Below are 55583 nucleotides of genomic sequence, written 5' to 3'. Positions count from 1 at the left end.
GGCCAGCGTCGATAGTGCGATTGCTTCGGGCCAGCTGGAAGTGCTCGCGGCCTCCGTCGGAGCCGTCTGTTACAATGGCCCGAAGATCAGGACGGTCCTCAGGCTCGCCCATCAGCGCGGCACGTTGATCCGCGACTTCGATGCTGTCGTGGTGACCACGGGTCCGGCACATGGCGGTATCATCGAAAGCCAGCCTTATCTCGCCGGCCTTTCCTCTGCAGGACTTATCACAGCCGATCCCGCCCGCCTCGGCATTGCCTGCGACGACCACGCCCTCGCGACGAGCGGTAGTGGTGAGGCGACGTCCGGGCTTTACATAGCGGGACCGCTGGCGCGAGGCACGTTCGGCGAGTTGATGGGGCTGCCGCAGGTCTCCGAGCATGCGGCCTTCGTGGCCTCGGAAGTGGCGCTGGCGATTGTCGGCGCACGCGGCGAGTCTGCAACGGACGCCGCTTGATTCCTCCGAAGGCGATTTTGGAAGTTTGCACTTTTTTGGATCGTGAATCCTCCAGTTCTCGATATCTGGAATTCTGATCCGAAAAGCGCATTCAATTTAGAAATTTATTATCTCGATAAATTTGATAGACTATATCAATATAATGCAATCGAGAACGAACATGCTCAGGACCGCCGTTCTCATAACCGTGGAACAGACCAGGAGCAGCTTCCATGATCACTCGGAGACATACACTCGGCCTTCTCGGCGCCGCCGCAGCAGCCTTCACGTTGCCGCAGGTAAAGGCGGCACGCGCCGCCGTGACGCTTCGCATCGGCTGGCAGAAATTCGGCGTGCTGGCGCTTGCCAAGCAGAACGGCGCGCTGGAAAAGCGTCTGGCATCGAAAGGCGTGACGATCGAGTGGTCGGAATTCAATTCGGGACCGCCGCTTCTCGAAGCGCTCGGCGCCAATGCGCTCGATTTCGGCCCGACCGGCGACGTGCCGCCGCTCTTCGCCCAGGCAGCCGGCGGAAACCTACTCTATGTCGGCACCTACAGGCCGCCGGCGGCATTCCACGGCATTCTCGTCCACAAGGACTCGCCGATCCAGAAGCTGGACGATCTCAAGGGCAAAAAGGTCGCGTACAAGCGCGGCTCGAGCGCCCACAACTTTGCCTTCAAGGCGCTGGCGACTGTCGGCCTGACACCTGACGACGTCGAGAATGTCGATCTGCCGCCGCCGGATGCGGCTGCTGCATTCAAGAACGGTTCGATCGATGCGTGGGCCATCTGGGATCCATTCTTCGCGGTCGCCGAATCCGATCCGCAGGCGCGGCTGCTCGTCACGTCCGAGGGCATCGTCGAAGCCTGGGGCTATTGGCTCGGCAACGGCGATTTCGTCGCCGCCAATCCTGAGATCGTCATCGAACTGATCAACGAACTGGCCAAGGTCGGCGCGGCAGCTCAAGCCGATCTCGACGGCACGGCGAAGGCGCTTTCGGCGCTGACCGGCGTTTCGGAGGAAATCACCAAGGTGACGCTGACCCGCGCCGGCTCCGACCTCGGCAAGGTGGGAACCGTCACCGACGATGCCGTGACCTACCAGCAGGCACTCGCCGACGATTTCTTCAAGCTGGGCGTCCTGCCCAGGCAGCTCACCATCAACGACATCGTCTGGCGACCGAAGGGCGCCTGACGCGAGGCCAATCACGGCAAGAGAGAGAAAGGAAGCGACGATGTTCACACGCAGGCAGACTTTGGGGCTCATCGGAGCGGCGGGCGCCGCGCTTGCCATGCCGAACATCCGTACGGCGCAGGCAGCCACGGCCACCACATTCCGGATCGGCTGGCAGAAGAACGGCGTGCTTGCGCTCGCCAAGAGCCTCGGCTCGCTCGAGAAGCGGCTGGCTCCGCGCGGCGTCGGGGTCACCTGGGCGGAGTTCACCTCGGGCCCGCCGCTGCTCGAAGCGCTCGGCGCCGATGCGCTCGACTTCGGCCCGACCGGCGACGTGCCGCCGCTTTTCGCCCAGGCGGCGGGTGGCAACCTTCTCTATGTCGGCGCCTATAGGGGGCCGTCCACCGGATCGGCAATTCTCGTTCACAAGGATTCGCAGATCCAGAAACTGGAAGACCTCAAGGGCAAGAAGGTCGCCTTCAAGCGTGGTTCCAGTGCGCATAACTTTACCGTCAAGGCGCTCCGCAAGGCCGGTCTCGCGCTCGGCGACGTGGACGCCGTGGACCTGCCGCCGCCGGATGCGGCTGCGGCGTTCAAGACCAATTCGATCGATGCCTGGGCGATCTGGGATCCCTACTACGCGATTGCCGAAGCCGATCCGGACACCCGCGTCCTGACCACGGCGGACGGCATCGTCCAATCCTGGAGCTTCTATCTCGGCAACACCGATTTCACGAATGCCAATCCGGAGATCGTGGAGGAGGTGATCGACGAACTGACCAAGGTCGGCACCGCGGCCCAGTCCAATCTCGACGAGACGATCAAGGCGCTTTCGGCGATCACCGGCGTCAAGGAAGACGTGACCCGCATCGTGCTCAACCGGCCCGGTGCCGACCTCGGCAGGGTCTACCCGCTGACCGACGAGGCCGTGACCTACCAGCAGGCGCTTGCCGACGAGTTCCACGGACTCGGCATCCTGCCGAAGAAACTCAACATCAGCGATATCGTCTGGCGACCGCGCGCCTCTTGAGGCGCGCCGCGGCGATCCATTTCAAGGAGTCCTTTTCATGTCGAGCAAGAAACCGATCGACTTCATGTGGTTCATCCCGACATCGGGTGACGGGACCTATCTCGGTTCGAGCGAACTGAATCGTGCGCCGGATTTCCGCTATCTCCGCGAGATCGCCCAGGCGGTGGATCGTCTCGGCTATTCCGGCGTGCTGCTGCCGACGGGCGTGGCCTGCGAGGAATCCTTCGTGACCGCAGCAGGTCTTGCCACGGCGACCGAACGGCTGAAGTTCCTGGTCGCGATCCGGCCGGGAACGGCATCGCCCGCCTATTATGCGCGCCTTGCCACCACGCTCGATCGCATTTCCAATGGCCGGCTGCTGCTCAACATCGTGGTCGGCGGCAGTCCCGCCGAACTCGCCGGCGACGGCATCTTCCTGCCGCATGACGAGCGCTACGACCACGCCGACGAATTCTTCGACGTGTTCGAAGCACTGCTGGCCAAGGGCGAGGCAACGCTCGATGGCAAGTACATCCAGGCAAAGGGTGCGCGACTCGGCTTCCCGCCGGTGCAAGCCCCCCGCCCGCCGCTCTATTTCGGCGGCTCGTCGGATGCCGGCATCGACTTTTACGCCAACCGTGGCGACAAGTATCTCACCTGGGGCGAACCGCCCGCACAGGTGGCCGAGAAGATCGAAGCCGTGCGCAAGGCCTGCGCCAAGACGGGCCGTGACCCCAGCTTCGGCATCCGTCTCCACCTGATCGTGCGCGAGACGGACGAGGAAGCCTGGGAAGCGGCCGACAAGCTGATCTCCAAGCTCGGCGACGATACGATTGCCGAAGCGCAGGCACGCTTTGTGACGGAAGCGGATTCCGTGGGCCAGAAGCGCATGGCGGCATTGCATAACGGCCGTCGCGACAAGCTGGAAGTCTCCCCGAACCTCTGGGCCGGCATCGGCCTCGTGCGGTCCGGTGCGGGCACGGCACTTGTCGGCTCCCCGAAGACCGTCGCGGCGCGGCTCCGCGAATACCAGGACATCGGCATCGATACCTTGATCGCATCCGGCTATCCGCATCTGGAAGAGGCCTATCGGGTCGCGGAACTGTTGTTCCCCGAACTCGGCATCGACAGTGGCGCAAAGACGGTCAATCCCAACAGCGAGTTCCCGCAGGCGCGGGTCTTTGGAGGTGGCGGCCATGGCGGCAATCTCAAGGTCGTTTCGGGATCGTGAATTGGACGATTGGCGCGGCGGGCAATCGCCGCGTCTTTCGCATCAGACGGGAGGCCCACGGGATGACCAGAGAGGCCATCGGGATGACCAGAACGGAGATGATCCAGTGACCACGATCGATTCATATGAAGGCCCGGCGATCGCCGGCCAACGCCGGTCGAAACCGGCCACCATCCGGCTACCGTCCTTCGAGCCTCGCAACCTGCTGCCCTATGTGGTGCCGGTCGCCGTCATCCTGCTGTGGCAGTTCCTGTCATCGGTGGGCTGGATTTCGGCGCGCATCATGCCGTCGCCGCTCGATGTCGTGGCTGCCTTCTGGGAAACGACGCGGACGGGGCAATTGCCGCATGACATCGCGGTCAGTGCCGGTCGCGCGCTGGCGGGTCTCGTGGTGGGTGGCTCAATCGGTTTCCTGCTCGGCATCGCCAATGGCGTGTCGAAGCTTTCCGAACAACTCACCGATACGACGCTGCAGATGGTCCGTACCGTCCCGCATCTGGCGATGATACCGCTCGTCATCCTGTGGTTCGGCATCGGTGAGGAATCCAAGCTTTTCCTCACTTCGCTCGGTGTGCTGTTTCCCATCTATCTCAACACCTATCACGGCGTGCGCAATGTCGACCGCGACCTGATCGAGATGGGCCGCGTCTATGGCATGGGCAACTGGTCGCTGTTCCGCAAGATCATCTTCCCCGCCGCCCTGCCGTCGATCTTCGTCGGCCTGCGCTATGCGCTCGGCATCATGTGGCTGACGCTGATCGTTTCGGAATCGATCGCCGCGTCTTCCGGCATCGGCCACATGGCCAACACGGCGCGCGAATTCATGATGACCGATGTCGTGGTGCTGGCGCTGGTGATCTATGCGCTGCTGGGCAAGCTCGCCGATGTCGTCGCACGGTTCCTGGAGCGCAAGGCGCTGTCCTGGAACCCGGCCTATCAGAAATAAGGAGCCTCCCATGGCAATCGCAACAGCTCAGCGCACAGGCAATGGACTTGAGAATTTTCCCGATAGCCTGGCCGGCGAACGCGCCGTCGGGCTGCGCCTCGAAGGCATCGAGAAGACATTCGGTTCCAACCGCGTGTTGCGTGGCATCGATCTCGAAGTGCCTGCCGGCCAGTTCGTGGCTGTTGTCGGCAAGAGCGGCTGCGGCAAGTCTACGCTGCTGCGCATCCTGATGGGGCTCGACAGCCATACCGGCGGCAACCTGTCATTCCACAGCGCCGATGGCACCGAAACGACGCCCAATGGGCGGATAGTGTTCCAGGAGCCGAGGCTGCTGCCCTGGTTCGACGTAGCGGACAATGTCGCGGTTGGTCTCGGCGAAGGGGTGCCGGCGGCGGAGGGACGGGCGAAGGCGCGGGTGGCGCTTAACGAGGTCCAGTTGACGGAGAAGGCCAAGGAATGGCCGTCGCGGCTCTCCGGCGGCCAACGGCAGCGTGTGGCGCTGGCCCGGGCGCTGGTATCGAAGCCGAATTTCCTGGCGCTCGACGAGCCGCTTGGCGCGCTCGACGCACTGACCCGCATCAGCATGCAGCAATTGCTCAGCCGCGTGTGGCGCGAACAGGGCTTCACGGCGGTGCTGGTGACACATGATGTGAGTGAAGCGGTGCATCTCGCCGACCGGGTGATCGTGCTGGACGAAGGCCGCATTTCCAGGGATATTGCAGTGCCTCACCCGCATCCGCGCAAGCACGGTTCGGCGGAGCTTTCCGAGCTCGAGGGCGAACTGCTATCAACCATCCTCGGCGGTCACTCATACTAGCGGGCATGTTTTCCTAAGAAGAATATTTTATTCCTCAAGGTTGATTTGACCGCGGTCCTCTGTTAGCACTCTTCTCCACCTACACAAAGTGGAGACGTTGGCTATGTGCGGTATTGTCGGATTGTTCCTGAAGGATCGGAGTCTCGAGCCTCAACTGGGTGCGCTGCTCTCGGATATGCTGATCACGATGTCCGATCGCGGTCCGGATTCGGCCGGCATCGCCATCTACGGATCGGCAGCCGAGGGGCGCGCCAAGGTGACCCTGCAGTCGGCCAAGCCCAAGGTTGATTTCGCGGGCCTCGCGGAGGATCTTTCACGCGCCGGCATCAAGGCCACGGTGGCCGTCAAGAGCACCCATGCGGTGGTCGAATTCGACGCTGCCGACATCGCCTCGATCCGTTCGAAGATTGCTGAAGTCCGCCCGGATGTGAAGATCATGAGTTCGGGCGATAGCGTCGAAATCTACAAGGAAGTCGGCCTGCCCAAGGACGTCGTGGCGCGCTTCGACGTGCGCGGAATGTCCGGCTCGCATGGCATCGGCCACACCCGCATGGCGACGGAATCGGCGGTGACGACGCTCGGCGCTCACCCGTTCTCGACCGGCGGCGATCAGTGCCTCGTACATAACGGTTCGCTCTCCAACCACAACAACCTGCGTCGCGAACTCAAGCGCGAGGGCATGACCTTCGAGACCGAGAACGACACCGAGGTTGCTGCCGCCTATCTCACCGCCGAGATGGCCAAGGGTAAGGACCTCGGCCAAGCTCTGACCGGCGCGCTCGATGATCTCGACGGCTTCTTCACTTTCGTCGTTGGCACTAAATCGGGCTTCGGCGTGGTGCGCGACCCGATCGCCTGCAAGCCCGCCGTCATGGCCGAGACCGAGCAGTATGTCGCCTTCGGCTCCGAATACCGGGCGCTCGTCAACCTGCCGGGCATCGAAAACGCCCGTGTGTGGGAGCCGGAGCCCGCCACCGTCTATTTCTGGGATCATGAAAAAGCCGCCTGAGCCGGCACGAACGAGAAAGTTTTCTAATGCCGGTTTTCGATCTTTCGACGACGCCCCTCAGGGAACTCAACAGCGCGCTCCATGCGCTCCCCCAAGGTGCCAACGATACGCAGTTCGAGGTGATCAACCCACGCGGTAGCCATTCGGTGGCGGTCGGAGTGGATGCAGCAGTCAATGTCGATGTCAAAGGCTCGGTCGGTTACTACTGCGCCGGGATGAACGATGGCGGCACGATCACCGTGCACGGCTCGGCCGGGCCGGGCGTCGCCGAGAACATGATGTCGGGCACCGTCGTGATCGAGGGCGATGCCAGCCAGTATGCCGGCGCCACCGGTCGCGGCGGATTGCTGGTCGTCAAGGGTAATGCGGCCTCGCGCTGCGGCATTTCGATGAAGGGCATCGATATCGTCGTGCATGGCAATATTGGTCATATGTCGGCTTTCATGGGACAATCCGGTCACCTCGTCGTGCTGGGCGATGCCGGCGACGCGCTGGGCGACTCGCTCTACGAGGCCAAGCTCTTCGTGCGCGGCAAGGTCAAGAGCCTCGGCGCCGATTGCATCGAGAAGGAAATGCGGCCGGAGCATATCACGGTGCTGGCCGGACTTCTGGCCAAGGCTGGCGTGACTGGCGTCAAGCCGGAAGAATTCAAACGCTACGGCTCCGCCCGCAAACTCTACAATTTCAACATCGACAACGCCGACGCATACTGAGCGACGAGAGGGCATTCATGTCGTACCACAATCCCTATACGCCGCCTCGCAAGTCAGCGACGTTCGATGACTATACGCTTGCGGAAATTCGCCGTGCGGCGGCGACCGGCATCTATGATATCCGGGGCGCCGGCGCCAAGCGCAAGGTGCCGCATTTCGACGATCTGCTGTTTCTCGGTGCCTCGATCTCGCGCTATCCGCTCGAAGGCTATCGCGAGACCTGCGACACATCCGTGGTGCTCGGCTCGCGCTTCGCCAAGAAGCCGATCCGGCTCAAGACGCCGATCACCATTGCCGGGATGAGCTTCGGCGCACTGTCGGGCAATGCCAAGGAAGCGCTCGGACGCGGCGCAACCATTGCCGGCACCTCGACCACCACAGGCGACGGCGGCATGACGGACGAGGAGCGCGGCCACAGCCAGACGCTGGTCTACCAGTACCTGCCGTCACGCTACGGCATGAACCCAAGGGATCTGCGCCGCGCCGATGCGATCGAGATCGTGGTGGGCCAGGGCGCCAAGCCCGGCGGCGGCGGCATGTTGCTCGGCCAGAAGATTTCCGACCGTGTCGCGAACATGCGCAACCTGCCGAAAGGCATCGACCAGCGCTCGGCCTGCCGTCACCCGGACTGGACCGGCCCTGATGATCTCGAGATCAAGATCCTCGAACTGCGCGAAATCACCGACTGGGAAAAGCCGATCTATGTGAAGGTCGGCGGCGCGCGGCCCTATTACGATACCGCGCTTGCCGTGAAAGCCGGCGCCGACGTCGTGGTGCTCGATGGCATGCAGGGCGGTACTGCGGCGACGCAGGATGTCTTCATCGAAAATGTCGGCATGCCGACGCTCGCCTGTATCCGCCCCGCCGTCCAGGCGCTGCAGGAACTCGGCATGCATCGCAAGGTGCAGCTGGTGATCTCCGGCGGCATTCGTTCGGGTGCCGATGTGGCCAAGGCTTTGGCGCTCGGCGCCGACGCGGTTGCCATCGGTACGGCGGCGCTCGTGGCGATCGGCGACAACGACCCGCACTGGGAGGAAGAATACCGCAAGCTCGGCACGACAGCCGGCGCCTATGACGACTGGCACGAGGGCAAGGACCCGGCCGGCATCACGACGCAGGACCCTGAACTCGCCATGCGGCTCGACCCGGTTGCTGCCGGACGGCGTCTCGCAAATTTCCTCAAGGTGATGACGCTGGAAGCGCAGACCATCGCGCGCGCCTGCGGCAAGAACCACCTGCACAATCTCGAGCCGGAAGACCTGGTGGCGCTGACGATCGAGGCATCCGCCATGGCGCAGGTGCCGCTTGCCGGCACGAGCTGGATCCCGGGCAAGGGCGGTTTCTGACATGGCTAGCTACACGGCAACGATAGTCTGGGAACGCGCTCCTGAGGAGCCGTTCACCGACAATCGCTACGGCCGTGGGCATAGCTGGTCGTTCGACGGCGGGGTGAGCATACGCGCGTCCTCGTCGCCGCATGTCGTGCCACGCTATTCCGATCCCGCAGGCGTGGATCCGGAAGAGGCCTTCATCGCCAGCCTCTCCTCCTGCCACATGCTGACCTTCCTGTACCTCGCGGCCAAGCGCGGACTGGTGGTCAATCGCTATGAGGACATCGCCGACGGCGTGATGTCCAAGAACGAAGCGGGGCGCTTCTGGGTGTCCCGCGTCACGCTCAAGCCGCGCATTGACTGGGAAGGCGCGCGGCCTGCGGCGGATATAATCGATGAACTTCATCATGCGGCGCATGACGAGTGCTTCATCGCGAATTCCGTTCGGACCGAGGTGCGGTGCGAACCTGCTGAATAAGGCCCGCGTGGCCGATCGAAAACGAGGAATGGGGAACCGACGGATGACAATCGATCTTGAAGCCTGGGCCAAGGAGCGGGGCGTCAAATATTTCATGATCAGCTTCACCGATCTTTTCGGGGCGCAGCGCGCGAAGCTGGTTCCGACGGCAGCGATCAGAGGCATGCAGGAAGAGGGCGCCGGATTTGCCGGTTTTGCCACCTGGCTCGACATGACGCCGGCGCATCCCGATCTGTTCGCCCGGCCGGATGCGTCTTCGGCCATCCAGCTTCCCTGGAAGAAGGAAACGGCCTGGGTCGCGGCGGATTGCTGGATGGACAACAAGCAGGTCGAACAGGCGCCGCGCAATACGCTCAAGCGCCTGGTGGCCGAAGCGGCGTCCGACGGCCTGCGCGTGAAGACGGGCGTCGAGCCGGAATTCTTCCTGATCTCGCCTGATGGCTCCAAGATTTCCGACGAGTTCGATACCGGCGAAAAGCCGTGCTACGACCAGCAGGCGCTGATGCGGCGCTATGACGTGATCACCGAGATCTGCGACCACATGCTGGAACTCGGCTGGAAGCCCTACCAGAACGACCATGAGGACGCGAACGGCCAGTTCGAGATGAACTGGGAATATGACGACGCGCTGCAAACGGCGGACAAGCATTCCTTCTTCAAGTTCATGGTCAAGTCGGTTGCCGAAAAGCATGGCCTGCGCGCGACATTCATGCCCAAGCCGTTCAAGGGCCTGACCGGCAACGGCTGCCATGCGCATATCTCGGTCTGGGATACCGCGGGCAAAACCAATGCCTTCGCCGATCCGAAGATGGATTTCGGCCTGTCGGCACGCGGCCGCACCTTCCTCGGCGGCATCATGAAGCACGCTTCGGCGCTTGCTGCGGTCACCAACCCGACGGTCAATTCCTACAAGCGCATCAACGCGCCGCGTACGATCTCGGGTGCCACCTGGGCGCCCAACAGCGTGACCTGGACCGGCAACAACCGCACGCACATGGTCCGCGTGCCGGGGCCGGGCCGCTTCGAGCTTCGCCTGCCGGATGGTGCGGTGAACCCATATCTGTTGCAGGCGATCATCATCGCGGCTGGCCTCTCGGGCATGCGCAGCCAGGCCGATCCCGGGCCGCATCACAACATCGACATGTACAAGGACGGGCACACGGTCAAGAATGCCCCGAAGCTGCCGCTCAATCTTCTCGATGCATTGCGCGAATACGAGAAGGATACCGAGCTTCAGACGGCGCTCGGCGCCGAATTCTCGGCCGCCTACCTGAAGCTCAAGCATGGCGAGTGGAATGCCTATTGCGGACAGTTCACCGCATGGGAACATTCGACGACGCTCGACGTATAAGCCTGAATCTGTTGCGAGATCTTGCCCGGTGACATCCGAGCAAGATCTCTCGTCGATTTGTATTTGGCGCCTGAAGTCAATTCTTAACCATCCGCCGTGCAACCTGAAGAACCGAAACGATTCGATTCTTCAGGAGCCGCCCATGACATTCCATGCCATCGCATTTCCAGCCGCACGACGTCGGTCGGAGATCGAGCAGGCAGCGAGGATGCTCAACGAGACGCATGGGGCAGCTGCAGTCGCGGCGTGGAAAGAGCTCATGCGGTCCATGGCCGCAAGGATGCAGGCCATGGGTGTCGCTGAAAACGAGGTGCGGGAGCAGATACTGGACTTCCAGGCCGCCGTTCAAATCGAGCTGCAGTATATCGCCGAAGCCGTCTGAGCGCCGGCTGCCCGGTGTTGAGAGCTGGTGAGCCGTGCTTTCCTACGCCGCGTCGAGTTCGCTGTGCAACGGAATCTCCACATCGATTTCCAGCAGCGAGAAGTTCTTGTCGCGGTCGAGCTTGACCTGAACCTTGTCGGCATCGAGCTGGATATGCTTGGAGATGACGGCAAGGATTTCTTCCCGCAGGATGGCCACAAGATCGGTCTGTCCGATCGATGACCGCTCATGGGCGAGCAGCAATTGAAGCCGGTCGCGTGCGGTGGACGCTGATTTTTGCCGCTTGAACAGGCTGAGTATATTCATGCCGCCCTCCGGCCGAAGATTTTCCCGAACAGGCTGGTCTTGTTTCCCGGGATGGACATGGGCACGTCTTCGCCCGCAAGCCGGCGAACCGCGTCGAAATAGGCTTGCGCCGGTGCGCTCTTGAAATCCGCGATCGTGACCGGGGCGCCGACATTCGATGCACGAAGAACCTCGGGGCTTTCCGGGATGATGCCCAGCAGCGGAATGGACAGGATCTCGAGGACGTCATCGACCTTGAGCATGTCGCCGCGCTCGGCCCGCACTGCATCGTAGCGTGTCAGCAGCAGGTGCTTTTCCATCCGCTCGCCGCGCTCGGCCTTCATCGTCTTCGAATCGAGAAGACCGATAATGCGGTCGGAGTCGCGCACCGATGAGACTTCCGGATTGGTCACGATCACGGCCTCGTCGGCATGGCGCATCGCGAGTGTCGCGCCGCGCTCGATGCCGGCGGGGCTGTCGCAGATCACCCAGTCGAAGTAGCGCTTGAGTTCGGCGATAACCCATTCGACGCCTTCGGCGGTGAGCGCATCCTTGTCGCGCGTCTGGGACGCCGGAAGCAGGAACAGGTTTTCCAGCCGCTTGTCGCGGATGAGTGCCTGGGTGAGCTTGGCGTCGCCCTGGATGACATTGACGAGATCGTAGACGACCCGGCGTTCCGCACCCATGATCAGATCGAGATTGCGCAGGCCGACGTCGAAATCGACGAGCACGACCTTCTCGTTGCGCAAGGCGAGGGCGGCACCGAGCGCAGCGGTGGATGTCGTCTTGCCGACGCCCCCCTTGCCCGAAGTTACAACGACTACTTTTCCCATCCGGTCCGCTCCGTTGTTGCTATGCAATTTTCTGAATTTTCATTTCATCGCCGTCCAACCAGAGGTGAACAGCCTGGCCCTGCAGATCCGAGGTGAATTGATCGGCAGTGGTGTAGATGCCGTCGATCGAGAGCAGCTCGGCCTCGAGCTTGCGGCAAAAGATGCTGGCCGACGCGTTGCCCAGTGTGCCGGCAATGGCGCGGCCGCGAAGGGTTCCGTAGATGTGAACCGAGCCGCCGGCGATCACCTCGGCGCCCGAGGCGACCGAGCCGATGATCGTGACGTCGCCTTCGGGGAAGATGATGGACTGGCCCGAGCGCACAGGGTGCCTGATCACGATGGACTGCTGTAACGCGGGAACCGCAACCGGTGCGCGGCTTGCCTCCGCTATCTCGATCTGCGGCTCGGCTTTCGGCTCTACGGCTGATGTCACGGAATGGACTTCGATATCCGCGCCGGGACGGCCGCCCTTCATGATGGGCGGCATGCCGGGTTCGAGCATCGAGGGGCGCGCGCCTTCGACACCCATGATCCTGACGCTTCTGGTCGAGAGTTCGCCGAGGAGATGCTTGAATTCGAGCTTGCTCACCGCGAGGTCCGTGACATCGAGGACCACGGGGCGTTCGAGAAAGAAGCCCGCCGAACGCGCCGCGAGGTTATCGAGACCCGCGAGCCACTGGTCGAGAGGCATTTCGGGCGTCAGGACGACGGCAAGAAAGGACTTGCCTTTGATGCGGATGGAACGAGCGTCCGGGAGTGCGTCTGACATGGCTGAGAAATTTTCATTGGCTGATGAGCAGCAAAGCGAAGCGCCATTATTCCTCCCGGAAGCTGGATCGAGGCTGTCTTGGCGCTTCGACGCGACCGTGACGCCACGATTTATTTGGCGAGAATGGATCATCAGGGGCCAAGCTCGTTGAATCTCTGGGGCTGACTTTTCGACGCAAAAGTCCGCTTCAAGGCGAGTGGTCCGGAACGTCCTGCTTCCGGACCTTTCGCTTTCAGGCTCTCTTTCTCATGCGGACATGATCAGAATTCGATCACGACCTTGCCGAAGGGGCCGCGATCGAGATGGGCAAGTGCATGGTCGGCCTCGTCAAAACGATACCGCCTGTCGATCACCGGCTTGAGCCCGATCGTATCGACGGCCCGGACGAAATCCTCCAGCGCACGTCGATGCCCGACGGAGATGCCCTGGACCACCGGCGACTTGAGCAACAGCGCCGGCGCCGGACCGGAAATCTCGAGCCCGGCGAACACCCCGATCAACGACACACGGCCGCCCACGGCGACGGCGTTCAACGCCTCCGCGAAGCCTGCACCGCCCGCAATGTCGAGCACGTGATCGGCGCCATAGCCGTCGGTCAAGTCGAGAAGGTTCTCCACCCAGCCATCCCTGGGCAGAAGATGATTGGCGCCCAGCAAACGCACACGCTCGAGCTTCTCGGCGCTCGATGAAGTGACGAAGGTCTCGGCACCATGGGCCCTGGCAATCTGCAGCGCGAAGAGCGCGACACCGCCGGTACCCTGGATCAGCACTTTTTCGCCCGGTTTGAGATGTCCGCTCTCCACAAGCGCCATCCATGCGGTGAGCCCAGCACAGGGCAGTGTGCTGGCCTCACCCGGATCGAGTGTCCTTGGCGCTGCGGCGAACCAGTCCGCAGGGAACGTCACGTATTCGCTGAGCACGCCGGGATAAGAGCCGCCCAGCGTCTTGTAGGGCGGGTTGCGTGCATCGCCCAACCCCTTGCCTTCGATTCGGCCGGGCATGAACGTGGAAATCACCTTGTCTCCCGGCTTGAAGCGGGTCACGCCGGGGCCGACGGCCTCGACCGTGCCCGCCATGTCGGACGCCGGCACGACGGGAAATTGAAGCGGCAGGCCCATGCCGTTTTCCAGGACCAGCTTGTCGCGGTAGTTCAGCGAGACCGCCTCTGTCCGCACGAGGACCTCGCCATGGGTGGGTTCGGCTACCTCGGCCGTCCGAATCTCGAAGTCCTTTGGGCCGATTGCCGTCATGCTCCATTGCCGTGCCGTTCTCATCATGTTGCTCCTTCACATTTCGATGAAAGGAAGCATACTGTTGAAAATGCATCGGCAGTTGCGCTATAAATTCGTCATACTGGTTCCGTTGGGGATACAATATGGAGCACCTGAAAGACATCGCGGTCTATGTCGAAACGGTCGAAGCCGGAGGCTTTTCCGCTGCGGCGAAGAGGCTCAACCTGACACGTTCCGCAGTCGCCAAGACGGTCGCCCGGCTGGAGGAACGGCTGAAGGTACGGCTGTTTCACCGCACTACGCGCAGCCAGAACATCACCGAGGAAGGGCGCTTCTTCTACGAACGATGCCAGCGGGCCGTCGAGGAGATCCGGGCGGGGGAGGCCGAGCTTGAATCCGGCCGTCGCGAAGTCCGCGGCAAGCTCAGGGTGACGATGCCGGTGATCTTCGGCCGTCAGTGCGTCGCGCCGCTGCTCATCGGCCTGCTCGACAAGCATCCGGCGCTCGAGCTCGATCTGTCATTCAGCGACCGCGTTGCCGACCTCCGCGCCGATGGTCTCGATCTTGCCGTTCGCAACGGCCGCCTCAAGGACGATAGCGAAACCATGGCCCGGCGGATCGCCTTCCAGCGCCTGACGGTATGTGCGGCGCCGGCCTATCTGGAGAAACACGGCGAGCCGAGCGATCTGGATGAACTCCCGACACATGAGGGCATCGTCTACGGCAAGCGGGATAGCCACGACACTTGGGTGTTTCCATCGCAGGACGATCCGTGGCGGGTCGTCCTGCCACGATCACGGCTTCGGCTCGACGACCTCGAGTCGATCCGGGACGCCGCCTGTGCCGGGTTCGGCCTTGCCTGGCTGCCCTGCTGGATGATCCGGAACGACGTGGCCGCCGGACGGCTCCGACAGGTCCTGACGTCGGTGCCTTCGGTGACGTTCGAAACGCATGCTGTCTGGCCGCGATCACCGGTCATGTTGCCGAGAGTGCGACTGGCGATCGATACATTGGTGACCGAGCTTCCGAGTCTTATGGAATAGTCCGTAAACGGGCGGCCCGTCACGTTGACGGGCCGCGTCTCGCCTGCACTCAGCATCAAGCAATGCTATGCCCGCATCAATTTGCGCTCTTCGGGAAAGCCGGAAGTTTCGCAATATCAGCCGCATCGTGCTGGACGATCAGGATCGCATCGAGCGATTTCGCAATGCCTGTCAGCCTTTCCATCGACGCCAGCGTGTCGGCGCGATCGTGGTTAAAGCTTGGCACGCCGTGATTGGCGAATTGCTCCTCGAAATGCGCGACATCGCCTGACAACAGCACCGGCCCCGTCTTCGCCAGTTTTACCAGGAGGCTGGTTTCGCCGGGCGTGTGTCCCGGCGTGGCAAGGATCACCACCGATCCGTCACCGAACACGTCGCGATCGCCGGAGATCGGATCGACTTTCGAGCTGCCATCGAGCCAGGGCTTGATGAAGCCCGGGTCGACGGCGAAGGGCAGGGGATCGGCCTTGAACTGCGCGAGATCCGCAGCCCCGATCATCAGTGTTGCCCCGGGGAAGGTCGATGCCTGCCCGACATGATCGAAGTGATTGTGGCTGATGCCTAGCCGGCTGATCTGCGCTGGCTTGATGCCGATCCTGGCAAGCTGTGTCGGCAGATCTTCCGCCAGCGTTGGCGCGAGGGCTGCGGATTTGTCGACTTTGGCTCCGATCAATGCTGCGGGAAGTCCCGCATCCCAGAGCATGTAATCCTTGTCATGACGGATGAGATAGCAGCTGTCGGTCAACGTCCGCTTCTCGCCCGAATAATTGTAGGTGTCGGAAAACAGGGCCAGGTCGCCGACTGCTATCTCTCCGCAATCCAGCCGCCAGAGTTCTACGTCCGCGGCATTTGCCGCAGCCCCCGACATCATCAGGATTGCGCCGGCGAGAAGGTTTGTTGTCATTGCGTTCATTGTGGTCTCCTTGGATGGAGGCCAGCTTGTGCCAGAGTTCGAAACGCGACTTGGGACCGGTATGATCGCGTTTGAGCCCGAAACGCTCGCGGGCGTATTTTCTATCCGGCGATCCTCGCCTATGTTCAGGTTATGAACATGCATCACCGGACCAATAATGACCCAGATCTGGGAACCACGCTGCTCGAGCGGCTGCGCCCGATGCTGGCACCGATGGGGACTGCCGGGTGGTATCAGCATGGAAATCGATTGTTTTCCTACTGCTCGATCGATCGGGAACGGTTGAAGGCAATTGAGCTACCCAATCCATTGATCGGCATTCTCCTGCGCGGACAGAAGGAAGTGTGGCTCGGCGACACGGTTCATGTCTTCGAGCCCGGTACTGTGTTCGTGCTTCCCGGCCGGGTGCGGATGGACGTCGTCAACATTCCCGCCGAGCATACGCCCTACGAGTCCCTGGTGCTCGAAGTCGCTGCCGCCAGGCATATCGCCGTTGATCGGGCAGCAATCCGCAATTGGGACCCACGGATTCACGGTTCCTCTCGACACCGATCTGGTCGACGCTCTCGTTCATGCCGCCACCTCGATCGCCAGCGATGCGGCAGGCGACGTGCTGAAGGCGTTGCGCCTTGCCGAGGTGCTGACGCTGATGCAGCCGCTCGCCGCGGCGCGGCCGCTCTTTGAGACCAGCCTGGCGGAGGAGGTTGCCTGGGCGATCCGCGCCGCGCCGTCCGAGGCCTGGACCGTGGAGCGCCTCGCCCGACAGCTTGGCCTGGGGGCTTCGACACTGCGCCGCCGCCTGGCGTCGGAGGATCAGTCGTTCCGCAAGATCCTGCGGGTTGAGAGGCTGAAGGCGGGTCGAAGCGCGATCGCCTCCGGTGCATCGAGCGTGGCTGCGGCCGAGGCTGCCGGCTATCATTCCCGTTCCCACTTCGCGCGCCGCTATCGCGAAAACTACGGCACGTCGCCGAAGGGGCGGCGGATTGGTTAAAAGCACCGCATGAAGATGTTCCTGAAAGGCCTGCTATTTTCCACAGCGATGGCATTCGGCGGCGCAGCCACGGCCGCCGAACAACCGCAGCCGCCTGCATGCAGAGCGCAGACCTTTGCGGCGGTCAACTACATCATATGCGCGGCAGATCCCGGGAAGGCGCATCTCAGGCTGTTCTGGAAGGATGCCGAAGGCAAGCCCTACCGAACCTTCGCGCATGTGGCCGAAGCGCTTGCTGCCGAGGGAAAGTCACTGACATTTGCCATGAATGCCGGGATGTACAAGGATGATTTCTCGCCCTTGGGCCTCTTTGTCGCGGATGGCGAGACACTGGCGCCGGCCAACACGTTCGAGATCAAGGGGTCGCCCGGCTCGGTTCCGAATTTCTACAAGAAGCCGAAAGGCGTGTTCTTCCTGGAAGACAGACACGCGGGAATACTTCCCATGGACACCTATTTGAAGCGCCGGGGCAAGGCGACGTTCGCGACCCAGTCCGGTCCGATGCTTGTCATCGATGGCAAAACCAACCCTATCTTTATCCCGGGATCAACGGACCGAACCCGGAGAAGTGGCGTTGGGATCTGCGAGAGTGGCGTGGTTCGATTTGCGATCAGCGACGGCCCGGTGAACTTCCATGATTTCGCAAGACTGTTCCGTGACGAGTTGAAGTGCTCCAACGCCCTGTTTCTCGACGGCGGCAGGGGAGCGGGAACTTACGTGCCGGCTTTGGATCGCGAAGACTGGTCCGGCCACGGCGGCTACGGCCCGATCGTCGGGCTGGTGGAATAGTCGTTGACCGCCCGGAAGATTGATCCCTGATGAGCCTCCATGAAGTGCGCAGCGCACTCCAGGTGGTAAGCGCCCGATGACAAATCTCTCGTGGAAAATGCGTAGCATCGGAAAACATTTCCGAAATATTCGTCTATCTCAATGGATTAGAAGCTTATGGCGCAGAGGATGGGACTCACGCCATAGTCGTCTGAAATGCTTGGAAACCTCGGCGTTTCAATCCGTCGATTTGTTGTCATGAGCTTAGCGCTCTCAAATGTCAGCTTTTGGGATGAAGCAGAAGTTCGCTGAAACGTCCGATTGGAGGGCGCGAAGCGGTCTATCACAATCAATCTCCTATGTCCGCAATGGGGCCGACGAACGAACCCGCTGCGCGGGAGGGCGCCTGCGGTTGAGGTAGAGGGCACAGGCCGGACGTTGCGCCTGCATTGAGCGTCGTGTGGCAACGGCAGAGCATGACGGGCTTCTTCAACAAGAGCCTGACCATGCAGCACCCCCATCTCGACACGCCCGTCAGCCCCCCGCACCAGCGGTTGATCGACGACATGAACATGCGGCGTTTCTCACGCGAAACGCAACGCAACTATCTCCGCGACATCGGACGCCTGGCGACCTTCCTCGGGCGTTCACCAGACACGGCGACCGCCGCTTCCTGCTCCATGTCTTGCCGCGCGGCTCCCATCGCATCCGGCACTACGGCCTGCTCGCCGGCTCCGCTCGCAAGACCAATCAGGCGCTCGCCCGCGAACTCCTGGACGTCGCCGCACCAGCCGATGACGACACACCAGGCGAACCGGATGACTTCCGCCCGCCATGCCCCTGCTGCGGCGGACGAATGATCGTCGTCGAGGTGTTCGAACGCTGGAGGCAGCCGCGCGGACCGCCGGATGTGATGGCAACGAACCGGGAGACCGCTTCATGACCAGGCATGGCATGATCCAGACTTCAGCCGCGGGCGCCCCGCCTCCGGCAACCGACCCATGCGCGTTCATGGTGATTATCGCCGCCTACAGGGTCGCGACGAGCCGGCTAAACCGCGCGGAGGCGCAACGAAGCGGCCTGTCCGCATCCATCGCCCCACTCCCTGGCCGCGGTCGCGCCATCGCAGACATCAGCCGCAGATCGAAATCCCCATAGCCTCCGACTGTGGCCCGCGGGTTTCTTCCTCGGGGCACTTTCGTACGCCTGCCGGCGCCCGAAACTCTTCACGTTTCCCGCTGGTCCGCTTCTGGTGCTACATATCCGAAAGCGGACGCGATGTTACAAATCCATCGTAACTCATTGACGCTGGCGTTGATCACGACGATAGGGTCAATCCAGGAAATGTGGTAAGCGCCAGGCAAACAACAGCAGGAGTGCAATAGTGAGCGAGCCGACCGTAGCAGAAGCAATAAACCGCATTTATGAATCGCTCCAGGCGGACAATGCCGACATCGACGTGCATATCGCGACTCTCAAGGCAGCGTTGACGCTGGCGGGTTTGAAAGAGGCGGTATTCGATCCGGCTAGGCTCGTCCAGAACAACCGCTCTGGCAGGAAGCTAATGCAGGCATATCTTCGGCAGCGCGGCGTGACGGTGAAATTCTCGGCTCAGTGAAGCCGGCCCAGCACGTCAGATAGGCCGCAGCATGACCGCTAACCTGAGCACCTTGAATGAGGCCTTACACCAAGGTCTGTCCACGGTCTGCCGTCAAGAGCCTACAGGAAGTCGTCACGCCTGGGCGTAAACGTATCGATCAGCAGGCCTTTTTCGTGCGCCACGACGCCGTGGACAAGGTTCGGGGCGACAATGAAGCTGCTGCCTGCTTCGAGACACTGGGTGACACCATCGACTGTGACGTCGAAGCTTCCTTCCGCTACATAGCTCACCTGCGTATGCGGGTGCGAATGCAGCGCGCCGACGGCGCCGGGCTCGAAGCTGAAGGCGACGAGCATCATTTCCGGGCGTTCGGAAAGAACTGCTCGGCGATTACCCGGCGCGACTTCTGTCCAAGTGATATCTTCCGGGAGGCTGTAGAAGGACTTCATGCTGTTTTCCTAACGTGCCAGCCAGCCGCCGTCGACGGGCAGGATGGTGCCATGAACATAATCCGAGGCCGACGACGCGAGGAAGACGGCAGCGCCTACCATGTCTTCCGCCTTGGCCCAGCGCCCGGCCGGGATTCGCTTGAGTATATCCGCACTGCGTTCCGCGTCAGCGCGGAGTGCGGTGGTGTTGTTGGTCTCGACATAGCCCGGCGCGATGGCGTTGACGTTGATGCCCCGCGCTGCCCATTCATTTGCCATCAGCTTGGTCAACCCGGCAACACCACTCTTCGCCGTCGTGTAGGAAGCCACACGGATGCCGCCCTGGAACGAAAGAAGCGACGCAATATTGATGATCTTCGCGGAGCGACCGGCCGCGATCGCGGCCTTCGCGAATGCCTGACACAGGAAGAAAACCGATTTCAGGTTGGTGTCCATGACATCGTCCCAATCGGCTTCCGAGAAATCCAGGGCGTCGGCACGGCGGATGATACCGGCATTGTTGACGAGAATGTCGGGCGTGGCATGCGCCGCGATCGCCCGGTCTATGACAACGCTGGCCTCTGCCTTGTTGGAGAGGTCGGCCTTGAGCGCCACGAATTTGCGCCCGGCGGCGATGATCCGTGCCGCCGTCTCGTCCATGCTCGACCGCCCGACACCAACGATGTCCGCGCCAGCTTGCGCCAGTCCAACGGCAATCGCCTGGCCGATGCCGGTATTGGCGCCGGTCACGATAGCCCAGCGACCCGATAGGTCGAAAAGATTCATCGCAGCGCTTCCATCGGCACCTTGTCCATGTCGGTGAAACTCATGTTATCGCCGGCCATCGCCCAGATGAAGGAATATCTGCCGGTGCCCGCGCCCGAATGAATGGACCAGCCGGGCGACAGCACCGCATCGTGGTTCTTGAGCACCACATGCCGGGTCTCACTCGGCTCGCCCATGAAGTGGAATATCCGCGTCGTCTCCTCCATGCCGAAATAGAGATAGACCTCCATGCGCCGGTCGTGCACATGCGCCGGCATCGTGTTCCACACCGAGCCCGGCTCGAACATCGTCAGGCCGACCAGAAGCTGGCAGCTTTCGCAGACGTCGGGGTGGACATATTGGTTGATGGTGCGGGCATTGGCTTCCGCCGCCGAACCGGTCACCACCTTCTTTGCCATGTCGATGGTGATCAGCACGGTCGGGCAGGTCCGGTGGGCGGGCGCGCTGAGGAGATAGAAATGAGTTGGCTCACCCTGATCCCGGCTGGCGAAGGTCAGTGCCTTCGCTCCCATGCCGACATAGAGCGCTTCCTTGTTGCCGAGCACATGGTCCGCGCCATCCACCGTCACCACGCCCGCACCACCGATATTGACGATCGCGGCCTCGCGCCTGTCGAGGAAGCGGTCGGTTCCCGTCTCTTTGACATGCTCGATCGTCAACGGACCTGAAACCGGCACGACGCCGCCGACGATCATCCGGTCGAGATGGCTGTAGGTGAGGTTGATCTCGTCGGGCCGGAACATGCCTTCGATCACGAACCCGTCTCTCAGCCCTTGCGTATCGCGGCGGGCGGTATCCTCGGGGCCTACGACCTGGCGGGTTGTCACGGAAATTGTCACGGCAATTGCCTTTCGTCTTTCATTTCAGGTTCAAGTCAGAACCACGTATTCGGTGAGTTGGCTGATGCTCGTGTCCGCTTTTTCGACATCGAACACCTTGGTGCCGTGGCTCATGATCACGAAGCGGTCGCAGACCTGGTAGGCGTGGTAGAGATTGTGGGTGACGAAGACGCTCGAGACGTTCTCGGCCTTGAGCTTGAGGACCTGGTTCAGCAGCGCTTCGGTCTCGCGGACGGAAAGCGCCGATGTCGGCTCGTCGAGCAGCAGGACCCGCTTCTTGAAGTGGACGGCGCGGGCGATGGCGACTGCCTGTTTCTGCCCGCCCGAGAGATTGCCGACCAGCACATCAGGCGAGTCGATGCCGGAGATATGCACCGCGTTTTTCAGCACCTGCATTGCAGTGTCGCGCATTTCGCCCTGCCTGAGAAAGCCGAAGGCATCCGTCAGTTCGCGGCCCATGAAAATATTGCGGGTGATCGACAGCGAGTCCACCAGCGCGGTGTGCTGGTAGATCGTCTCGATGCCCGCGGCGGCGGAATCCGAGCGGCAGGTGAATTCGGTCTTCGCGCCGTCGATGCTGAGATGGCCCACTGTCGGCTTGTGGATGCCCGAGATCAGGTTGACGGTGGTTGACTTGCCGGCGCCGTTGTCTCCAAGCAGGCCGACCACTTCGCCCTCGCCTATGTGAAAGCTGAGATCGCGCAACGCGGTCAGCGCGCCAAAACTCTTCGAGATGTTGTGGAGTTCGAGAAGATTGGCCATCAGGCGAGCCCCCGCCGCTCTATGAGGTGGTTGAAGATCGCCGCAACCACGATCAGCGTTGCGATGAACATGTCGAGATAGAAGCCCGGAGCGCGCAGCAGCAGCAGCACGTCGGTCATCGTGTGGATCAGGAGTACGCCGAGGAAGACGCCGAGGATCGTGCCGCGGCCGCCGCGCAGCGACAGCCCGCCGATGACGCAGGCGGCAATCGCCTGCAATTCGAGGCCCGCTCCCTGCCCTGGCTGGACACTGCCGACACGAGATGTGGCGAGGATGCCTGCAACAGCGGCCATGCCGCCGGCAATGGCAAACGCGATGAGCTTGACGCGGCCGGTGTTGATGCCGATTGCCGTTGCCGCACCAGGATTGCCGCCGGTCGCGAAGACATGGTTGCCGAAGCGGTGACGATGGAGCAGCAGGTGGAAGGCGGCGGCGAGCACGAGGATCCAGATGAAGGCAGCGTTGATGCCGAAGATGGTGCCGGCGAACAGGCTGGAGAACGCGGGCTCCGGATCGAAGCGCACCTGTACCGCGCCGTTGTAGAGCAGCACGGCCCCACGCCAGAACAGCAGGCCGCCGAGCGTCACGATGAAGGACGGCAACCCGAAACGCAGCGTGATTGTCCCGTTGAGCATGCCGATCAGGACGCCCGCGGCGATGCCGATGGGTGCGGCGATGAAGGCACTCAGGCCGCCATTGACCAGCGTCGCCATGAGGATGGCGGTGAATGTGTAGACCGAACCGATCGAGAGATCGAATTCACCTGATATCATCAGGATGCCCGCGCCGAGTGCCAGGGAGCCCAGCACAGGGACGGCCTTCATCAGGATCGTCAGGTTCTGCGGCGAGAGGTAGCGGAAATCGTCAGGGTAGAGAAGCGCGCCAACGATGCAGGCGACCTGCAATGTGGCAAAGACCAGAAGGATGCCGCCGGCGGGCATTGCCATGATCTGCTTCAGAAGCGATTGTCGTTGGGTCCGCGTACGGGGCGGGACAGTGTCGGCCATAATAGGAGTCACTTTGGAATACTCACGCAGGGATGACGGGGAACCCTCCGGATGTTGCCGGAAGGTTCCCGCGCATTGCGGTTAGCGATAAGTGCCGATCATCGGCTTGACGGAGCTGATGCGCGACTGATCGAGGAAGGCGCCTTGCCCGGTATCGATGTCGGTCGGCGTCAGGCCATATTTCTTCGCCAGCGCGATCTGTACGATCGGGTAGTAGCCCTGCAGATAGGGCTGCTGGTCCATCGTCGCGAACATGGCACCTGACTCCACCGCATTGACGATCTCGACCGCGAGGTCGAAGCCGCCGAACGGGATGTCGATGCCGGCGTCCTTGATGGCGCCAGCGCCAACGGTCGAGGTGACCGAACCGGTGCCGAACAATGCCTTGACGTTCTTGTTGGCGATCAGGAACTGCGCCATGATGTTCTGCGCCTCGGCGGGATCGAGGCCGGCGCGGACCGTCTCGACCTTGATGCCCTTTTCCTTCATCGCCTTCTCGATGCCGCCGCCGCGTGCCACGGCAAAGCTCGCCTCGGGGATTTCGCGCGGATTGAAGACCATGTCGCCTTCCTTGAGGCCGAACTTCTCGATCATGCGGTTGCCAAGTTCGTAGCCCGAGGCGAATTCGTTCATGCCGACATAAGCCTGCCGGCAATTGCCCTTGGCACCCTCGAGATCGTCGTTGTTGAAGCCGATCACGATGATGCCCGCCTTGACGGCGGAGCAGATGCTGGCATCGAACGCGTCCGAGCTGGAGATTGCAACGGCGATGCCGTCAACGCCGGCGGCGGTCGCGCTTTCGATCAGGTCATTCTGGCGCACCGGATCGTTGTTGGCATATTGCACATCAAGATCGACGCCGAACTGGGCGGCCGCATCTTGTGCGCCTTTCACCACCGGGTTAAAGAACTGGACGCTCGGATCCAGGTAGATGATCATCGTTGCCTTGACGTCGGCGGCTAGTGCTGCCGACGACATGGTTAGAGCAACGCCTGCAGCGAGCGCCGCAGTGGTCAATCTGGTCAGTTTCATTTGCGTATCCTCCCTTTTGGATGTGCAATAAGGGTCGTATGACCCGTGTCTCGGCTGGCGAGTTCCGACCAAAGATCGCGCCAGCCGAGATTTCCTCCTCTCCGGTTGCTCCAACAACCGGCAATCAGCCGAACCAGGGTGCCGGTCGTCCCAAAGTGACGTGGATGCCCTTGAACTGCGAATATTCGTCGAAACCGTAGCGGCCGAGCTCGCGCCCGAGGCCGCTCTTCTTGTAGCCGCCGATCGGCAGTTCCGGCGTTCCGTCGATGACGCTGTTGATCCAGCAGCGCCCGGCGCGGATACGGCGGATGCTTTGCAGCGCATTCTCCAGATTGGTCGACCAGACGGATGCAGACAGGCCAAACTCGCTGGAATTGGCGAGTGCGACTGCCTCGTCTGCGGTCTTGAAGCTCATGGTCGAGAGGACCGGCCCGAAGATCTCTTCACGGGCGATCGACATGTCCGAGTTTACGCCGCTGAAGACCGTCGGCGCAAAATAGAGGCCCTTGCCCTCGCCCGCCCGCGTCCCGCCCAGGAGCAGTTCGGCTCCATCAGCGACGCCCGCATCGACATAAGACTGGACCTTGGCCGTATGCGCTTCCGAGATCATCGCGCCGATCTTGGTCTTCTCATTCAACGGATCGCCGAAAGTGACCTTGCGGGAAATGTCGAGCACCCGCTCCATCAGCGCATCGCGGATACCTTCCTGCACCAGCAGCCGGCTGCCTGAAATGCAGCACTGGCCGGCATTGTGATAGACGCCATATGCGATGCCGTCGGCGGCGGCCTGGAGGTCGGCATCGTCAAAGACGATCTGGGGACCCTTGCCGCCGAGTTCCAACCCGACGCGCTTAACGCTGCGTGCAGCGATCTCGCCGAGCTTCGTGCCGACGCGAACCGAGCCGGTGAATGCCACCATATCGACACGGGAATCTTCCGCCAGTATCTGGCCGGCCGGATCGCCGTATCCGGTGACGACATTGAAGACCCCATCCGGAATGCCCGCCTCGCGCGCGAGTTCAGCCATGCGGATCGACGTGCCCGAGGTGAATTCCGACGGCTTGAGCACCACGGCGCAGCCGGCACCGATGGCCCAGGGCACGCGCTCGGATGCGATGATGAAGGGAAAATTCCAGGGCGTGATGATGCCGACGACGCCGACCGGCTCGCGCAGTACGAGGCCGAGACGGTCGTCACCGATATTGTTGTGCGTCTGGCCTTCGAGCGCACGGGACTGACCGGCCGCGTAAGACCAGAGATCCGCACAAAAGCCGATCTCGCCCCGCGCCTGAGCGATCGGCTTGCCGACTTCGAGGCTCTCTGCCACGGCGAGCTCTTCCTGATTGGCAAGAATGAGTTCGGCCACCTTGAACATCAGCCGCGACCGCTCGCCACCGGACATGCGCGGCCATGGGCCGGCATCGAATGCACGGCGGGCTGCGGCGATCGCCAGACCGACGTCATCCGCGGACGCTTCCGGCCATGTGCCGACAATGACGCCGGCATGGCCGGGGCTTACACGATCAATCGCGCGGCCGGACGCTGCATCAACGGACTTGCCATCGACAAGCATGCGATAGCGCGCTTTAATGCCCAGGCGAGAATCCGTGGTATCGGGCGATATGAAATTGGCGAGCAAAACTTCTCCTCCCCCGGAATCCAGTTCCGGAGCCTTCTCGTTCTCAGGCCCTCCAGGCCGTGAGAATTATGTTGCGAATGCATTGTATGGTACTGTATGGTGGTTTTAGATGGTTGTCAACGCATCATGGCGGCGCAGATAATGGGACTTGAAATTCTGAAGACGGAGACCGGGGAAACCACGGCCGCGCAGGTCGAACGCGATCTCCGAGAGGCGATCATCCGCCTGGAACTCGCGCCGGGAACGCGCCTTTCCGAGCAGGAGATAGCCACCCGCATGGGCGTATCCCGCCAGCCGGTGCGCGAGGCACTGATCGCACTTGGCAAATCCAAGCTGGTGGACATACGGCCCAATCGGGGGACGGTGGTCGTTCGCATATCCGCGCGGCAGATGATGGAAGCCCGGTTCGTGCGTGAAGCGATCGAGGTCGCCGTGGCCCGGCGCGCAAGCGAGGGCTTCGACAACTGGACCCGACGCCGGGTCGATACGATCCTGTCGCGCCAGAGGGCTGCCATGGAAGCGAATGATCACAATGCGTTCCGGCGCGAGGACGAGCAGTTTCATATCGCGATTGCCGAGGGCGCAGGCTGCGGGCTGGCCTGGAACGCGGTTGCCGACATCAAGGCGCATATGGACCGGGTCTGCAATCTTCAGCTCCGCCATCCGGATTCGATGAAGAATCTGATCTCCGAGCATGAAGCGATCATCGTCGCGATCGATTCGAAGGATTCCGATGCCTCCGCTGCAGCCATGCGCCGGCATCTCAACGGTATTCTGTCCGACTTGCCTCAGATCGAGGCAGACAATCCCGAGTTGTTCGAATGAAGTGCGGCTCTGAGAAATATGCGCCCAGGGATATTGAAAGTTCCGTCTGCCAGGGATGCTCGAAGTAGCGCGACAGATGTTTCGCGCTTATGCAATCCGCTGCAGACACTGCCTGTTTCTGCCTTCGGAAAATCGTCGGAGTCACTCCGACCCTTTCTCTGACCTTCTTCGTTAAGTGGCAGCCATTTTCGAAGCCCATGTCAACGACTGTTTCGTGCTTGAGTTGGATGCTATGTGGCCTGCTATGCAGTACGAAATGAGCACCGCCACTTTGATTGACGATGAGGGCTGTCACCGTGTCGGCTATTTCGTAAGCAACTACCGCTCTCCTCGTTCGCTGGTTGCCATAGCCACCGACGATCTAATGGACGACTGTTTCGGGGGTTGGTCCCCATCAGATGATGATGCCGATCCGAACTCACTCGACGCGATCTACTATGGAATTTGCTTCTGGACATCTGGTGAGTGCGTCGAGAGAAAATCCCCTCTCAGGACCTCCATTGGTTCACGAGCTTCCTTGCTTGTGAGTTTGAAGCCGTCAGTCCCCATCCCCAGGTGCCGACGTCGGAGTCAACTGGGCAACCGTCCGCTTTCAGGAACTCGCAGGCGCTGGGCGAGCGGCTGGATTGGGGGCGCGAAGCGGTCATGTCCGCCCTATTCGCCAAATGGTGACACGCAAAACGGTCATCGCAAAAGTGGGCCCTTTGCATTTCCTGCAAAATTTCTCTATATGAAACAAAGGGATATGGCGGAGAGGGTGGGATTTGAACCCACGGTACCCTTGCAGGTACGCCGCATTTCGAGTGCGGTACATTCAACCACTCTGCCACCTCTCCGCGGGGCACCGGGAACCAGCGTGGGTTCCGAGCGTGTGGGCCGCGATATAGCGATGAAAAATGGCTGACGCAAGATAGAAAAAGCGCCGATCGTCGTTTCTTTGCCTGCGATTGGCTTGACAGGATTTGGGGCCTCGCGTACACGCATGGGCGGAAGACTGCGGGCAATCATGTTCGCGGCATGTTTTGATGTTTGCCACGCGGCGGGAATCAAGGCATATCTCACCGGCGAAGTTCGCTTCGCCAAAGACCAATCGACTGAACAAAAAGACCGCCCGACCGAGGCCCTTAGCAGGTTTTTATCGAGGCGCGTTCACAGAACATGAAAGGACAAAAAATGTTCGCAGTCATCAAGACCGGTGGAAAGCAGTACCAGGTTGCTGCCAACGACGTCATCCAGATCGAAAAGCTGGAAGGCGAAGCCGGTGCGAAGATCGAATTCACAGAAGTCCTCGTTGTTGGCGAGGGTGCCAGCGCCAAGATCGGCGCGCCGTTTGTTGTCGGCGCCGTCGTGACCGCGGAAGTCGTCGAGCAGGGTCGCAAGCGGAAGACCATTTCTTTCGTCAAGCGCCGCCGTCAGAATTCCAAGCGCAAGAAGGGCCACCGCCAGCATTTCACCAAGGTCCGCATTCTCGAGATCGCGGCTTAATAGGTTAGAGGACAAGGAGCAAAACCATGGCACACAAAAAAGCTGGCGGTTCGTCGCGCAACGGTCGCGATTCCAATTCCAAGCGTTTGGGCGTGAAGAAGTTCGGCGGCGAAGCTGTCGTCTCCGGCAACATCATTCTGCGTCAGCGCGGCACCCAGTGGCATCCCGGCGCCAATGTCGGCCTCGGCAAGGATCACACGATTTTTGCAGTCACCGAAGGTACCGTGAATTACCGATCCAAGGCCAATGGCCGCGTATACGTATCCGTGATGCCGAAAACGGCAGCAGCAGCAGAGTAAGCCGGCACTCTTTAAACAGTCGGCGCCTCATCGGCCCGACTGACGCTTCAGGTCACAAGACCTCCAGGGTTCAAAAAGGGAAGATGGGGTGAAATCCATCTTCCCTTTTCGTTTGCGCTCACCCCAGGAGGAAAAAATGCAAACTCAACTGAAGGAAAGCCAGAGCCAAGCTGGTTTCAGAAGTGAGATGCGGCAGGAGTCGAGGGACTCGGCGCCGCTGGAGTTCGTCTCGCCCATTCTCGTCTCGGAGCGCCTGACCTTGCGCGCCCCTGAGATGGCGGACACCAACGCAATTGCCCATCTCGCCAACACCATGAACGTCGCCTCCATGGTGTCGCGCATGCCGCACCCCTATACGATCAAGGACGCCGAAAACTTCGTCGCCCGCGTCGCCTCGGGCGCGATGGGCAAATGCGTCTACGCCATCACGCTTGCTGAAACCAAGGCGTTTATCGGCGCCTGCGGGCTGGAGGCGCATGAAACGGGCCGGGGGATCGAACTCGGCTACTGGATCGGCGAGAGCTATTGGAACCGGGGTTTTGCGACGGAAGCCGCGCAGACCCTGATCGATTTCGGCTTCCGCCATTTCGACGTCGACTTCATCGATGCGCGCGCCCGGGTGATGAACATCGGATCCCGGCGCGTGATCCAGAAATGCGGCTTCCAGTTCCAGGGCACCGGCATGGCCGATTCGCTCGCGCTGGGCGGCAGCGTCGCCGTCGAGTGGTTCCGGCTCGACCGCAAGACCTGGGGTTCGCTGAGAAGTTGGGGAGGGGCAAGATGAGTGCCCTGATCGAACATCGAGAGATATTCCCGGTCGCACCTTCGCCGGCCCAGTTGCAGCGGGTTCCGGAGATCGAACTCCGAAGTGATGCGCTGCCGCGCCAGCCGCTGATCCGGACCGGCCGGCTCACGCTGCGCCGCCCCGAGCCCCGCGATGCCGAGGTGATTTCGGCATCGCTCGCCAACTACCGCGTGGCCAGGATGCTGACCCGTGTCCCCCAGCCCTATCATCTGGAGGACGCGGAGGATTGGCTCGTCTCGATCGGCGAGCTCGCGCAGGAGGCATGGGTCTTCGCGATCACGCTGGGTGGCGTCCGCGCCATCCTGTCGCCCGAACTCGAGGCCGCCAATGGCAACGTCTCGGACCGCCTGATCGGCGTCGTCGCGATCGAATGGCGCGAGGCGGGCAACCGTACCGGGTGGCATCTCGGCTATTGGCTGGATGAAGCGCATTGGGGCAAGGGTGTCATGACCGATGCCGTCAATGCCGTCGTCGCGCGCTTCTTCTCGGTGATGATGGGCGAGACACTGTTCTCATCCGTCATGGCCGACAATCCGGGCTCGCTCAGGATCCAGGGCAAGCTGGGTTTCGATGTGACCGGGGTCGAGGATGTCTATGCGGCTTCGCGGGCGGAAGGCGTGCGGCTGATCACCACGGAGCTGACGTTCGGCGGCTATATGCCGATGTGAAATGAAATTCGGGCGCCATCCAGATGACGCCCGAATTTTTTTAGCCATGGATCGGCACCGGTTGCATTTCCTCAATTGAAGCGCTTGCTAATTCAATCTATAGTTATTTCTTCGCGCTTAGGTGTAGGGGAATACGGATGGCACAACGCTTTTCATCTTTTCTCCAAGTTTTGATCAGTGGCCTGGCAAGCTTTCTCAAGGACCATTTTCTTGCGATCAAGCAATTCCTTTCCTTAGACTGTATCCAATGGCTGGCGACGCTGATCAGACGGCTGTTTGCCATATGGCCATCTTTCATCTCTCTATTGCTGGGGTTGCTGCTCTTAACGTTGTCTCAGGTCGCAGACCTGTTTGCACGGCCGCTCGATGTCATAGAGCTGACGGTTCTTATCATGTGCCTGCTTTTCTTCTGGATCATCCCATTGCATCTCGGCGCGCGGATATTGCTGGATGCCCGCCGAGGCGGGCAGGGCACGTTGTCAGATCCGCCGAGCAAGCTCGACCTCTGGCTGCCGAGGGACCTGGGCTTTCTAGCGATCCTGGCGCTTGTCATCGCGATCCAAACCCAGTTGAGTGACTTTGCCATTCTCGGCGGCTATTTCGAGAGTAAGCGCCTGCACGCACCGAGCGGAACACTCTGGGTCGTGCCCGTCATCACGTTCTTGCTGTACCTCGTCTATCTCGGCATACGGGGAAGGACGAACGTCACCATGTCGGCAGCGTCGGGCCGGCGGCTTTCCAGGCTTTTCGCGCTTGCCTCACTGGTGCTCGTCTTCATCGCCAGCATGGCGCCGTTCACGATGGCCGATCTTCTCGGTGGATTGCTGTTCCTTCCCATGCTCGTCGGCGGCTGGATAATGCCGCTGGTGGCGCTGATGGTGCTTGCGAAGAGGAGCCGTTTCTGGCGCAGGTTCGTGCAACTGGGCACTGTCGCGGTCATTACCGCAATGGTTCTTGCCAACGCCACGCCGAGCAATCCGTTTCACGACATCCGCCTATTGCCGGATAATGCTTCCAAGCCGCAGACATCCGCGCAACTTACGCTTGAAGCATACATTGCACAGTGGAAAAAGCTCAACAATTGCGCGGCCGAGGAGGCCTCGGGCAGGCGGTGCAAGGCGATACTGGTCACCGCCGAGGGCGGCGCGAGTCGGGCTGCCTTTCAGGTCGCGACGGTGATGGGCCAGCTTCTGGACGAACCGCCGGTCGAAGGCTTCCGCGAAAAGCTGTTCCTGTTTTCCGGTGTGTCGGGCGGCTCGCTGGGCCTCGCCACGACCAGGCAGGCGATGGCCGACAGTGTGAATGGCAAGCCGCCTTGCAGGGAAGATTTCGGGCGCGCCGGTAGGCACTGGATCTATTACGGCACCGATCATGCCAAGGAAGTTACGACAAGCTGGCGCAAATGCCTTCAATTGCTGGTGTCGGCGGACTATCTGACTCCGGCCGCCGTCGGGCTGGCCTTGCGGGATTGGTGGATGGCATTACCTGCCATGCTCGATCTCGGGTTCGACGATCGTTCCGCTCTGCTCGAAAGATCGATGGAACGGCACTATGCGGCCATAACAGGCAAGGACTGTGAGAAATTCGAAGGCCTGTGCTCGGCGTTCGGGCATACTGACCGGTCGGCGTCATGGCTGCCAGGCCTCATCCTCAACAGTACGCTGGTCGAGCGTGGGCAGACTGTCGTCGTGAGCGACATCGATCCATCATCGTCATTTCCGGGCGAAAATGCCTGCAGGAGCAGCGTACAGAGGGTGTATCCCGCACATCTCGTCTATTCGGACGCCATGCCGATGTCCTATGACGTATACGAACTGCTGGACGCCCGGACCCGTAACCAGAAGCCGGATCCGGGGCCGACGAAGATCGTGCGGGACATAAGCATGTCGACCGCCATTGTCGCGTCGGCCCGCTTTCCGCTCATTTCCAGCCGTGGCAATGTCAGGGATACAAAGGGTATCCTCGTCGGGCAATTGGTCGATGGCGGGTATTTCGACAATAGCGGCCTCGCCAATATTCTCGACATCATCGATGCGCTCAACTGCAACAAGGTCGACAGCGTCGTCGTCAACATCCGGAACAATCCGCTGGACGAGAATGCACACCGTCTCTGGATTTTTGCGGGGCGAGAAAATATCAGGCAACCTTCGCTTGAGATATCTGGGCAAAAGATCAACGTGTCTCTGTCTCCGGTCCAGGCTTTCCTGAATTCCAGCGAAGGACATATTCTGGAGAACAGGTTCGCGACGATAAACCGGGTTGGCTACAACAACTACATCTTCAGCAATGTCTACAAGGCGATCTGCGTGGGAACTGCAACGCCGCACGGCGATTGCATTGACGGTCGCGTTCAGCTTGATTCTGTATCCATGAGCTGGTGGCTATCGTCGAATGTTCAGCTGTTCATAGAGATGCAGGACAACGACAAGCTTCTGGATGTTGACTGCAGCGAGACCCATTGTCGCGACAGGCCCTCAAAAATGCTGGCCGAGGCGTTCAAGCCGGCTGCACAGCCACAGATCAAGGTCAATGAAACGCTGGACCCGGGGCGCATGGGGCTCGACAACGTCAACGATCTCAAACGCCTCGCCAAATAGCTCGCTCGAACGGGCTGATCCTGGATTAAGGCGACAGGCCGGGGTTGTGATTGGGGTGGTGCGGACGGGCCTCTGCCTTCATCCAATCTCCACCCAGACCGGCTTGTGGTCGGACCCGATGCATGCCTCGTCGATCCAGCCGTCCTTGAGGCGCGGCAGGAGCGATGCGCTCAGGAAGCAGTAATCGAGATACTGGCGGATGTCGGGCTTTCCGGGTTCTTCCCAAGTGTAAGAACCTTCTCCGCGCTTGCCCAGCCGGTCCAAAGCGTCGGTCGGGTTGGAGGAGTTCGGTGTGCGGCCGTAGTAGAGGTCATTGGCGCCGGCCATCGCGATATATTCCGGCTGTTCGGGCTGCATGTTGAAATCGCCCATGATTATATAGTCCTCGGGGCTTGGCAGTTCCGGAAAACCGAATTCGGCGCCACCGCTCACCGCGCCACCTTCGAGCGGATAATTGATGATCCGCTCCTTGAGGAAGGCGATCTGGCTGATCCTTTCCTCGGGGCTGCGATGATCGAGATGCACCGAATAGACCCGGATCGCACCCATCGGCGTGCCGATCAGCGCCTCGAGCGCGGAGCGTTGCAGATTGAGGCGATCGAAGGTGCGGGTGCGGGGCAAAAGGATGTTCCGCGTGGCCAGGATCGGATGGCGCGACAGGATCATATTGCCGAATTCAACCTGCCGCATCTGGGCCCTGCCATCGACGATTCCGGAGCCCGCATCAGCAACGGTTCCGGCGCCGAAAAAGTGATAAAATTCCGGCAAAAGACCAGCGAAAACGTCCGGCAGATCGGCCCGACTATTTTTGGGGAGATTCCGTGTAACCTCCTGCAAAGCGATGACATCGGCCCCCTTGATGGCATCCGCGATGCGCTCGGGATCGTACTTTCCATCCGATCCGAAGCCGTATTGGACGTTAAAGCTCACGAATTTCATGTTATTCTTTGACCTTTCACGGCTGCCGCTATATCGAACACGCTAATCTAGACATGGCAAGGCCCGTAAGCTGAGATGAAGTTCCTCGATCAGACCAAAGTGTATGTGAAGGCCGGTGATGGCGGTGCCGGATCGGTGTCGTTCCGACGCGAGAAATTCATCGAATTCGGCGGTCCGGATGGTGGTGACGGCGGCCGTGGCGGCGACGTCTGGGTGGAGACGGTGAACGGTCTCAACACGCTGATCGACTATCGCTACCAGCAGCATTTCAAGGCCGAGACGGGCGTCCATGGCATGGGTCGCAACCGACACGGCGCCAAGGGTGGAAGCGTGGTCATGAAGGTGCCCGCCGGCACCCAGATCTTCGAGGAAGACGGCGAGACGCTGATCTGCGACATGACGGAAGTCGGGCAGAAGTACCGCATCGCCAAGGGCGGCAATGGCGGCTTCGGCAATGCCTATTTCCGCAGTTCCACCAACCAGGCGCCGGACTGGGCCAATCCCGGCCAGGACGGTGAGGAAAAGACAGTCTGGCTGCGGCTGAAGCTGATCGCCGATGCCGGTCTTGTCGGCCTGCCGAATGCCGGTAAATCGACCTTCCTTGCAACCTGTACCCGCGCGCGGCCGAAGATCGCCAACTATCCCTTCACCACGCTGCATCCGAACCTCGGCGTGGCGACGGTGGACGGCAAGGAATACGTGCTGGCCGACATTCCGGGCCTGATCGAGGGCGCCCATGAGGGCATCGGCCTCGGCGACCGGTTCCTCGGCCATGTCGAGCGCACCCGGGTGCTGCTCCATCTGGTTTCGGCGCAGGAAGAGAATGTGGGTCAGGCCTACAAGACCGTGCGCGCGGAACTCGACGCCTATGGCGCAGGGCTGGAGCATAAAGCCGAGATTGTCGCACTTTCGCAGATCGACACGGTCGATGCCGAGACGCTCAAGAAGAAGAAGGCAGCGCTGAAGCGCGCCTGCGGCCAGACGCCTTTCGCGATCTCGGCAGCCACCGGCGGCAAGGGCATGCCGGAAGTGCTACGCGAACTGGCTGGTATCATCGAGACGAGCAAGGCCCAGGATCCGAACCTGCCCAAGGCCGAGAGCGGCGTGATGCTCAATCAAAAAGTCAAAATGGCGCCGATGGGTGACGACGAGGACGATTGGGGCGATGACGACTGACCGCATGCCTCTAACGTCCTGCCGCCGCATCGTCATCAAGATCGGCTCGGCGCTGCTGGTCGATCGCGCATCGGGCCTGAAAAAGGCATGGCTCGACGCGATGTGCGAGGATATCGCGGCGCTCACCGCCAAGGGCACGGAAGTGCTGGTTGTCTCGTCGGGCGCGATTGCCATGGGCCGCACGGTGCTCGATATCGGGGCTGGCGCCCTCAGGCTCGAAGAGAGCCAGGCGGCTGCTGCCGTGGGCCAGATCGCGCTGGCGCGTGCCTGGTCGGAAGGGCTTTCCCGGCATGATATCGTTGCGGGCCAGATCCTGCTGACGCTGGGTGATACCGAGGAACGCCGCCGCTATCTCAATGCGCGCGCCACGATCTCGCAACTGATGCGGCTCAAGGCTGTGCCGGTGATCAACGAGAACGACACGGTCGCAACGTCCGAAATCCGTTATGGCGACAATGACCGGCTCGCCGCCCGGGTTGCGACCATGGTCGGCGCCGACCTGCTGGTGCTGCTCTCCGACATCGACGGGCTTTATACCGCCCCGCCGCATCTAGACCCCAAGGCCGAATTCCTGCCTGTCATCCCGGCGATTACGCCTGAGATCGAGGCGATGGCGGGAGGTGCTGCTTCCGAACTCTCGCGTGGCGGCATGCGCACCAAGATCGATGCCGGCAAGATCGCCACCTCGGCGGGATGTGCGATGATCATTGCATCGGGCAAGGTCGATCATCCCCTGCGCGCGATCGCGGATGGCGCCCGGCACAGCTGGTTCGCGCCGTCCTCCAAGCCGGTGACCGCGTGGAAGACCTGGATCGCCGGCAAGCTTGCGCCCGCCGGACGTTTGACGATAGACGATGGCGCCGAGCGCGCCCTGATGAGCGGCAAGAGCCTGCTGCCCGCAGGTGTTCGCGCGGTCGATGGGGATTTTGCGCGCGGCGATACGATCGCTATCATGTCTCTCGACGGACGCGAGATTGCCCGCGGCTTGTCTAGCTATGACGGGCAGGAAGCCCGACTGATCGCGGGCAAGAAATCCGCTGACATCGAGGCCATTCTCGGCTATTCCGGCCGGGCGGCCATGGTGCATCGCGACGATATGGTGATGACCGCGGCGCGCAAGGCCAAGGCGAAGAGCAAGGAAAGCGCCGATGCTTGATGTTGCCAAGGACGATGTAAGAGCACTGATGCTGCAGATCGGCCGCAATGCGCGCGCGGCTGCCCATCCGCTCGCCATCGCCTCGGCCGAACGCAAGCATGCTGCACTCGTCTCGATGGCGCGCGAGATCATGGAGCGCAAGGACGCCATTCTCGGCGCCAATGCCATCGATCTCGAAAATGCCCGCGCCTCGGATATGGCACCGTCCTTCATTGACCGCCTGACGCTCAACGAGGCGCGTATCCGCGCCATGGCAGACGGCATAAGCGCGATCGCGGAACTCGGGGATCCCGTCGGCGAAGTCATCGCCGAATGGGATCGGCCGAACGGGCTGCATATCGAACGCGTGCGTACACCGCTCGGCGTCATCGGCGTGATCTATGAAAGCCGCCCGAATGTCACGGCCGATGCCGGTGCGCTCTGCCTGAAGGCGGGCAATGCCGTAATCCTGCGCGGCGGCTCGGATTCGCTCCATTCGTCGCACGCCATTCACGAATGCCTCGTCAAGGGCCTGCGCGATGCCGGCCTGCCGGAACATGCGATCCAGATGGTGCCGGTCTCCGACCGCGCTGCCGTCGGCGAAATGCTCACCGGCCTCGATGGTGCGATCGATGTCATCGTTCCGCGCGGCGGCAAAAGCCTCGTCGCCCGGGTTCAAGACGATGCGCGCGTGCCGGTCTTCGCCCATCTCGAAGGCATCTGCCATATCTATGTCGATGCCACGGCCGATCTCGATATGGCGAAGAAGCTGGTGGTCAATTCCAAGATGCGCCGCACCGGCATCTGCGGCGCGGCGGAGACGCTGTTGGTCGACAGCGCAGCGCTCGGCACGCACTTGATGCCTTTGCTCGAAGCGCTGACCGAAGCCGGCTGCGAAATCCGCGCCTCGGCAACCGTGCTCAAGGTCTTCCCCGGCTTCAAGCCGGCAATCGACGAGGACTGGTCGACGGAATATCTCGATGCGATCATTTCGGTTGCGATCGTGGACGGCATCGGCGGAGCAATCGCGCATATCAACAGATATTCCTCGCATCACACCGAGGCGATCATTTCCGAGGACGCGGCCTCGGTCGCGCGTTTCTTCAACGAGATCGATTCCGCCATCCTGCTGCACAATGCCTCGACGCAGTTCGCCGATGGTGGCGAATTCGGCATGGGTGCGGAAATCGGCATAGCGACAGGCAAGATGCATGCGCGGGGACCGGTCGGCGTCGAACAGCTCACGTCATTCAAGTACAGGGTCCGTGGCGACGGCCAGACAAGGCCGTGAGACTTGAAGCCGGGGGAAATTGACCGCAAATATCTCGTCATGCCGCGTGTCGAAGCCGGCATGAAGGTCGGGCTGTTCGGCGGGTCGTTCAATCCGCCGCACGACGGCCATCGGCTGGTTGCCGAGATTGCGTTGCGGGCGCTCGACCTCGACCAGCTCTGGTGGATGGTGACGCCGGGCAATCCCTTGAAATCGAAGCGTGTACTGGCACCGCTTGCCGAGCGCATCGCACAGTCCGAAGCGCTGTTTCCCAACCCGAAAATCCGCGTGACCGCTTTCGAGAAGACCTTGGGATCGAACTACACCGCGCAGGTGCTGGCGCATGTGAAGGCCAGGAACCGCGACGTCGATTTCGTCTGGATCATGGGGGCGGACAATCTGAGGAATTTCCATCTCTGGCAGAACTGGCATGCGATCGCCGAGACCTTTCCGATCGCGGTGATCGATCGGCCGGGATCGACTCTGTCCTTCCTGTCCTCGAAAATGGCCCGCACCTTCGATTTCGCGCGGGTGGACGAGCACGACGCCGGACTGCTTGCGCGTTTGCCGGCACCCGCCTGGACCTTCATTCATGGCCCGCGTTCGACACTGAGCTCGACGGCGATCAGGACGCAGAACGGGAAATAATCAATCCTCGATCCGGCGGGCTTCGGATTCGAGCATAATCGGCACGCCATCCTTGATCGGATAGGCGAGCCGGGCCTTTTCGGAGATCAGTTCGCTGGTGTCGCGATTATAGATCAGCCGGCCCTTGGTGACGGGGCAGACCAGCAATTCCAGCATTTTGGGGTCGGGGCGGGAAATGTTGAGGTCCATGCCGGCGGCGCCTTACTGAAGGGTCTTGGCGACGTCGCCGAAGGCGCGGGCCAATACCATTTCAGTCATTGCGACGAGCGTTTCAGCGCGGGTCTTGAGGTCGGGTGCTTCGAGAAGCGCCTGCTTTTCCGGCGCCCCGAACGGCGCCATCATGGCGAGCGAATTGACCAGCGTGCGATTGGACGTCTTGATCACCGCCTCCCAGTCGACTTCCAGCTTGTTGGCATCGAGATAGGAACGGAAGGCGTGGAGCAGGTTGTCGCGATTGACGGCCGGATCGTCTTCCGGCTCATGCAGGTCGGAAATGAAGGGCGCGATCTTGATCTTGCGATAGGCCTGCGTGGTCTGCAGTTCATCGATCAGGCGAAAGCGGCAGACGCCGGAGAGATCGATCACATAGCGGCCGTCGCCGGTCTCGCCGAAGGTGGTGATGCGGCCGATCGTGCCCACCTTGCAGAGTTCCGGATGTCCTGACGGGCTTTCCTCAGTCTCCGAAAGATCGGGCTGGATGATGCCGATCAGGCGGGTGCCCTTCAGCGCGTCGTCGATCAGCGACAGATAGCGCGGCTCATAGACATTGAGCGGCAGGTGACCGCCCGAAAGCAGCAACACGCCCGAGAGCGGGAAAACGCCGAGCGTCTCCGGCAGGTCGCTTTCGGTCAGATATCGCGCATTTCCAACATGCATCAATCGATCTCCGCTTGCGTGGACGCCTTACCTATTCCCTCAGGTCTATACCGGCTTCACGAAAACAAGATGGCGGACATCTTGCGGCGTGCCGAGACGCTGGCCGGATCCTTGAAGCCCCAGACTTCGAGGAACTGCAGAAGCTGGCGCCGCGCGCCATCCTCGTCCCATGTCCGGTCGCGCTTCATGATGCCGATCAGATGATCGGTCGCCGCCTCGCGGTCACCTTCGACGTTGAGAATCTTGGCGAGCTTCACGCGGGCTGCGTGATTGTCCGGATCGGTGGCGAGTTCCTGTTCGAGCGCGCGCGGATCGCCGAGCTTGCGGGCTTCCTCGATTTGGGCGAGCTTGGCCGAGAGCGCTGCAATTGCCGGATCATTCTTCTGCTCGTCGGAAAGGCTGGCGATCAGGTCGCGCGACCGTTCCCACTGGCCCGCCGCCAGCATGCATTCCGCCATGCCGGCGAGCGCCTTGATGTTTTCCGGATCGGCCTGCAGCACGGCGCCATAGATATCGGCGGCTGCGGCCAGGTCGCCGGCATCGAGCTGGGCCTTGGCGTCTTCGAGTGCCGCCTCGATCTGCACTTCGGCATCATCGACCGCGGGGCCTGCCACCTTGTCGATGAAGGCGCGAACCTGGCTTTCGGGAACCGCGCCCATGAAGCCATCGACCGGACGGCCGCCGACAAAGGCGATGACCGCCGGGATCGACTGGATGCCGAGCTGGCCGGGAATGGAGGGGTGGTCATCGATGTTGAGCTTGACGAGCTTGACGCGGCCATTGCTCTCGGCAACGACGCGCTCGATGATCGGCTGCAACTGCTTGCAGGGGCCGCACCAGGGCGCCCAGAAATCGACCAGCACCGGCTGGCGCGTGGATTCCTCAAGCACGTCACGCTGGAAGGTCGCGGTCGTCGTGTCCTTGACGAGGCCAGCCGGCGGGGCCGCACCATTCGTGGTATTGGCACTGGCGGTCATCTGCGTGGCGAGGCTTGCGCCTGATGTATTGCCCGTCATCCTGATTCTCTCTCCAAATTCCTGAGGGCCCCGCGAGGGCCGAAACTCGCGCTGAATGTCGTATGTCAGGCGGTCATTTTCAAGACATGCGCTGTATGTCCCGTGGCCTCCACGAAGCGGATGAGGTCGGCGCTCGAGACCGAGGTGGTGGCATCGTTTGAAAGCGGGTGACAGTTGATGATGTCATTCTTCATCAAATCCGCGTCGAGCACAATGGTCACGTTGCGACCGGTATCGTTGACGATACCGAATGCGGTCACTGCGCCCGGTATGACGCCGAGATATTCCATGAGCTTTTCGGGCTTGCCGAAGGAGAATTTCGACGCGCCGCCGACGATCGTGTGAACGGTCTTGAGGTCGACACTTGCATGTTCGTCCACGGTGAGCAGAAAGAACTGGTCCTTCTTGTCCTTGAGGAAGAGGTTCTTGGTATGGCCGCCCGGAATTTCGTCGCGCAGCGATTCGGACTCGGCGACGGTGAAGACGGGCGGATGATGCTTGGTTTTATGGGCGATTCCGAGCGAATCGAGATACTCGAACAGTTCCGCCGGGGTCTTTGCCGCATTCTCACTCATATTCGCTCACGCTCCGCATATCGTCTGAAATGATGCCCGTGATAGTATGGTTCCATTCTCGCCGCAATGGCCTGCGCGCGTCGCCGCCGGCGCCAAATACGCCGCGAAATCAATCTGATAGAGGATGGTTCGAAAATTTCTCGGCCAAAATGTCATTTCCCTGTTGCATTTCAAAATGCCTTGGGCCATATAGCCCCCGTCGCCGAAGGGCGGCATCGCGGTCTAGCGATCTACCACGGACCAGCGATAGTGAGCGGGTGTAGCTCAGTGGTAGAGCACGACCTTGCCAAGGTCGGGGTCGAGGGTTCGAACCCCTTCGCCCGCTCCAGTTTCTCCAGATGCAAGCCTCGGAACCTTGAACTGACCCCATAAAGTTGGACGGTTTATGGACTGGGACGATTTAAGGGCTGGGTTCTGTATTGTACAGGACTCAGCCCTTTGAGTTTGAGCCTGATGCGGTCGTTGTTGTAGTAGTGGATATAATCCTGGACGCCGTCCTGCAGGCTTTCGATGCTTTCGAAGTGATTGGGATGGAAGAACTCGGATTTGAGGATGGCGAAGAAGCTTTCCATGGCGGCATTGTCAAAGCAGTTTCCCTTGCGTGACATGCTTTGGGCTATGTTGCGGCTTTCGAGCATGCGGCTCCAAGCTGGCATTTGATACTGCCATCCCTGATCGGAGTGCAGGATCGGCCTGTCTTCGTCATCGAGCGTGGTCAATGCCTTGTCGAGCATGTCCTTGACCAGCTTGAAGATCGGCCGCCTCGCCGTCTCGTAAGCAATGATCTCGCCGTTGTGGAGGTCCATGACTGGCGACAAAAAGAGCTTCTCGCCGGCGAGGTTGAACTCGGTGACATCCGTCGTCCACTTCTGGTTCATGCGCTCGGCGCTGAACCGCCGCTGGAGCAGGTCTGGTGCCACGCGCCCGGCCTGGCCCTTGTAGGAGCGGTATTTCTTCGGCCGAACAAGGGACTTCAGACCCATCTCGACCATCAGCCGCTGAACGGTCTTGTGGTTGACCATCTCTCCGAACCTTCGGATCGCTGCCGTCACCCGACGATAGCCGTAGCGCCCCTTGTGTTCCTCGAAGATAGATTTGATCCTGGTTTTCAAAGCCGTATGCCGGTCGGCCGACGACAATGCCTTCTGCTGATAATAGAACGTGCTGCGCGCCAAACCGAAAGCGTCAGCAGCCCGTCGAACGGATGGAGTGGCCTTAACGCCTGGACGGCTTGCGTCCGTTCGGCGCGGGACGCGCCTGCGTTAAGGCCTCCAGTTTTTTTAGGTAGGCGTTCTCCATCCGCAGATAGGCCAGTTCTGCCAACAGCTCTTCACGGCTCTTGGCCTCGTCGCTTTGCGGTCCATCCGCGCCAGTGCCTGTGGTCGGTGGTTCCGGCATTGATCTGGGCTTCCCCCGCCGGCGCGGACCCAGGGCTTCAATCCCACCGCGCTCATACTGCCTCTCCCAGACCGAGAGGCAACCAACGCTGCGAATGTCGAAGAGCGCAGCCGCCTGTCGATGGGAAAGACCATCCTTCCACATCCGCTTAAGCACCGATAGCCTGAATTGCGCATCATAGTGGCTGTGTTTCCGAGCCAAGCCCGCCAAGCCATGTTCTGCGTGGCTGGCTACCCACCGACGAACCATCGAATAGTCGAGACGGAAACGCAGCCCGACCTCTCGGTAGCTATGTGCCCCGTCGCCGTAATACTCGACAACTTCCTGCTTGAACGCGCTGCTGTGTTTGGACATGCAAAACCCCCGAAGTTGGGTGTCCAACTTTCGGGGGTCAGTTCAACCTCCGGGGCTTTTTGCGTTTTGGGCGCTACATATGCATTTACCAGACCAGCCCCCTAGCGGCGATGTCCTCGACGCGGGTCACGACACCATCCCGATGAAAAACCATCGTGTCGAACATGTTGGTGACGACGCAGGTGTGGTTGGGAATGATGCGGATTTTCTCGCCGATCGCGGGAAATGTGTCCTTGCAGGCCGAGATGTCGATCGCGCCATGTTCCTCCCACAAAGCCTTGATGACGGCATCCGGGAAGCCGACCACGAGGCCGTAATCCCCAAAGCCCGAGAGATCGCTGGTCAGCGTCTTCGCGCCGGCATCGATGATTGCACGGCCGGGCGCCGGGCGGGAGACCACGGTCGCCAGGATGGTCATCGCGCAATCGGCTTCCGTGCAATGGCCGGCCCGGATCATCGAACGGTCGTTATAGATATAGGTGCCCGCCCGGTACTCCGTCGCGGCCGGGACCTGATGGCCCTCGAAGAGACTTGGGGTGCCGGCATGGCTGACAACGGGGCAGGGGATGCCGGCGCTGGTAAGCAGCGACAGGGCCTCCGAGAAATAGGTTTGTACCGCTGCTGCCGCATGCGGCTTCGGATAGGTCAGCAGGCCGCCAAAGGTAAGACCGGGCATGTCATGGATCAATTTGGCGAGCTCGAAGGCTTCCTGCGGCGTCTGTACGCCGCAGCGCCCGGCGCCGGTGTCGCATTCGACCAGAACCGTGATCGGTTTCAGCTTCGCAAAATGCTTCGAGAGACCCTCCACGGTCGTTCGGTTGTCGGCGGCGACCTTTAGACTCGAAATCCGCTCGTTCAGTGCGGCGAGGCGCTCCAGCTTGTCCGGTCCGAGGATGTTGTATGTGATCAGGATATCCTCGAAGCCGGCATTGGCGAAGACTTCGGCCTCGGTGATCTTCTGGCAGTTGATGCCCTTCGCACCCGCCGCCACCTGCAACTTCGCAATGCTCGGCAGCTTGTGCGTCTTGATGTGTGGCCGGAGGGCGAGGCCGTGCTGGTCCGCATAGGCCTGCACCCGCGCGATATTTGCCTGCATTCTGACTTCATCGATGATCGGGCGTGGCGTCGAGATGTCGGCTACGGCATCGCCGGGCTTCGGCAGCATTTCATATGGACGGGCGTGCAGCATAACTTACGCTCCTGCGGATATCGGTATCGGATCTGGCGAGCCATTGCCTCGCACGTCAAGTCAAAACATGGCTGATTGCTGTTTGCAACTATTTTTGAAAACCATTTGACTAAATAAAGCACTAGTGCCAATCTGCCCTCATTCCGAGGACCGTTGACATGACGTTGCGTGGTACCAATCAGGAATCTGGCAGGCCGTACAACCGGCGGATCGTGCTCGAATCGATCCGTCTCAAAGGCCCGACGACGCGCGGCGAGATCGCCGAACGCGTCGGCCTCACCGTCCAGACCGTGTCGACCATCGTCCGTGAACTCGAAGAACAAGGCCTGATCCTGTCGGTGCGGGAAAAGCCCAAGGGCAGGGGCATCCCGCCGTCGGCGCTGACGATCGACCCAGAAGGCGGCCATGCCGTCGGTATCCACCTCACACCGCTGGGGATCGAGGCGGCACTGGTCAATCTGCGCGGCGAGGTCGTCGAAAGCCGGCACCGGGATGCGCCCAATGCAATGCCGGACGAGGCCTTCGCATTAATCGGCGAGATGGTGGCCGAACTCAAAGCCAGCGGCAAACACGGCCGCCTGCTCGGCGCCGGCATTGCCCTGCCAGGCCCGTTCGACGTTGATGCCATGAGTTTCGTCGGTTCGACCACGATGAGTGGTTGGAAGAATGTCGATATCCGTGAACGCTTGGCCGATGCGACCGGGCTTCCGGCCTTCATGGAGAACGACATGGCTGCCGCCGCGCTCGGCGAACAGCTCTACGGTCTGGGCCAGCAGTTTTCCGACTATTACTATCTCTTTTTCAGCGTCGGGCTCGGCGGCGTGATGGTGCATGACGGATCCGTGATCCGAGGCGCCTGGGGCAACGCCGGTGAAATCGGCCATATCCCTGTTGTGTTGGACGGCGAGCCTTGCCCCTGCGGCAATCGTGGTTGCCTGGAGCGCTACCTCTCGCTCGATGCCTACAATCGTCGCGGTCTGCCGGAGGCGGACTGGGTGGCCGAGATCGCTCCGATTTTCCGGAACGCGGTGCGAACCATCGAAAACCTCTTCGATCCCGAGACCGTCGTCATTGGAGGGCTGGCGCCGCAGACGCTGATCGAGCAGCTTGCCACGCTCGGTGAGGGCCTTACCAATTCGATCGCCGCTCGCACCAACCGCAGCCATCCGCGCGTCGTGGTGGCGAGCGATTGCCAGCATTCGGCGCTCAGGGGTGCTGCCGCGCTCGCCGTGTTCGGCGTGCTCTCGCCGCGCTTCGGGCAAATGTTCGAAACCACTGAGAAAGATGCTGCCGCATGAGCGAGAAACTGCTGGTCCTCGACAATATCCGCAAGAATTTCGGCGCCATCGAAGCGCTGAAAGGCATCAGCTTTTCGATCGGAAAGGGCGAGGTCGTGGCGCTCCTTGGTGACAATGGCGCCGGCAAATCGACGCTGGTCAAGATCATCTCGGGCGGACTGACGCCGACATCCGGCCGCATGCTGTTCGAAGGCAAGGACTATCAGGCCAGGACACCTGCCGAGGCCAAGGCCGCAGGGATCGAGACGGTCTATCAGGACCTTTCGCTCTGCACCAATGTCGATGTCGTCGCAAATTTCTTCATGGGCCGCGAGATCGTCCGCAAGTTCGCCGGCATTCCCTTCCTCGACGAGCGCGCCATGGAATCGGTGGTGGAGAAGGCGCTGGCCAATGCCGGCACTCGCATCCCCTCGCTCCGCGCCAAGGTCGAGCATCTCTCGGGAGGCCAGCGGCAGGCCATCGAGCTCAATCGCTTCGTCCATTGGGGCGGCAAGCTGGTGCTGCTCGACGAGCCCTTCGCCGCACTCGGTGTCGAGCAGACGCGGCGCGGGTTGGATATGATCCGTCATGTCGCGAGCCAGGGCATCGGGGTCGTCATCATCACGCACATCATGCAGCAGGCCTTTCAGGTCGCTGATCGCATCGTCGTCGTCCGCCACGGTGTGGTGGCCGGCGACGTGGAGAGAGCCAAGACAAGCCCGGATGCAGTGATCGAAATGATCACAGGGCAAACCCTTGCCGGAGCCGGACCGGTGGGGAACTGAACGAAAAGGGGTCCGGCAAACTGGAGAGAACGATCATGAAGCGAATAACGTTAGCCCTGCTGAGCGTTCTGGTGCTCGGCCTCGCGATGCTTACAACGGCCGCCGCTCAATCCAAGGGCACGGTCTACTACCTCGTGCCGACGCTGCTCGACGAATTCCAGACCGGTTCGGTCAGCGCGCTGGAAATGTTCCTCAAGCAGACCGGCTACGAGATGAAAACGCTCAATGCCGACAACAAGACCGACGCGCAGCAATCGCAGATGAATGACGTGATCGCGCTGAAGCCCGCGGCGATCATCCTTGCCGCCGTCGATTTCAACGCGCTCAAGCCTTCGATCGAGGCCGCACGCGCCGCCGGCATCCCGGTGGTCGAGTTCGACCGCCAGATCACTTCGACCATGTCGGACTTCACCTCGGTGGCCGGTACGATCGAGATCGGCCATGTCGCGGCCGACCAGGCCGAGGCGATGCTCAAGGCCAGGAACGGTGACGTGAAGGGCAAGATCCTGCAGGTGCTGGGCGACCCCGGCGATCCCTACACGCTCGATATCCAGAAGGGTTTCGAGGAGAAGATGAAGGCCTTCCCGGGCGTCACCATCATTTCGGTGCCCGCCATGCAGTGGGAAGCCAGCAATGCCGGCACGATCGTGTCCGACCAGATGCTCGCCAATCCCGATATCGACCTGATCTTCCTGCATGCCGCTCATCTCTCGGTCGCGGCTGTCGCTTCGCTCGAGGCTGCCGGCAAGAAGCCAGGCGACGTGATGATGATGAGCTCGAACGGTGCGCCGGTCGGTCTCGACCTGATCCGGAAGGGCTGGCTGAATACCGAAGTCGAGCAGCCGCTCTATGCCCAGGCCGCAGCCGTCGCGATGTTCATGGACAAGATCGCCGGCAAGAAGGAAATCAAGGCCGGCGAATATGACGTGCTCGGCCTCAAGAGCACCGTGACGATCGAGGCCTGGGGTCCGAATATCAAGATTCCCGGCGCTGCGATCACCAAGGAGAATGTCGATAATCCGGCCTTCTGGGGCAACCTGAAACCGCCGACTTCGACGGTGAAGTCGGTCGAGTAGTTCGGCTGCCTCTTGACAAGACCCCGCCCCGAAACCCCTCCCCACAAGGGGAGGGGCCAACCCTGGGCACCCCACCATGCCCCAAGCTAACGCTGCGGCCTTCTGCAACGGTGATTGGGGCATGGTGGGGTGCCGCTGATTAAGCCCCTCCCCCTTGTGGGGAGGGGTTTGGGGCGGGGTCTTTAAGATCGGCACGACATCCAAACACCACCAAAAAACCGGACCAACCGCATGACGCCACGCACGCGCAAGACTCTTGAATTCATCCTCGACAATCTCGTCTGGTTCATGCTCATCCTGGTGTTGGCGGTGTTTTCGGCGCTGATCCCGCACTATTTCCAGCTCGGCATTTTCGTCAATATCATCGAGGCATCGAGCGTGCTCGGCGTCATGTCGATCGGGCTGGCGCTGGTGATTATCGCCGGACATATGGATCTCTCGGTGGAATCCGTTGCCGCGCTTTCGGCCATGGCGGTCGGCATATTGTTCTGCTCGGCCGGCATCGGGCTCGGCATCAAGCTCTCGCCCGAATGGCTGATGGTGCCGGCCTCGCTGCTGGTCGCCTGCGCCGTCGGCGGATTGATCGGCCTGTTCAACGGCGTGCTTATCGTCAAGCTGAAGATGAGCGCCTTCATCATCACGCTTGCGTCCTTCATCTGGGTGCGGGGCATCGTGCTCGCCGTCTCCGGCGGCCGGTCGGCGCAGGATCTCGCGCCGGCCATTCGCTGGTTTGCGATCGAACGTTTCCTCGGCATCCCGCTGAGTGCCTGGATCGCCATCGCCTGTTTCCTGGTTTTCTCGATCATTATGGCCAAGACGCCGTTCGGCCGGCATCTTGTGATGATCGGCGGCAATGAGACCGCGACCTTTCGCGCCGGCATCCGCGTCAACCGCAACCTGATCATCGCTTTCGTGCTGGCCGGTGCCATTGCCGGCCTTGCGGGCTGGCTGCTTGCCATCCGAACGTCGGGTGCCACCGCCAATCTCGGCGTAGGGCTGCTGTTCAATGCCTTTGCGGCGGTGGTGATCGGCGGCGTCAGCCTCAAGGGCGGTGTGGGTGCGCTGCCCGGCGTCTATGCCGGCGTGCTGCTGCTCTCATCGATCAACACCGCGATCAACCTGATGGGACTGCCCGCCAATTTCACCCAGGTCATTCATGGCTTCCTGGTGCTCGCGGCGGTGCTTCTCGATACGTTCAAGCAAAGGCTGCGCCAGAGGCTCGCATGACAAAAAGACTGGAAAACAAGGTGGCGCTGGTGATTGGCGCCTCGCGCGGCATCGGCAGAGCCATCGTCGAGCGCTTCGCCGAGGAAGGCGCGAAAGTAGTCCTCGCCGATTTCGATGCGGAAGGTGGCAAGGCCACGGCGGATGAGATTGGAGTTCCTTTCTTCCACACCGACATTGCCAGGATGGACGATGCCGTTGCCGCTGTCGCCTTCACGATCGAGCGTTATGGCCGGCTCGACATCATCGTCCAGAATGCCGGTATCTATCCCTGGCAGCTCATCGAGAATACTAGCCCCGAGGACTGGGATCATGTGATGGGGGTCAACCTGCGCGGCGCCTTCAATGCCGCCCGGGCGGCCCTGCCGCAAATGAAGAAGCAGGGCCAAGGCCGTATCCTCTTCACCTCATCGATCACCGGTCCGCATGTCACCAGCCCCGGCCACAGTCATTATTCGGCGACCAAGGCCGGCATCAATGGCTTCATCCGCTCGGCGGCGCTCGAGTTCTCGTCTTATGGAATCAACGTCAACGGTGTGGAACCGGGCAATATCCTGACCGAGGCGATCCAGCTTCATCGCGGCGACGCCTTCATCAAGAATATGGAAAATGCCATTCCGCTCGGCCGCCTCGGGTCACCGCGCGACGTCGCCAATGCTTTCCTGTTCCTGGCGTCCGAAGATGCGAGTTATATCACCGGCACAACGGTTATCGTCGATGGCGGACAGCTGTTGCCGGAAGGCGCGGATTTCAGGCTGCTACCGCCGTGATTATCGTTCGAAAGGTTCGCCGAGCGAGGCAACGCCGTTCAGTTTGAGCAAGCGACGGTCGGCCGAGATGATGCCGAGAACTATGATCGTGACGAGATAAGGTAGGCTGGAGAGCAGTTGCGATGGCACGTCGAGGCCCGTCGCCTGGGCGGCTAGGCTCATAAGGGACACGGCGCCGAACAGGCAGGCGCCGAGGAAGACGCGGCCGGTGAGCCATGTGCCGAAGACGACGAGGGCGATGGCGATCCAGCCACGCCCGGCAATCATGCCATCCGCCCAGAGCGGTGTATAGACCGCTGCGGCATAGGCGCCGGCAAAGCCCGCCATCATTCCGCCGAAGGCGATCGCGGCGACGCGGATGGCGATGACGGGATAGCCAATCGCGTGGGCGGCCTTGGGGTTCTCGCCTATCGCCCGCACGACGAGCCCGACCCGTGTACGGGCAAGTATCGCCCAGATCGCGAGCGTTGCGACGAGGGATATCCACACAACGATATCCTGGACGAAAAGCTTGCCGATAACAGGGATTTCCGAGAGGCCGGGAAAGGCAAGTTTCGGCAGACCCTTGATCGTAAGGCTCTCGTAGGTCTTGCCGAACAGGGCTGACAGGCCTTGGCCGAGGATGCCGATCGCAAGGCCTGTAGCGACTTGATTGGCCCGGAACCCGAGCGCCACCACCGCAAAGACGAGCGAGAGGGCGGCACCGCCAAGGCCGGCGACGATGAAGCCCAGCGTGTGTCCGCCGCCGTGATAGACCACGATGAAGGCGAGCACCGCGCCCAGAGCCATCAGGCCCTCGACGCCGAGATTGAGAACGCCCGCGCGTTCGACCACCAGTTCGCCCAATGCAGCGAGCAGAAAGGGCGTCGCCGCCGCCAGCATGCCGGATATGATGAACTCGATGGCGTTCATGGCTGGCTCCGGTGGGGCGGACGATGCCATTCGAGGCGATAGCGCACGAAGGCCACGGCGATGAGATAGGCGAGCAGCAGGCTGCCCTGGAAGACGCGCACGGCGGCGATCGGCAGGTTTGCCGACACCATCGCATTGTCGCCGCCGATATAGAGGACGGCCATGAAGAGCGCTGAGAATATGATGCCGATCGGGTGCAGGCCGCCGAGATAGGCGACGATGATCGCGGCATAGCCATAGCCGGTCGAGATCGAGCGCTGCAACTGGCCGATCGGCCCCGCGACCTCGGCCGCACCCGCCAGCCCTGCCGCAAAGCCGCCGATCAGCAGCGAAAGCCAGATCGCACATCCTTCGCTGAAACCGGCGTAACCCGCCGCGCGTGGCGCAAGGCCCCCGACCTTGAGTTTGTAGCCCATGAAGCTTCGCTGCATGAAAACCCAGGCCATGAGCGAGAGCGCAAGCGTGATAAACAGCGAAACGTTGACGCGGGTACCTGATATCAGGGTCGGGATCATCGCGTCGTATTGAAACATGACGGATTGCGGGAAATTGAAGCCGGCCGGATCCTTCCATGGGCCGAGCAGCAGGTAATTCAAGAATTGCGCCGCAACGAGGCTCAACATCAGGGAAACAAGGATTTCGTTGGCATTCAGCCTGACGCGCCAGAAGGCCGTGATCGAGGCCCAGAGCGCACCCCCGATGGCGCCGAGAATCAGCATCAGCGGCCAGATCCATTGCCCCGTCGCCAACGGAAACCAGATCGGAATCGACGAGGCGAAGATGGCGCCGAGGATGAACTGGCCCTCCGCGCCGATATTGAACACCTTGGCGCGGAAGCCGATCGCCAGTCCCTGCGCGATGAGAAGAAGCGGCCCAGCCTTGAGCAGTACCTCGGAGAACGCTGACCAGGACAGGAACGGTTCGAGCAGCATCGCATAGAGCACGGCCGCCGGATCGCGGCCCATCAGCATGTAAAGGCTGAAATTGAGGATGATGGCTATGCCGAGCGCCGCAATCGGTGCCAGCATGGCCGCGGTGAGCGAGGCACGCTCGCGGCGAACGAGCGTCGGCAGGAATGTCCCGGCCAGAATACTCATGCGGGGACCTTCTCTTGCGACGAATGCGCTCCGATCATGTACCGACCGATCTCCTCAGGGCGCGTGTCGCGCGTGACCAGTGGTAGACTGAGGGTCCCGTGATGCAGGACCTGGATGAAATCGCAGAGTTCGAAAAGCTCCTCGAGTTCCTCCGAAATAACCAGGATTGCCATGCCCGCGTTGCGGAGCGCGATGAGCCGCTGGCGGATGGCGGATGCGGCGCCGATATCGACGCCCCAAGTCGGCTGCGCCACGAACAGCAGTTTCGGCGCGAGCATGATCTCGCGGCCAACGATGAATTTCTGCAGGTTGCCGCCCGACAGCGAGCCCGCCTCGGCAGCCGGTCCGGAAGTACGGACGTCGTATTGGCGGATGCATTCATTGGCGAACGCCGTCGCCCGGGTGCTGTCGATCAGGCCGTTTTTCACCAGATCGAACGGATGGGCGGTCAGCACGGCGTTGAGGACCAGTGACATTTCAGGGACCGCGCCGCGGCCGAGCCGGTCTTCCGGCACGAAGGCGAAGCCAAGCGTCCTGCGGCTGGCCGCGTCGAGCCTGCCGACGTCGCTGCCCATCATGAAAATCCGGTCGCGCTCACCCCTAGGCAATTTCGTCTCGCCCGATATGAGTGCGGCAAGCTCGGTCTGCCCGTTGCCCGATATTCCGGCAATGCCGAGGATCTCACCAGCGCGCACCGTGAGGCTGATGCCCGCGAGTGGCGTGGCGAAGGGGTCATCCGGCGTGTAGTCCATACCAATGATTTCGAGCCGCTTTTCGCCCTCGGGCATGGCAAGCGCCGGCATTACCTCCGGCATGTCACGGCCGATCATCATGCGGGCGAGGTCGTGTGCGTCATGGTCGCGCGGATCGACATTGCCGGTAACCTTGCCGCCGCGCAGGATGGTCGCATGGTCGCAGATCGCGCGGATTTCCTCCAGCTTATGTGAGATGAAGAGTATAGAAACGCCGCGATCACGCAGTCGCCTGAGCGTATCGAACAGCTTCTCCACTGCTTGGGGTGGCAGAACCGAGGTCGGCTCGTCGAGGATGAGCAGCTTCGGGTCGGTCATCAGGCAGCGGATGATCTCCACCCGCTGCCGCTCGCCGACCGAGAGCGCATGCACCTCGGCCAGCGGATCGACTTCGAGGCCGAAATCCTGGCCGAGGGTGCGGATGCGCTTCGTCAGTTCGGGCTTGCTGCCCGAGACCACGAGTTGAATGTTCTCGACGACCGTCAGCGTTTCGAACAGCGAGAAATGCTGGAAGACCATGCCGATGCCCCTGCGCCGTGCCTCGGCGGGCGAGGCAAGGCTCAAGGGTTCTCCATTCCAGACGACAGTGCCGTCGTCCGGTTGCTCGACGCCATAGATGAGTTTCATCAGGGTCGATTTCCCCGCCCCGTTCTCTCCGAGGATCGCATGGATCGATCGCGGAGCCACGTCCAGATCGATAACCTGGTTGGCGCGGATCTGACCGTAGCTCTTTGAAATGCCGCGGAGCGACAGAAGGGCCGGGGTCATCGTTTATTGCGGCAGTGGGGTGGTGACGCCCTTGACGTGCCAGTTCATCGCGATGACCTCCGGATCGGTCATCGTGACACCGCTCGCGACACCTTCGCTACCGTCCGCCTTGGTGATCGGGCCGGTGAACGGGGAGAAGCTGCCGGCGGCGATCTTGGCTTCAGTTTCCTTGATCTTCGCCATCGTGTCTGCCGGAATGTCGGGGTTCCAATCGACGACTTCGACCACCTTGTCGCCGACGCCGAGGAAGGCGTTGGCGCCCTTGAATGTTCCGGCGAGATGGGCGTCAACGGACGCCTTGAAGAATGGCGACCAATCAGTCGCGACGCAGCCGAGATAGGTCTTCGGCGCGTATTTCTTCATCGAGGAATTGAGGTTGAAGGCATAGACGCCAGCCTCTTCGCAAGCCGAGATGACGGACGGCGTATCCTGCGCATTGGAGAATATCACATCGCAATTCTGCGCCATCAGGGCCTTGGCGGCCTCTTGTTCCTTGGCCGGGTCGAACCAGGAATTCACCCAGACGACCGACACTTCGATATCGGGCCTCACAGCCTGCGCGCCGAGCGCGAAAGCATTGATCGACGTGATGAGTTCCGGAATGGCGAAGGCCGAGACTGAGCCGAGCTTGCCGGTTTTCGACAGGGCCGCAGCAGCCATGCCCAGGAGATAGGTGCCCTGGGAATATTGCGCCGCGAAGGGCGAGAAGTTCGGCGCGACCTGGAAGCCGGAGGCATGCAGCACGGTCACGCTCGGGTCGCGGCGGGCGATCTGCAGCGCGCCGTTCTGGTAACCGAACGAGCCGGCGATCAGGAACTTGTTCCCGTCGGCAACGGTCTTGGTCATGATGCGGTCGGCATCCGGGCCCTCGGCGATGTTTTCGAGAATGGTGACCTTGACCTTGTCGCCATAGGCGGCCTTGATCGGTTCGAGGCCGGCGGCGAGCGCATGGCCCCAGCCGACATCGCCGATCGGCGATGGAACCACGAGCGTGATGCCGAGCGGTTCGTCGGCCGCGAAGGCGGCCTTGCCGCCAAACGCGCTGGCGAGACCGGTTGCAGCCAGGCCTTTCATCAATGTTCTGCGAGTTATGTTGAGCATGTCAGTTCCCCTGTTTTGAGTTTCTAGAATTCCACAGTGGCAAGTGCGGCTTCAGCGTCCGCGGCAAGCCTGGCCTCGTCCAGACCAACGAACGCACCCTTCTCCCAGACGATGCGGCCGTTGATCATGGTCATGTCGGTCGCCATGCCGATGCCGACCTTGGCGATCAGGCTGAGCGGATCATGGCGCGTGCCGACATAATCCATGCGGCGCGTGTCGATCGCGAAGAGATCGGCGGCCATGCCGGGCGCCAGCCGCCCGATGTCCTTGCGGCCGAGCAAGGCGGCCCCGCCAGTCGTCGCATAGCCGAGGAAATCGGCTGGCGGAGGTACCGGATGGGCGCGCGTCGGGGCCACCAGGCACTGCAGCATGTAGCCGGAATGGATGCAATGAATGAGGTTGGAATTGTCGTTCGAGGCAGCGCCATCGCAGCCTAGGCCGACGCGCAGGCCGAAGGCGGACATGGCGGGAATATCCGTCACCTCGGCGCCCACCAGGTAAACCGGCTCCGGGCAATGCGAAACGCCGGTGCCGCTCTTCGCCATGGTGCGAAGCTCGTCGTGCGTCAGTTCCCAGCAATGGGCGTAGAAAGCGTCGGGGCCGGCAAAGCCGATCTCCTCGAGATAATCCACCGTGCGCATGCCGTGGCGGGCCTGGATCACCGGGCTTTCGCCCTCGCCGACATGGGTGTGCATCATGACGCCGCGATCGCGCGCCAGCGAAACCGATTCCACGAAGGTCTCGCGGTAGCAATTGACCGGCTGGCAGGGGGCGACCACGACCTGCCGCATGCTGAAGGGGCTGGTGTCGTGATAGGTGTCGATGAGGCGGGCACAGTCGGCAATGAATTCGTCGGTCGTCTCCAGCATCTCGTCCGGAATGGTCGAGCCCTCGGACTTCGGCAGCGTATTGCCGCCGCGGCCGGCATGGAAACGCATGCCGAGGAGTTCGGCGGCCTCGAATTGCCGGTCGATCAGGCGCTTTCCGGCATGGCGCGGAAAATTATACTGGTGGTCGAAAGCCGTCGTGCAGCCGTGCTTGATCAGTTCGGCCATGGCGGTAACCGAGGAATGGTAGAAACAATCCTCGTTGAGCCGGGAGAAGATCGGATAGATGCGGTCGAGCCATTCGATGACCGAGAGCTTGGTCCAGTCGAGCTCGGCACGGTTGCGCACGAAGCATTGGAAAAAGTGGTGGTGCGTGTTGACGAGGCCGGGATAGACGAACCAGCCATCGGCATCCTGTACGGTCGTGCCCGGTGGCAACTCGCTTCGATGCAGCCCTTCGCCAATCGCTGTTATCGCCGGACCGTTGGTCAGCACATCGACATTACGCTTGACGGTGAGACCCTTGCCCTCATCGACAATAGCCGCTGCGCAGTTTTTCAGGAGATAGCCCGCCATCTCAGGCCTCGCCCGGTTCGAGTTGCGGTTCGGGCTTCAACTCATGCAGCCGGTGGATGCCGGGCATTTCGATGAAGCCGTCGAGGCTGCGGAGTGCGCGCGACCAGAGCCGGATGGTTGGATACGGGTCGAGGGAAACACCGCCGTCGGGTGCCAGCGCAACATAGGGGAAGCAGGCGATGTCGGCGATCGTCGGCTGGTCGGACGCGAGAAACCGCATGCCGCGCATTTTCTGTTCGAAGAGGCCGGCTTCCAGTTCACGCAGCGCCGCTATGCCATTGGCCTGAAGTGCTGCGATATCGCCGGGGCGCAGCAGCATTTCATGCAGGCGCGCGCCGCCGAGATTGGCGGTCAGCCGGTGCGAGAAGGAGAGCCATTGCTGGATGCGGGCTGTCTCCTCCGCCCCGCCGCTGCCGAGCCACGCGGGTGCTGCTTTCGCAACGAGATAGGCGAGCATGGCGGAGGATTCGGTGAGGATCAGGTCGCCGTCTTCAAGAATCGGAATGGAGCCGCCCGGATTGAGCGCCAGAAGTTCGGGGCCGCGATGCTCGGCACCTGGATGGAAATCCACCGGATGGAGATCGAGCTTCGCGCCTACGAGCGCCGCCATCAGGCGCACCTTGTAGCAACTCGGCGAGAGGATGTAGTTGTAGAGCTTCATGCCGCCACCAGCTGCGCACCATAGGTGAAATTGTGGCGTTTCAGCCAGCGGCGATAGGCGACCGAAGTCAGGTCCGCGCGTGTCGGGATCTCCATGCCGGGGTCGAGCGGCAGCAGACGCGGAATCTGGTTCTCCAAGATCGAGCGATCCTGCAGGAAAATCGTCTGCTGGAAATGGATGAGGTCGGTCAGCGAGGTCTCATCGTCGAAGAGCGCCATCCACGGCCAGACGTCACACAGATCCTCGGCGAGCGGCTGGACGAAGAGGGTGATGACATCCCATTCGCTGGGGCGCGGCGGACAGGTCTTGTAGAGGACCGAGCAGGTCGGGGCCGGCACGCGGTACATGTATTCGGTCGTGATCCCGCCAGCAGCCGATTTCGCGGCCTGTGGCTGGTAGAATTTCACCTGGGTTGCCCAGACTTCGTCTTCCTCCTCGCGGATTTCGACCTTGTAGTTCTGGACTTCCGTATGCGGCTCGGCGCCGAGGATGTCGGTATGAACGAAGGGGAAGTGCGCTATGTCGAGGAAATTCTCGACGGCGCGCAGCGGCGAGCAGCGCACGCGCACCACGCCGACATCGACAAAACGGCGGCCGGGCTGGTCTGCCTCGGGAATCGGAAACAGCGGCTTCTTCGGTTCACCAAGCGAGGACCAGACATGGCCATAGCGCACGCAGACGGGCAGGGTGCGCCCGT

At 61.5% G+C, this 55583-nt stretch carries 56 protein-coding genes, 2 tRNA genes and 3 pseudogenes (2 of these 61 only partly in view); 34 read left to right on the top strand and 27 right to left on the bottom strand.

Translation table 11 applies throughout. The features are described 5' to 3' along the window. The 12 genes from IHQ71_RS20430 to IHQ71_RS20375 all read left to right on the top strand — a co-directional run. Positions 1-457 carry the end of an FAD/NAD(P)-binding protein gene (locus IHQ71_RS20430; RefSeq protein WP_374990045.1) on the top strand. It extends 992 nt beyond the left edge of the window, so the window shows 457 of its 1449 coding nt (coding positions 993-1449); the start codon falls outside the window, past its left edge; its stop codon occupies positions 455-457. Between the two features lie 212 nt (positions 458-669). Further along, complete coding sequence (locus tag IHQ71_RS20425) at positions 670-1632, top strand: aliphatic sulfonate ABC transporter substrate-binding protein (protein WP_258158266.1); 963 nt, start codon at positions 670-672, stop codon at positions 1630-1632. 40 nt (positions 1633-1672) lie between these two features. Next, on the top strand, positions 1673-2641 hold the full coding sequence (locus IHQ71_RS20420) for an aliphatic sulfonate ABC transporter substrate-binding protein (protein WP_258158265.1): 969 nt from the start codon (positions 1673-1675) through the stop codon (positions 2639-2641). Between the two features lie 37 nt (positions 2642-2678). After that, positions 2679-3851 carry an FMNH2-dependent alkanesulfonate monooxygenase gene (gene ssuD, locus IHQ71_RS20415; RefSeq protein WP_258158264.1) on the top strand — a complete coding sequence of 391 codons (1173 nt, stop codon included), beginning with the start codon at positions 2679-2681 and terminating at the stop codon, positions 3849-3851. 139 nt (positions 3852-3990) lie between these two features. Beyond that, positions 3991-4797, top strand: coding sequence for an ABC transporter permease subunit (locus IHQ71_RS20410; RefSeq protein WP_374990044.1), 807 nt, complete (start codon positions 3991-3993; stop codon positions 4795-4797). 10 nt (positions 4798-4807) lie between these two features. Further along, positions 4808-5614 (top strand): ABC transporter ATP-binding protein, encoded by an 807-nt coding sequence (locus IHQ71_RS20405; protein ID WP_258158262.1) that lies wholly within the window; start codon positions 4808-4810, stop codon positions 5612-5614. A 103-nt stretch (positions 5615-5717) separates the two neighbouring features. Next, complete coding sequence (locus IHQ71_RS20400; RefSeq protein WP_258158261.1) at positions 5718-6623, top strand: glutamine amidotransferase family protein; 906 nt, start codon at positions 5718-5720, stop codon at positions 6621-6623. Positions 6624-6649: 26 nt separating this feature from the next. Further along, complete coding sequence (locus tag IHQ71_RS20395) at positions 6650-7336, top strand: GXGXG domain-containing protein (protein ID WP_258158260.1); 687 nt, start codon at positions 6650-6652, stop codon at positions 7334-7336. Positions 7337-7353: 17 nt separating this feature from the next. Further along, entirely contained in the window at positions 7354-8682 is a 1329-nt protein-coding gene (locus tag IHQ71_RS20390; RefSeq protein WP_258158259.1) for an FMN-binding glutamate synthase family protein, read from the top strand. A gap of 1 nt (position 8683) precedes the next feature. After that, the gene (locus tag IHQ71_RS20385; RefSeq protein WP_258158258.1) at positions 8684-9145 is read left to right on the top strand and encodes an OsmC family protein; all 462 of its coding nucleotides are present in this window, start codon (positions 8684-8686) and stop codon (positions 9143-9145) included. 43 nt (positions 9146-9188) lie between these two features. After that, positions 9189-10496, top strand: coding sequence for a type III glutamate--ammonia ligase (gene glnT, locus IHQ71_RS20380; RefSeq protein ID WP_258158257.1), 1308 nt, complete (start codon positions 9189-9191; stop codon positions 10494-10496). Between the two features lie 142 nt (positions 10497-10638). Next, positions 10639-10878 (top strand): DUF6074 family protein, encoded by a 240-nt coding sequence (locus IHQ71_RS20375; protein WP_258158256.1) that lies wholly within the window; start codon positions 10639-10641, stop codon positions 10876-10878. Between the two features lie 42 nt (positions 10879-10920). On the opposite strand, the gene minE is transcribed toward IHQ71_RS20375, so the two are convergent. The 4 genes from minE to IHQ71_RS20355 form a co-directional block, all read right to left on the bottom strand. Then, positions 10921-11184: a cell division topological specificity factor MinE gene (gene minE / locus IHQ71_RS20370; protein ID WP_258158255.1), complete on the bottom strand. Its 264-nt coding sequence runs from the start codon at positions 11182-11184 to the stop codon at positions 10921-10923. Next, positions 11181-11996: a septum site-determining protein MinD gene (gene minD, locus IHQ71_RS20365; RefSeq protein ID WP_258158254.1), complete on the bottom strand. Its 816-nt coding sequence runs from the start codon at positions 11994-11996 to the stop codon at positions 11181-11183. Before minD ends, minE begins: the two co-directional genes overlap by 4 nt. A 19-nt stretch (positions 11997-12015) precedes the next feature. Then, positions 12016-12765: a septum site-determining protein MinC gene (gene minC / locus IHQ71_RS20360; RefSeq protein ID WP_258158253.1), complete on the bottom strand. Its 750-nt coding sequence runs from the start codon at positions 12763-12765 to the stop codon at positions 12016-12018. A gap of 260 nt (positions 12766-13025) precedes the next feature. Then, positions 13026-14039: an NAD(P)-dependent alcohol dehydrogenase gene (locus tag IHQ71_RS20355; protein WP_258162895.1), complete on the bottom strand. Its 1014-nt coding sequence runs from the start codon at positions 14037-14039 to the stop codon at positions 13026-13028. Between the two features lie 101 nt (positions 14040-14140). Here IHQ71_RS20355 and IHQ71_RS20350 point away from each other — a divergent pair, with 101 nt between their 5' ends. Beyond that, positions 14141-15040 (top strand): LysR family transcriptional regulator, encoded by a 900-nt coding sequence (locus IHQ71_RS20350; RefSeq protein WP_258158252.1) that lies wholly within the window; start codon positions 14141-14143, stop codon positions 15038-15040. Positions 15041-15116: 76 nt separating this feature from the next. Here the strand turns inward: IHQ71_RS20350 and IHQ71_RS20345 are convergent, their stop codons facing one another. Beyond that, positions 15117-15953 carry an N-acyl homoserine lactonase family protein gene (locus tag IHQ71_RS20345; protein WP_258158251.1) on the bottom strand — a complete coding sequence of 279 codons (837 nt, stop codon included), beginning with the start codon at positions 15951-15953 and terminating at the stop codon, positions 15117-15119. Between the two features lie 132 nt (positions 15954-16085). Here IHQ71_RS20345 and IHQ71_RS20340 point away from each other — a divergent pair. The 5 genes and pseudogenes from IHQ71_RS20340 to IHQ71_RS20320 all read left to right on the top strand — a co-directional run. Further along, a pseudogene (locus IHQ71_RS20340) lies at positions 16086-16370 on the top strand (AraC family transcriptional regulator); the annotation flags it as partial. Between the two features lie 76 nt (positions 16371-16446). Next, entirely contained in the window at positions 16447-16944 is a 498-nt protein-coding gene (locus tag IHQ71_RS20335; RefSeq protein ID WP_258158250.1) for a helix-turn-helix domain-containing protein, read from the top strand. 9 nt (positions 16945-16953) lie between these two features. Then, positions 16954-17733, top strand: coding sequence for a phosphodiester glycosidase family protein (locus IHQ71_RS20330; RefSeq protein ID WP_258158249.1), 780 nt, complete (start codon positions 16954-16956; stop codon positions 17731-17733). Positions 17734-18376: 643 nt separating this feature from the next. Beyond that, positions 18377-18655, top strand: a pseudogene (locus IHQ71_RS20325) (transposase); the annotation flags it as partial. 438 nt (positions 18656-19093) lie between these two features. Then, a complete protein-coding gene (locus IHQ71_RS20320; RefSeq protein WP_258162894.1) occupies positions 19094-19330 on the top strand; it encodes a hypothetical protein in 237 nt (78 codons plus the stop codon). 101 nt (positions 19331-19431) lie between these two features. On the opposite strand, the gene IHQ71_RS20315 is transcribed toward IHQ71_RS20320, so the two are convergent. The 7 genes from IHQ71_RS20315 to IHQ71_RS20285 form a co-directional block, all read right to left on the bottom strand. After that, positions 19432-19761, bottom strand: coding sequence for a cupin domain-containing protein (locus tag IHQ71_RS20315; protein WP_258158248.1), 330 nt, complete (start codon positions 19759-19761; stop codon positions 19432-19434). Between the two features lie 9 nt (positions 19762-19770). After that, on the bottom strand, positions 19771-20526 hold the full coding sequence (gene kduD, locus IHQ71_RS20310) for a 2-dehydro-3-deoxy-D-gluconate 5-dehydrogenase KduD (protein ID WP_258158247.1): 756 nt from the start codon (positions 20524-20526) through the stop codon (positions 19771-19773). Then, positions 20523-21365, bottom strand: a complete 843-nt coding sequence (gene kduI, locus IHQ71_RS20305) for a 5-dehydro-4-deoxy-D-glucuronate isomerase (protein ID WP_258158246.1) — start codon at positions 21363-21365, stop codon at positions 20523-20525. Before kduI ends, kduD begins: the two co-directional genes overlap by 4 nt. Positions 21366-21395: 30 nt before the next feature. Then, positions 21396-22127 (bottom strand): ATP-binding cassette domain-containing protein, encoded by a 732-nt coding sequence (locus IHQ71_RS20300; RefSeq protein ID WP_258158245.1) that lies wholly within the window; start codon positions 22125-22127, stop codon positions 21396-21398. Continuing rightward, positions 22127-23074, bottom strand: a complete 948-nt coding sequence (locus IHQ71_RS20295; protein ID WP_374989892.1) for an ABC transporter permease — start codon at positions 23072-23074, stop codon at positions 22127-22129. Before IHQ71_RS20295 ends, IHQ71_RS20300 begins: the two co-directional genes overlap by 1 nt. 141 nt (positions 23075-23215) lie before the next feature. Then, complete coding sequence (locus IHQ71_RS20290) at positions 23216-24166, bottom strand: substrate-binding domain-containing protein (protein WP_258158243.1); 951 nt, start codon at positions 24164-24166, stop codon at positions 23216-23218. Positions 24167-24290: 124 nt separating this feature from the next. Further along, positions 24291-25805 (bottom strand): aldehyde dehydrogenase family protein, encoded by a 1515-nt coding sequence (locus tag IHQ71_RS20285; RefSeq protein WP_258158242.1) that lies wholly within the window; start codon positions 25803-25805, stop codon positions 24291-24293. 123 nt (positions 25806-25928) lie between these two features. Here IHQ71_RS20285 and IHQ71_RS20280 point away from each other — a divergent pair, with 123 nt between their 5' ends. Continuing rightward, the gene (locus tag IHQ71_RS20280) at positions 25929-26630 is read left to right on the top strand and encodes a GntR family transcriptional regulator (RefSeq protein WP_258162893.1); all 702 of its coding nucleotides are present in this window, start codon (positions 25929-25931) and stop codon (positions 26628-26630) included. Between the two features lie 746 nt (positions 26631-27376). Here IHQ71_RS20280 and IHQ71_RS20275 read toward each other — a convergent pair. Then, positions 27377-27466 (bottom strand) — tRNA-Ser (locus IHQ71_RS20275). Positions 27467-27803: 337 nt separating this feature from the next. On the opposite strand from IHQ71_RS20275, the gene rplU reads away from it, so the two are divergent. The 5 genes from rplU to IHQ71_RS20250 all read left to right on the top strand — a co-directional run bounded on the left by rplU (position 27804) and on the right by IHQ71_RS20250 (position 32484). Next, complete coding sequence (gene rplU, locus IHQ71_RS20270) at positions 27804-28115, top strand: 50S ribosomal protein L21 (RefSeq protein WP_258158241.1); 312 nt, start codon at positions 27804-27806, stop codon at positions 28113-28115. 26 nt (positions 28116-28141) lie between these two features. Then, the gene (gene rpmA, locus IHQ71_RS20265; protein WP_258158240.1) at positions 28142-28414 is read left to right on the top strand and encodes a 50S ribosomal protein L27; all 273 of its coding nucleotides are present in this window, start codon (positions 28142-28144) and stop codon (positions 28412-28414) included. Between the two features lie 136 nt (positions 28415-28550). Continuing rightward, entirely contained in the window at positions 28551-29198 is a 648-nt protein-coding gene (locus IHQ71_RS20260) for a GNAT family N-acetyltransferase (protein ID WP_258158239.1), read from the top strand. Next, on the top strand, positions 29195-29887 hold the full coding sequence (locus tag IHQ71_RS20255; RefSeq protein ID WP_258158238.1) for a GNAT family N-acetyltransferase: 693 nt from the start codon (positions 29195-29197) through the stop codon (positions 29885-29887). The genes IHQ71_RS20260 and IHQ71_RS20255 overlap by 4 nt, the downstream gene beginning before the upstream one ends. A gap of 329 nt (positions 29888-30216) precedes the next feature. Further along, positions 30217-32484 carry a hypothetical protein gene (locus IHQ71_RS20250; RefSeq protein WP_258158237.1) on the top strand — a complete coding sequence of 756 codons (2268 nt, stop codon included), beginning with the start codon at positions 30217-30219 and terminating at the stop codon, positions 32482-32484. Positions 32485-32562: 78 nt separating this feature from the next. On the opposite strand, the gene IHQ71_RS20245 is transcribed toward IHQ71_RS20250, so the two are convergent. Further along, the gene (locus tag IHQ71_RS20245) at positions 32563-33423 is read right to left on the bottom strand and encodes an endonuclease/exonuclease/phosphatase family protein (protein WP_258158236.1); all 861 of its coding nucleotides are present in this window, start codon (positions 33421-33423) and stop codon (positions 32563-32565) included. A 75-nt stretch (positions 33424-33498) separates the two neighbouring features. Here IHQ71_RS20245 and obgE point away from each other — a divergent pair, with 75 nt between their 5' ends. Genes obgE through IHQ71_RS20225 form a run of 4 tightly spaced genes read left to right on the top strand, consistent with a single transcriptional unit; the run spans position 33499 to position 37652 of the window. Next, entirely contained in the window at positions 33499-34599 is a 1101-nt protein-coding gene (gene obgE, locus IHQ71_RS20240) for a GTPase ObgE (RefSeq protein ID WP_258158235.1), read from the top strand. Continuing rightward, on the top strand, positions 34589-35755 hold the full coding sequence (proB, locus tag IHQ71_RS20235; RefSeq protein ID WP_374989890.1) for a glutamate 5-kinase: 1167 nt from the start codon (positions 34589-34591) through the stop codon (positions 35753-35755). The genes obgE and proB overlap by 11 nt, the downstream gene beginning before the upstream one ends. Beyond that, positions 35748-37025, top strand: coding sequence for a glutamate-5-semialdehyde dehydrogenase (locus IHQ71_RS20230; protein ID WP_258158234.1), 1278 nt, complete (start codon positions 35748-35750; stop codon positions 37023-37025). Before proB ends, IHQ71_RS20230 begins: the two co-directional genes overlap by 8 nt. Positions 37026-37064: 39 nt before the next feature. Continuing rightward, on the top strand, positions 37065-37652 hold the full coding sequence (locus tag IHQ71_RS20225; RefSeq protein ID WP_258162891.1) for a nicotinate-nucleotide adenylyltransferase: 588 nt from the start codon (positions 37065-37067) through the stop codon (positions 37650-37652). Here IHQ71_RS20225 and IHQ71_RS20220 read toward each other — a convergent pair whose 3' ends face one another. The 4 genes from IHQ71_RS20220 to IHQ71_RS20205 form a co-directional block, all read right to left on the bottom strand. After that, positions 37653-37841: a Trm112 family protein gene (locus tag IHQ71_RS20220; RefSeq protein ID WP_258158233.1), complete on the bottom strand. Its 189-nt coding sequence runs from the start codon at positions 37839-37841 to the stop codon at positions 37653-37655. A 12-nt stretch (positions 37842-37853) separates the two neighbouring features. After that, positions 37854-38528 carry an LON peptidase substrate-binding domain-containing protein gene (locus tag IHQ71_RS20215; RefSeq protein WP_258158232.1) on the bottom strand — a complete coding sequence of 225 codons (675 nt, stop codon included), beginning with the start codon at positions 38526-38528 and terminating at the stop codon, positions 37854-37856. A 56-nt stretch (positions 38529-38584) separates the two neighbouring features. Beyond that, complete coding sequence (gene trxA, locus IHQ71_RS20210; protein ID WP_258158231.1) at positions 38585-39544, bottom strand: thioredoxin; 960 nt, start codon at positions 39542-39544, stop codon at positions 38585-38587. 65 nt (positions 39545-39609) lie between these two features. Next, entirely contained in the window at positions 39610-40119 is a 510-nt protein-coding gene (locus tag IHQ71_RS20205; protein WP_258158230.1) for a prolyl-tRNA synthetase associated domain-containing protein, read from the bottom strand. 253 nt (positions 40120-40372) lie between these two features. On the opposite strand from IHQ71_RS20205, the gene IHQ71_RS20200 reads away from it, so the two are divergent. Then, positions 40373-40447: transfer RNA gene (locus IHQ71_RS20200), tRNA-Gly, on the top strand. Between the two features lie 55 nt (positions 40448-40502). Here IHQ71_RS20200 and IHQ71_RS20195 read toward each other — a convergent pair. Then, positions 40503-41871 (bottom strand): annotated as a pseudogene (locus tag IHQ71_RS20195) (IS3 family transposase). A gap of 85 nt (positions 41872-41956) precedes the next feature. Further along, a complete protein-coding gene (locus IHQ71_RS20190; RefSeq protein ID WP_258162890.1) occupies positions 41957-43057 on the bottom strand; it encodes a D-TA family PLP-dependent enzyme in 1101 nt (366 codons plus the stop codon). A 161-nt stretch (positions 43058-43218) separates the two neighbouring features. Between IHQ71_RS20190 and IHQ71_RS20185 the strand changes: the two genes are divergently transcribed. The 5 genes from IHQ71_RS20185 to IHQ71_RS20165 all read left to right on the top strand — a co-directional run bounded on the left by IHQ71_RS20185 (position 43219) and on the right by IHQ71_RS20165 (position 48192). After that, positions 43219-44358, top strand: a complete 1140-nt coding sequence (locus IHQ71_RS20185) for an ROK family transcriptional regulator (protein WP_258158229.1) — start codon at positions 43219-43221, stop codon at positions 44356-44358. Beyond that, positions 44355-45122, top strand: coding sequence for an ATP-binding cassette domain-containing protein (locus IHQ71_RS20180; RefSeq protein WP_258158228.1), 768 nt, complete (start codon positions 44355-44357; stop codon positions 45120-45122). Before IHQ71_RS20185 ends, IHQ71_RS20180 begins: the two co-directional genes overlap by 4 nt. Positions 45123-45157: 35 nt before the next feature. Further along, positions 45158-46198 (top strand): sugar ABC transporter substrate-binding protein, encoded by a 1041-nt coding sequence (locus IHQ71_RS20175; RefSeq protein WP_258158227.1) that lies wholly within the window; start codon positions 45158-45160, stop codon positions 46196-46198. Positions 46199-46429: 231 nt separating this feature from the next. Then, complete coding sequence (locus tag IHQ71_RS20170) at positions 46430-47425, top strand: ABC transporter permease (protein WP_258158226.1); 996 nt, start codon at positions 46430-46432, stop codon at positions 47423-47425. After that, positions 47422-48192, top strand: coding sequence for an SDR family NAD(P)-dependent oxidoreductase (locus IHQ71_RS20165; RefSeq protein WP_258158225.1), 771 nt, complete (start codon positions 47422-47424; stop codon positions 48190-48192). The genes IHQ71_RS20170 and IHQ71_RS20165 overlap by 4 nt, the downstream gene beginning before the upstream one ends. Here the strand turns inward: IHQ71_RS20165 and IHQ71_RS20160 are convergent, their stop codons facing one another. The 7 genes in view from IHQ71_RS20160 to IHQ71_RS20130 are tightly spaced (at most 23 nt apart) and all read right to left on the bottom strand, a layout consistent with a single transcriptional unit that may run on beyond the window. Beyond that, positions 48193-49104, bottom strand: a complete 912-nt coding sequence (locus IHQ71_RS20160) for an ABC transporter permease (RefSeq protein ID WP_258158224.1) — start codon at positions 49102-49104, stop codon at positions 48193-48195. After that, a complete protein-coding gene (locus tag IHQ71_RS20155; protein WP_258158223.1) occupies positions 49101-50201 on the bottom strand; it encodes an ABC transporter permease in 1101 nt (366 codons plus the stop codon). Before IHQ71_RS20155 ends, IHQ71_RS20160 begins: the two co-directional genes overlap by 4 nt. Then, positions 50198-51721, bottom strand: coding sequence for an ABC transporter ATP-binding protein (locus IHQ71_RS20150; protein ID WP_258158222.1), 1524 nt, complete (start codon positions 51719-51721; stop codon positions 50198-50200). The genes IHQ71_RS20155 and IHQ71_RS20150 overlap by 4 nt, the downstream gene beginning before the upstream one ends. Positions 51722-51724: 3 nt before the next feature. Continuing rightward, positions 51725-52822, bottom strand: a complete 1098-nt coding sequence (locus IHQ71_RS20145) for a BMP family ABC transporter substrate-binding protein (RefSeq protein WP_258158221.1) — start codon at positions 52820-52822, stop codon at positions 51725-51727. Positions 52823-52845: 23 nt separating this feature from the next. Further along, entirely contained in the window at positions 52846-54225 is a 1380-nt protein-coding gene (locus tag IHQ71_RS20140; protein WP_258158220.1) for an amidohydrolase, read from the bottom strand. Between the two features lies 1 nt (position 54226). Then, the gene (locus IHQ71_RS20135) at positions 54227-54886 is read right to left on the bottom strand and encodes a glutathione S-transferase family protein (protein WP_258158219.1); all 660 of its coding nucleotides are present in this window, start codon (positions 54884-54886) and stop codon (positions 54227-54229) included. Beyond that, positions 54883-55583 carry the 3' portion of an aromatic ring-hydroxylating dioxygenase subunit alpha gene (locus IHQ71_RS20130; RefSeq protein ID WP_258158218.1) on the bottom strand. 145 nt of this gene lie beyond the right edge of the window, so the window shows 701 of its 846 coding nt (coding positions 146-846); its start codon lies off the right edge, out of view; it ends in the stop codon at positions 54883-54885. Before IHQ71_RS20130 ends, IHQ71_RS20135 begins: the two co-directional genes overlap by 4 nt.

The organism is Rhizobium sp. TH2 (assembly GCF_024707525.1).
In the GTDB taxonomy this organism is placed as follows: domain Bacteria; phylum Pseudomonadota; class Alphaproteobacteria; order Rhizobiales; family Rhizobiaceae; genus Rhizobium_E.
The sequence above is the reverse complement of the archived record's forward strand: the minus strand, read 5'-3'. Positions and strand labels throughout refer to the sequence as shown.

Excerpts from the sequence above, each read along its gene's own strand:
- IHQ71_RS20425 (WP_258158266.1), top strand. The coding sequence starts at position 670 with ATGATCACTCGGAGACATACACTCGGCCTTCTCGGCGCCGCCGCAGCA.
- IHQ71_RS20420 (WP_258158265.1), top strand. The coding sequence starts at position 1,673 with ATGTTCACACGCAGGCAGACTTTGGGGCTCATCGGAGCGGCGGGCGCC.
- ssuD (WP_258158264.1), top strand. The coding sequence starts at position 2,679 with ATGTCGAGCAAGAAACCGATCGACTTCATGTGGTTCATCCCGACATCG.
- IHQ71_RS20405 (WP_258158262.1), top strand. The coding sequence starts at position 4,808 with ATGGCAATCGCAACAGCTCAGCGCACAGGCAATGGACTTGAGAATTTT.
- IHQ71_RS20400 (WP_258158261.1), top strand. The coding sequence starts at position 5,718 with ATGTGCGGTATTGTCGGATTGTTCCTGAAGGATCGGAGTCTCGAGCCT.
- IHQ71_RS20395 (WP_258158260.1), top strand. The coding sequence starts at position 6,650 with ATGCCGGTTTTCGATCTTTCGACGACGCCCCTCAGGGAACTCAACAGC.
- IHQ71_RS20390 (WP_258158259.1), top strand. The coding sequence starts at position 7,354 with ATGTCGTACCACAATCCCTATACGCCGCCTCGCAAGTCAGCGACGTTC.
- IHQ71_RS20385 (WP_258158258.1), top strand. The coding sequence starts at position 8,684 with ATGGCTAGCTACACGGCAACGATAGTCTGGGAACGCGCTCCTGAGGAG.
- glnT (WP_258158257.1), top strand. The coding sequence starts at position 9,189 with ATGACAATCGATCTTGAAGCCTGGGCCAAGGAGCGGGGCGTCAAATAT.
- IHQ71_RS20375 (WP_258158256.1), top strand. The coding sequence starts at position 10,639 with ATGACATTCCATGCCATCGCATTTCCAGCCGCACGACGTCGGTCGGAG.
- minE (WP_258158255.1), bottom strand. The coding sequence starts at position 11,184 with ATGAATATACTCAGCCTGTTCAAGCGGCAAAAATCAGCGTCCACCGCA.
- minD (WP_258158254.1), bottom strand. The coding sequence starts at position 11,996 with ATGGGAAAAGTAGTCGTTGTAACTTCGGGCAAGGGGGGCGTCGGCAAG.
- minC (WP_258158253.1), bottom strand. The coding sequence starts at position 12,765 with ATGTCAGACGCACTCCCGGACGCTCGTTCCATCCGCATCAAAGGCAAG.
- IHQ71_RS20355 (WP_258162895.1), bottom strand. The coding sequence starts at position 14,039 with ATGAGAACGGCACGGCAATGGAGCATGACGGCAATCGGCCCAAAGGAC.
- IHQ71_RS20350 (WP_258158252.1), top strand. The coding sequence starts at position 14,141 with ATGGAGCACCTGAAAGACATCGCGGTCTATGTCGAAACGGTCGAAGCC.
- IHQ71_RS20345 (WP_258158251.1), bottom strand. The coding sequence starts at position 15,953 with ATGAACGCAATGACAACAAACCTTCTCGCCGGCGCAATCCTGATGATG.
- IHQ71_RS20330 (WP_258158249.1), top strand. The coding sequence starts at position 16,954 with ATGAAGATGTTCCTGAAAGGCCTGCTATTTTCCACAGCGATGGCATTC.
- IHQ71_RS20315 (WP_258158248.1), bottom strand. The coding sequence starts at position 19,761 with ATGAAGTCCTTCTACAGCCTCCCGGAAGATATCACTTGGACAGAAGTC.
- kduD (WP_258158247.1), bottom strand. The coding sequence starts at position 20,526 with ATGAATCTTTTCGACCTATCGGGTCGCTGGGCTATCGTGACCGGCGCC.
- IHQ71_RS20300 (WP_258158245.1), bottom strand. The coding sequence starts at position 22,127 with ATGGCCAATCTTCTCGAACTCCACAACATCTCGAAGAGTTTTGGCGCG.
- IHQ71_RS20295 (WP_374989892.1), bottom strand. The coding sequence starts at position 23,074 with ATGGCAATGCCCGCCGGCGGCATCCTTCTGGTCTTTGCCACATTGCAG.
- IHQ71_RS20290 (WP_258158243.1), bottom strand. The coding sequence starts at position 24,166 with ATGAAACTGACCAGATTGACCACTGCGGCGCTCGCTGCAGGCGTTGCT.
- rplU (WP_258158241.1), top strand. The coding sequence starts at position 27,804 with ATGTTCGCAGTCATCAAGACCGGTGGAAAGCAGTACCAGGTTGCTGCC.
- rpmA (WP_258158240.1), top strand. The coding sequence starts at position 28,142 with ATGGCACACAAAAAAGCTGGCGGTTCGTCGCGCAACGGTCGCGATTCC.
- IHQ71_RS20260 (WP_258158239.1), top strand. The coding sequence starts at position 28,551 with ATGCAAACTCAACTGAAGGAAAGCCAGAGCCAAGCTGGTTTCAGAAGT.
- IHQ71_RS20255 (WP_258158238.1), top strand. The coding sequence starts at position 29,195 with ATGAGTGCCCTGATCGAACATCGAGAGATATTCCCGGTCGCACCTTCG.
- IHQ71_RS20245 (WP_258158236.1), bottom strand. The coding sequence starts at position 33,423 with ATGAAATTCGTGAGCTTTAACGTCCAATACGGCTTCGGATCGGATGGA.
- obgE (WP_258158235.1), top strand. The coding sequence starts at position 33,499 with ATGAAGTTCCTCGATCAGACCAAAGTGTATGTGAAGGCCGGTGATGGC.
- proB (WP_374989890.1), top strand. The coding sequence starts at position 34,589 with ATGACGACTGACCGCATGCCTCTAACGTCCTGCCGCCGCATCGTCATC.
- IHQ71_RS20230 (WP_258158234.1), top strand. The coding sequence starts at position 35,748 with ATGCTTGATGTTGCCAAGGACGATGTAAGAGCACTGATGCTGCAGATC.
- IHQ71_RS20225 (WP_258162891.1), top strand. The coding sequence starts at position 37,065 with ATGCCGCGTGTCGAAGCCGGCATGAAGGTCGGGCTGTTCGGCGGGTCG.
- IHQ71_RS20220 (WP_258158233.1), bottom strand. The coding sequence starts at position 37,841 with ATGGACCTCAACATTTCCCGCCCCGACCCCAAAATGCTGGAATTGCTG.
- IHQ71_RS20215 (WP_258158232.1), bottom strand. The coding sequence starts at position 38,528 with ATGCATGTTGGAAATGCGCGATATCTGACCGAAAGCGACCTGCCGGAG.
- trxA (WP_258158231.1), bottom strand. The coding sequence starts at position 39,544 with ATGACGGGCAATACATCAGGCGCAAGCCTCGCCACGCAGATGACCGCC.
- IHQ71_RS20205 (WP_258158230.1), bottom strand. The coding sequence starts at position 40,119 with ATGAGTGAGAATGCGGCAAAGACCCCGGCGGAACTGTTCGAGTATCTC.
- IHQ71_RS20185 (WP_258158229.1), top strand. The coding sequence starts at position 43,219 with ATGACGTTGCGTGGTACCAATCAGGAATCTGGCAGGCCGTACAACCGG.
- IHQ71_RS20180 (WP_258158228.1), top strand. The coding sequence starts at position 44,355 with ATGAGCGAGAAACTGCTGGTCCTCGACAATATCCGCAAGAATTTCGGC.
- IHQ71_RS20175 (WP_258158227.1), top strand. The coding sequence starts at position 45,158 with ATGAAGCGAATAACGTTAGCCCTGCTGAGCGTTCTGGTGCTCGGCCTC.
- IHQ71_RS20170 (WP_258158226.1), top strand. The coding sequence starts at position 46,430 with ATGACGCCACGCACGCGCAAGACTCTTGAATTCATCCTCGACAATCTC.
- IHQ71_RS20165 (WP_258158225.1), top strand. The coding sequence starts at position 47,422 with ATGACAAAAAGACTGGAAAACAAGGTGGCGCTGGTGATTGGCGCCTCG.
- IHQ71_RS20160 (WP_258158224.1), bottom strand. The coding sequence starts at position 49,104 with ATGAACGCCATCGAGTTCATCATATCCGGCATGCTGGCGGCGGCGACG.
- IHQ71_RS20155 (WP_258158223.1), bottom strand. The coding sequence starts at position 50,201 with ATGAGTATTCTGGCCGGGACATTCCTGCCGACGCTCGTTCGCCGCGAG.
- IHQ71_RS20150 (WP_258158222.1), bottom strand. The coding sequence starts at position 51,721 with ATGACCCCGGCCCTTCTGTCGCTCCGCGGCATTTCAAAGAGCTACGGT.
- IHQ71_RS20145 (WP_258158221.1), bottom strand. The coding sequence starts at position 52,822 with ATGCTCAACATAACTCGCAGAACATTGATGAAAGGCCTGGCTGCAACC.
- IHQ71_RS20140 (WP_258158220.1), bottom strand. The coding sequence starts at position 54,225 with ATGGCGGGCTATCTCCTGAAAAACTGCGCAGCGGCTATTGTCGATGAG.
- IHQ71_RS20135 (WP_258158219.1), bottom strand. The coding sequence starts at position 54,886 with ATGAAGCTCTACAACTACATCCTCTCGCCGAGTTGCTACAAGGTGCGC.